This is a genomic window from Pelagerythrobacter marinus (genome assembly GCF_009827515.1).
Classification (GTDB): domain Bacteria; phylum Pseudomonadota; class Alphaproteobacteria; order Sphingomonadales; family Sphingomonadaceae; genus Pelagerythrobacter; species Pelagerythrobacter marinus.
In genome coordinates this window covers 662,791-718,268 of the sequence record NZ_WTYO01000001.1, presented here as the reverse complement: position 1 = coordinate 718,268, position 55,478 = coordinate 662,791, and the positions used below count along the sequence as shown (strand labels likewise).

The following is a 55,478-nucleotide window of genomic DNA, read 5'->3' as shown; positions in this document are numbered from 1 at the left end:
CAGCGATGCCGGCCCCATTTTCACGCCCGCCCCGTTCCGGCATTCGCTCCTCCCTCCCCCCCCTCATGCCCGCCGCGACACCCGATTCGCCGGGCCGGGATCGCGGTTGACCGTTCCCCCGGGCGCGACGAGCCGAACGCCTTTCGGGGCAGGCGGACGGCCAGGTGGTCCCGGCCGGCGTCGGCAGCGGGTATAGGGGGAACCGTCATGGACGGGACCAGACCATACCGCCGCATCCCCGCGCGCAAGCTCGCCGGGCTGGCCGCCGCGCTGATGCTGACCGCGCCCGCGGGCGGCCCCGCGCTGGCCGACACCGGCCCTGCCGTCACCGCCGCCAGCGCCGCGACCGGGGGCGAGTTCGAGGCGAGCTTCGCCCACCTGCCCGCGCCGCGCACCCTGGCCGCGCCCAGCGTCGGCGCGGTGGACATCGCCGCGATCGATCCGCCGGTGGAGGTCGAGCCGGCGGGCAAGCCGCTCGGCGCCGGGGTGGCATCCTATTACGGCCGCCGCTTTGCCGGCCGCCCGACCGCGAGCGGGGAGATCTTCGATCCCGGCCTGATGACCGCCGCGCACCGCACCCTGCCCTTCGGCAGCCGGGTCAAGGTGACCAACCCGCGCAACGGCAAGTCGGTCGTCGTGCGGATCAACGACCGCGGGCCGTTTCACAAGGGCCGCACGATCGACCTCTCGCGCGCCGCCGCGGGCGAGCTCGGCCTTGTCCGCCGCGGGCATGGCCGGGTCGAGATGGTCCTGCTCGACTGAGCACCCCTGCCACCGCGCATCCTGTCGGCACATACCGACGGCCCCCGCCGCCTGCCGCGCGCGGGGCCCGGGAGGGGCGCGCCCGCCCTCGGTGGTTTCGGCGGGCGCGCCCGGTCCTGAGAGGGACCGAGGGGGCGCGCGGAACCTCGGGAGAGGGGGGAGAGGGAGTCGAAGGCCGCGCGCCGCCTCTCCCGCCCCAATGATGCCCCGCCGCGCCGGGTCCGCCCCAATCGGCCAGCCGTGCCAATGCTGCGACGGCTCCCGCCGCGCCTTCCCCGCGCCCTCGCCCACCGCCGGGCGCTAGTCCTCCGCGAAGTGCCAGGCCTCCGGGTCCTCCCCCTCTTCCGGCGGGACGACCAGCCACCAGCGCTCCACCCCCGCCTCGAAGGCGGCGACCTGCTCGGCCTCGACCGCGTCGGTGTCGAACCCGCGCCGGGCCAGCTGGTGCGGCAGCGGCGCGCCGGGCGGGCGTTCGGCCTCCATCGCGTTGAGCAGGCGGGAGAGCGGCGGGATGTAGACCCCGCCGCGCCAGTGGTCGGGATCGTCCATGTCCGGCTCCCACGCGTCGTATCCGGGCGGCAGGCTGCGCCCCGGCGGCGGCGCGCCCGGCGGCCGGGCCGCCCCGTCCCCGCCAGGCACGCCGTCGCCCGCCTGATCGGCCGCGTGCCCCTCCCCCTCGTCCGGGGTTCCGGGTCGAGACATGGACCGCCTGTTACACTGTCCTGGAGATGAAATTCCGCCCCCTTCGCGCGGCGTTGCGGCGGGCGCGGCGCCGGCGGGTTCGGCCCGGGGGTCCGGCTGCGGCTCCGGTTGCGGTTCCGGCTGCGGCTCCCCGCGCGCGAAGCGGTCGAGCGCGGCCTCGAAATCGTCGGCGAAGGCGCAGGTGGCGGCATCCTCGGTCAGCTTGTCGAGCCGCGCGAGGTGCGCCAGCAGCAGCCGCGAATCGTAACGGCGGCGGGTGGCGACGACTTCGCCGTGGTAGAACACCTGTTCCTCCACCCCTTCGAGCGCGCGGCAGGCGAGCACGTCTTCGGCCGCGGCGCGCGCGGCGAGCAGCGCCGCGTTCCAGGCGCGGCGGAACTCGGCGCTGGCGCGGCGCATGCGATAGGCGGTCTGGTGGCTGACCCCGGCCGCCTTCGCCGCCCGCCGGGCCGAGCCGCTGGCCGCGAGCGCGGAGAGAAACACGACCTGCCGCGCGCGGGTGAACTCGGTCTGCGGCGCGCGCGTGGAATCGGACGGCAGCGCATCGATCAGCGCGGGCAGGTTCGGCGTGGGAATAGTCGCGGGCGCGTTCATGCGCCGGCCCCCACCGGCCGCCCCGACCGGCACAGGCGCCCCCGGGCCCGGGGTTTCAGCGCAAACGAGGGGAGAGAGGATCATGGTTCGGACTCCGCATGGATGAACGAACCGAACCACTTATGCGATGCAGGGGGCTGTAGGAAAATGGTTTGTGGGGTGCTGGGGTGGATGGTGGGTGAAGGTCGGAGGGCGTACCGACACTGCGCCTCCGAACCGCCAGTCTGTCAAAAGTAACCGAGGCGCACTTGAGGCAGGGGGCGACGGCGCATCTGAGCCCGTGCGACAAAGCGCAGCCGGCCCGCGCCCGGTGCTTGAGGGTCTAAAGGAAGATTGTGCATTGGTTCGTCTGCTTGTGGGGCAGCGAACGGATCTAGTATAAGTGAGAGGCGTGTAGGTCAGAATTTAGCAGGTCACTAAGATGTGGAAAAGGGAGACCAGCCTGACTTGTAATGGCGGAAAGCGGCTATGCTCTCAGCATGCTGCCGGCTTTCCAAAAAATTGTCTCAACAAGAGAGAAATCGAACATCGACATCATGCGAAAGATGGTCGGTGAGATCGAGCCAATCGTTGCCGATATCGCGAGACACTGCATTTTTGAAGGCTCCGCAAGCGAGATTGTGAGAGAAAGCGGCGAGACAGATAAGACGAAAATTGAAAAGCATGAAGGCTCTGTAGAAATACGTATCGCCCCCATCGATGAGTTTTCATATCAAGATGTACTCGAGAAACTGTGGGAAATGGCACAACAGCTTGCGCAAAGCACTGCCAAGCAGATCATCGATGCCATCAGCGAAGGTGCAGATAAATCCGGCAATGTGATAAGTGGAGAAGGCAAACCGTTGTCCGAAGAACTCCTCCTTGAGGCCTTGTCTACAATGTCCCACTCCTTCGATGCTGATGGGAAGTGGCAAGCGCCCTCAATTTTGCTGACACCTCAGCAGATAGAGCGGATGGCTGAGAGGCATAGAAATCAATCGGCTCACGAAAAAGCAGAGTACAAACGGCGCTTGTCTATGATAGTATGCGAAAAGAAGGCTGAATATGATCGCGAACAAGCTCGTCGAATCTTGGCTGGATAATCAGTCTGAGAGGCAATACCAGCCGGCCTTCGTCCAGCTCCTGATTTCTGAAGGTTGGGACGTTCTTCACAACACGCGCCACACGGCTCTTGAGTTTGGCAAGGATGTAATCGCTCGCGCTCCAGATGGAACCCTGTATGCCATTCAGTTAAAAGGGAACCCGGGCACGCGTGTTTCAAAGTCGGAAGCCCAGTCACTGCTCGGGCAATTTCGTGAGGGTATGATTAGCTTCGTACCGGACGCATACCAGGCTACCAAGAACGAGAGACATGTTTTCGTCTTTTGCACGAACGGCGAAATTGACGAAGCGGCGATGGTGCTTTTCGAGAATGTAGCCAAGCACTGCGGGGAACCTGGAGTTGCCGCAAGCAAGGTCGAATACTGGTCTCGCGGTAACCTTTTAAATCGCTTTACGCCTCAAATTGAGAAAGTATGGCCCTCTTCTCCCGAAGCTATGAGCCGTGTCTTGAAGGTCTACACCCATGAAGGGCGAGATCTACCGGACATCCAGCTTATATCAGCCTCGATAGAGGAGGCCATGAAGGACCCGTACAAGATGACTGCCTCGCGTAAGCGAGCGATCATTACCGCTAGCCTCTTATTCTCGGAGATCCTAAAAAGGCCGTGGCGCGAAAGCGAAGATCACTACTCTATGTTTTTAATCAGTGTTCTCGCAGCAGTTAGATGTATCCCCCTTGCGGACAGGGATGATGGCACAGTTTTGATTGCCGAGTATCTAGAAGTCGCGGCGGAGCATGCAAACAGCTTAATATCTGAAGCGATTGAACTTGACTACGATCCAAAGCTAATGTGGGCACAGCGGAACCCGCTGGCCGAAGTGGACATTATGATCGAAAGAAGGCGCCTCATCGCTGACGCAGGCGCGTTCCTGGTCCTCTTCGGCGTGGAGTTGAGCCCTGAGAAGCGAACCTACTTGAGAGAATTGCTAGAATACAGCTTCGGCCCGAATACCCTTTGGGGTCAGGCCGTCATACCATCAATGATTGTGCGATACTGGGCATATCGAAAACTGGATGCCACGCGTAAACCCGATCTGGCTCTCATCTCGGTGCTAGGAGCGGTAATTTCGGCGGCGCGTCGGCGAGACAGCGCGTTGGCTGCGAATTCCCCCCCATACTATCGGTTTGATGAAGTCCTCTACCTTACTTCCGGAGGAATCGTGGGAGACAAAAGCGATATTAGTCGCGACATAGCGCTGAATCGATCTTACTTCGCGAAAGCACTTTTTTTAATGGTAGCAAAACGCAACTGGAAGCAAACATGTAAGAATTTCTGGAGAGTATACTCCAACCTCCTCCATGAGTCTGTTCGGGTGCCCGACAACGATTTTTTCTCGCCTCAGCATTCCAAAGAAGGCGAGAATTCCGGGCAACAGATATTTGACAGCACTTGGTTAGAACAAATAGAAGAGGCCGTGCGATTAAGCGATTGGAGCTTGGCAAAAGCATTTGAGCCTTTTCCAGCTCTACTAGCGGCTTACCTGACTATTGTGCCTTATCGCGCGCAACCATGGGTGATAATGCACCTAGATGAGCAACTAGCTGACACATGGTACGGCAGGCATCACTTTCCTCCACGATCGTAAATCAGGTAACGTATTGCGCTGCTCTCGCATTACTTCGTCGCGTCCCTCCGCTGCTCCAGCATCGGCTTGAGGTGTCGCTTTGAATACCTCTCTCCAGCGCCTTGGCAATCTACTCCGACCCCAGCCTACACCGGGGCAGGCTCGTTCCGGGTTGCGCGATCCAGCATCGGACGCAGATACTGCCCCGTGTAACTCCCCTCGACCGCAGCCACCTCCTCCGGCGTCCCCTCCGCCACGACCTCACCCCCGCGCACGCCCCCGCCCGGCCCCAGGTCGAGCACATGGTCCGCGGTCTTGATCACGTCGAGGTTGTGCTCGATCACCACGACCGAGTTCCCCTGGTCGACCAGCCGGTGGAGCACTTCGAGGAGCTTGCGGACGTCCTCGAAATGGAGGCCCGTGGTCGGCTCGTCGAGGATGTAGAGCGTCTGCCCGGTGCTGCGCTTGGCGAGTTCCTTGGCAAGCTTGACGCGCTGCGCCTCGCCGCCCGACAGCGTGGTCGCCTGCTGGCCGACCTTGACGTAGCCGAGGCCGACCTCGTTCAGCATATGCATCTTGTCGCGGATCGGCGGGACCGCCTTGAAGAATTCTTCCGCATCCTCGATCGTCATGTCGAGCACGTCGGCGATCGAGTGCCCCTTGAACTTCACCTCCAGCGTTTCGCGGTTGTAGCGCTTGCCGTCGCATTGTTCGCAGGTGACGTAGACGTCGGGCAGGAAGTGCATCTCGATCTTGATGAGGCCGTCGCCCTGGCACGCCTCGCAGCGGCCGCCCTTGACGTTGAAGCTGAAGCGCCCGGGCTTGTAGCCGCGCGCCTGGCTTTCGGGGAGGCCCGCGAACCAGTCGCGGATCTGGGTGAAGGCGCCGGTGTAGGTGGCCGGGTTGGAGCGCGGGGTGCGGCCGATGGGCGACTGGTCGATCTCGATCACCTTGTCGCAATATTCGAGCCCGGTAACCTTGTCGTGCGCGCCCGCGACGATGCGCGCGCCGTTCAATTCGCGCGCGGCGGAGGCGTAGAGCGTGTCGATGGTGAAGCTGGACTTGCCCGAGCCCGAGACGCCGGTGACGCAGGTGAAGGTGCCCAGCGGGATCGAGGCGGTGACGTCGCGCAGGTTGTTCGCGCGCGCGCCGTGGACGGTGAGCTTGTGCCCGTTGCCCTTGCGCCGCGTGGCCGGGACCGCGATCTCGCGGCGGCCGGTGAGATAGGCGGCGGTGAGCGATTTCCTGTTCTTCAGCACCTGCTTCAGCGTGCCTTCGGCGACCACCTCGCCCCCGTGGACGCCAGCGCCGGGGCCGAGATCGACCACGTAATCGGCGGCGCGGATCGCGTCCTCGTCGTGCTCGACCACGATCACGGTGTTGCCGAGATCGCGCAGGCGCTTCAGCGTTTCGAGCAGCCGGTCGTTGTCGCGCTGGTGCAGGCCGATGCTGGGTTCGTCGAGCACGTAGAGCACGCCCGACAGCCCGCTGCCGATCTGGCTGGCGAGGCGGATGCGCTGGCTCTCGCCCCCCGATAGCGTGCCACTGGTGCGGTCGAGGTTGAGATAGTCGAGCCCGACATTGTCGAGGAAGCCCAGCCGCTCGTTGATTTCCTTGAGGATGGCCTTCGCGATCTGCGCCTGCTGCTCGGTCAGGTGATCGTCGAGCCCGAGGAACCACGCCTTGGCATCGGCGACGCTCATCTGCGTGGGGGTGGCGATGTCGGTCGGGCCCGCGGGGCCGGGGATCTTGACGCTGAGCGCCTTGGGGTTGAGCCGCTTGCCGCCGCAGGTCTCACACGGCTGCGCGGTCTGGAACTTGGCCAGCTCCTCGCGCATCCACGCGCTCTCGGTCTGGAGCATGCGGCGGTTGAGATTGCCGATCACGCCCTCGAACGGCTTGTTGACGGTATATTGCTTGCGCCCGTCCTTGAAGGTGAGCGGGATTGCGCGGCCCCTGGTGCCGAACAGGATGATGTCGCGGATTTCCTGGTCGAACTCCTGCCACGGGGTGGTCAGGTCGAACTCGTATTCCTTCGCGAGGCTGGCGAGCACCTGCATGTAATAGGGCGACGGCGGGTTGCTCTTCGCCCAGGGCACCACCGCGCCCTTCTTGAGGCTGAGCGCCTCGTTGGGGACCACCAGCCGCGGGTCGAACAGCTGCTTCTCGCCGATGCCGTCGCAGGTCGGGCAGGCGCCCTGCGGCGCGTTGAAGGAGAACAGCCGCGGTTCGACCTCCTCGAGCGTAAAGCCGCTGACCGGGCAGGAGAACTTCTCCGAAAAGACGATGCGGTTGGCGGGAATCCCCGCGCCCTTCATCGCGCCGCCGGCGGTGTCCCCCTCGCCCTCGCGCCCGGGCACCGCGCCATCGGCGAGATCGACATAGGCGAGCCCTTCGGCGAGCTTGAGCGCGGTTTCGAAGCTGTCGGCGAGGCGGGTCTCGATGCCCGCCTTCACCGCGAGCCGGTCGACCACGACCTCGATGTCGTGCTTGAACTTCTTGTCGAGCGCGGGCGCGTCCTCGATCGCGTAGAGTTCGCCGTCGATCCGCACGCGGGTGAAGCCCGCCTTCTGCCATTCGGCCAGTTCCTTGCGGTATTCGCCCTTGCGCCCGCGCACCACCGGCGCGAGCAGGTAGAGCCGCGTGCCCTGGGGCAAGTCCATGACCCGGTCCACCATGTTGGAGACGGTCTGCGCCTCGATCGGCAGGCCGGTGGCGGGCGAATAGGGCACGCCCACGCGCGCCCACAGAAGGCGCATGTAGTCGTAGATCTCGGTAACGGTGGCGACGGTGGAGCGTGGGTTGCGGCTGGTGGTCTTCTGCTCGATCGAGATCGCGGGTGAGAGCCCGTCGATATGCTCGACATCGGGCTTCTGCATCATCTCGAGGAACTGGCGCGCATAGGCGCTGAGCGATTCGACGTAGCGCCGCTGCCCCTCGGCGTAGATCGTGTCGAAGGCGAGGCTCGACTTGCCCGAGCCGGAAAGGCCGGTGATCACGATCAGGCTGTCGCGCGGCAGATCGATATCGATGCCCTTGAGGTTATGCTCGCGCGCGCCGCGGACGGAAATCTGGGTAAGTGCCATGCGAAGCCGTGTTCCTGAATTGTTCGCCCGGGTCAAGTGGGGGCAACGGGCGCGGACCGCCCGCCCCCGGGCGCCGCGATCGCGGCGGGGCGGCGCTGGATGTGGGGCCTGTCGCCGGTGATGCAACGCGTGCCGCCCCAACGGGGTCCACGCGCGGCGCGGGTTCTGTTAGGCGGGGCGCATGCATCGCCTGTTCGTTGCCCTGCCCCTGCCCGAAACGGTGTGCGACCGGTTGCTGGACGCGATGGACGGGATCGAGGGCGCGCGCTGGCAGGGGGAGGAGCAGTTGCATCTCACCCTGCGTTTCGCCGGCGAGATCGATCCGCCGGTGGCCGAGGATCTCGTCGCCGCGCTGTCCGCGGTGCGGGCGCCGGCCTTCGAACTCGCGATCCGCGGGGTCGGGCATTTCGCGCGCAAGGGGCGGCCGCACGCGGTCTGGGCGGCCCTCGCCCCGAGCGAGCCGCTCGCCATTCTCCAGCGGCGGGTCGAACGCGCCTGCCGCGCGGCCGGCCTGGTACCGGAAACGCGCAAGTTCGTGCCCCACGTCACGCTTGCCCGGCTCAATGCCTCCAGCGGGCCGATCGGCGGCTGGCTGGCCGACAATGCCCTGCTGGCCACCGAGCCCTGGCCCGTCGAATGCTTCGCGCTCTATGAAAGCCGGCTGACGGCGGGCGGATCGGACTACGCACGGCTGGAGGATTTCCCCCTCGGCTGACGCGGCGCCTGCCGTTCGTCGGCAAGTCCTTGCATTCGCCCCCGATCTCCGGTTCAACGCGCAGCAGCAAACCTGTCCTGCCCGGTGCCCCGCGCCCGGCCCGACACACGATTGGAGAGACCATGAAGGCCCATATCCTGGCCACCATCGCATTCGCACTCGCCGGGTGCTCCACGATCGAGGAGGGTGCCGTGAATTCCGCCGATACTGCCGCTGCCGAGAGCGCGATTCCCGAGGCAACCGGCTATTTCGCGAAAGCGAGCAGCCTGCCGTTCCACGCGCCCGATTTCACGCAGATCGACGATAGCGATTACAAGCCCGCCTTCGAACAGGCGATGGCGATCCACAGCGCCGAGATCGAGGCGATCAAGAACAACCCCGAGCCGCCGACGTTCGAGAACACGATCGTCGCGCTCGAAACCTCGGGCCGGATGCTCGGCCGGGTGGCGACGGTGTTCTACGCGCTGACCGGCGCGAACACCAACGACACGCTCGACGCGGTCCAGGCCGAGATCGGCCCCAAGCTGTCGCAGCATTCGGACGCGATCACGCTCGATCCGGTGCTGTTCCAGCGGGTCAAGGCGGTGTACGACAACCGCGCGGCGATGACGATGACGCCGGAAGACGCCAAGCTGCTGGAAGAAACCTACGACCAGATGGTCCATGCCGGCGCCCTGCTCGACCCGGCGCAGAAGGAACAGGTGAAGGCGATCAATTCGCGCCTGTCCGAACTGACCACCGAGTTTTCGCAGAAAGTGCGCCAGGCGACGGTGGACGGCGCGCTGGTGGTGGACAGCAGGGCCCAGCTCGCCGGCCTGTCCGATGCCGATATCGAGGCTGCCGCCAAGCTGGCGACCGAGCGCGGGCTGGATGGCAAGTACGTGATCGCGCTGCAGAACACGACGCAGCAGCCGCTCCTGCCCGAGCTGGAAGACCGCGCCACGCGCGAGGCCTTGTTCATGAACAGCTATCACCGCGCGGACCGCGGCGGCGAGAACGACACGCGCACCCTGCTGGCCGAAATCGCCGGCTTGCGCGCGCAGAAGGCGGCCCTGTTCGGCCAGCCCGACTGGGCGAGCTACGTCATGTACGACCGCATGGCCAAGAACCCGAAGACCGCGCTCGATTTCATGGAGCAGATGGTCCCCGCCCTCGCCGCGACCCAGCGGCGCGAGGCGGCCTTGCTGAACGAGCAGATCCGGGCCGAAGGCGGCGATTTCGACGTGCGCCCGTGGGACTGGTATCGCTATGCCGAGAAAGTCCGCAAGGCGAAGTACGACATCGACGAGAACGCGGTTAAGCCCTATTTCGAACTGACCAGCGTGCTCGAAAACGGCGTGTTCTACGCCGCGAACAAGCTCTACGGCCTGTCGTTCGAACAGCGCACCGACCTGCCGGTCTACCACCCCGACGTGACGACCTATACCGTGTTCGATGCCGATGGCAGCGAGCTGGGGATCTTCTATTTCGATCCCTTCCAGCGGCCGAGCAAGCGCGGCGGCGCGTGGATGAGCAACTTCGTGGACCAGAGCCACCTCTACGGCACCAAGCCGGTGATCTACAACGTGCTCAACATCCCCAAGGCCGCCGACGGCGAACCGCAGCTGGTCAGCTTCGACAACGTCAACACGCTGTTCCACGAGTTCGGCCACGCGCTGCACGGTTTCTTCGCCGACCAGAAATACGCCAGCCTCTCGGGCACGGCGACCGCGCGCGATTTCGTCGAGTACCCGAGCCAGGTGAACGAGCTGTGGGCGACATATCCCGAGGTCCTGCGCAACTATGCCAAGCACTACGAAACGGGCGAGACGATCCCGGCCGAGCTGGTCGAGAAGATCGAGGCCGCGGCCAAGTTCAACCAGGGATACGATTTCGGCGAAGTGGTCGAGGCCGCGCTGCTCGACATGAAGTGGCACGCGCTGAGCGCCGAGGAAGCGGCGGCGATCGACACGCCCGAGGAAGTCGATGCCTTCGAACGCAGCGCGCTGGAGGAACTGGGGCTGGAAGTGGACCTGGTGCCGCCGCGCTATCGCTCGACCTATTTCAACCACATCTTCTCCAGCCCGGCCGGTTACAGCGCGGGGTACTATTCCTACCTCTGGACCGAGATGCTCGACCGCGACAGCCGGCAGTGGTTCCTCGACAACGGCGGGCTGACGCGCGCGAACGGCGATCACTATCGCAAGACCGTGCTCAGCCGCGGCGGGACGATGGACTATTTCAAGATGTTCGAGAACTTCGCCGGGCGCCAGCCCGACGTGACGCCGATGCTCGAGGCTCGCGGGTTGCTGGGCGGCGAGGCGGAAGCCGAACCGACCACGTCGGACGGCCCGCTGCCGCCCGAAACGACCGAGGACTGAGGGGGTAAGCGCTCCTGAGGGGCGGCCCGCGGCGCCGCCCCCCGTCACCCTGAACTCGTTTCGGGGTCCATTCGTCCTCTCGGGACTCAGCCCATGAAGGCGCGATGGATGGTGAAACGAGTTCAGCATGACGCGAGACGGAGAGAGAGCGAAACAGAAAAGCGCCCGGCCTCACCGCGAGGCCGGGCGCTTTTTCGTGCTTCAGACTTTGCGGCGGATCAGAACCGCGCGCGCGCGCCGACGTAGGCGCTGCGGCCCGCCGTCGCATAGCCAGCCGCCGTCTGGTATTCGGTGTCGAACAGGTTCTCGACCCGGCCGAACAGCTCGAACCGCTCGCCGAAGGGCAGCGCCGCGCGCAGGCTCGCGAGGGCATAGCCGTCGAGCGGGGTCAGGTTGCTGGCATTGTCGAACGAATCGCTCACCAGCCGCACGTCGCCGCCCAGGGTGAAGTCGGCCAGCGGGCTTTCCCAGTCGGCCGACAGCGTCAGCGTGTGGCGCGGACGGCGGGCGAGGACATTGCCCTCGTTCGCCGAACCGGCGGTGCGGTTCTCGGTATCGACCCAGGCATAGACCGCGCGAGTGACCCAGCGATCGGACGGGCGCGCACCCAGTTCGACCTCAATCCCCTCGGCCCGGACGCGGCCGATATTGTCGTAGAAGCCGAACGGGCGATCGGCGCAGAGCGGGGCCGGGTTCTGCCAGCAGCTGGCGAACTCGATCTGGTTGCGCGCATCGCGGCGGAACGCGGTGACCGCGCCGTAGAAGCGCGTGCCCGACAGCGACCGGTCGCCGTGGACCAGGCCGATGTCGTAGCTGGTGCTCCGTTCGGGCTGGAGCGCCTCGTTCCCGTAGTCGGAATAGAGCTGGTAGAGCGTCGGCGCCTTGAACCCTTCGCCCACGCTCGCGCGCAGGCGCAGGTCGCCGGCCAGGGCATAGCTGACGTCCGCGCCGAAGCTCGTCTCGCTGCCGAAGCGGGCGTGATCGTCGAGCCGGGCGCCGGCATGGGCCGAAAGCGGCCCCATCTCGATCCCGAGCTGGGCATAGGCGCCGAAGATCCGCGTGCTGTGCCGCGCGTCGTCGGTCAGCGTGCGATAGTCGCTCCACTCGTTCTCCGCTCCGAAATTGACCAGCAGCGGCCCGATCGGGCGCCATTCGCCGCGCAGCTCGACCCGGTCCGAATGGCCGTCGCTGGCGAAAGTCGGATCGTCCACACCCTCGCTGCGGTTCGCGCGCTCGGTATCGGCGAAGGAATAGGCGGCGCTGACGAACAGCGGCCCCGCGTCGTAGACCGCGCCGGCCGATGCCGAGTACTGGCGCGTGTGCTGCGTATCCTCGGTGTCGGCCAGCGCGTAATCGGGCGGCGGGAAACCGTCGAGATCGAGGTCGCCTTCGGCCCAGCGGCCGCGTGCGAAGACCTCGAACCCGGGGGTGAGGTAGAGCCGCCCGTGGCCGTTGACGGCCCATTGCTCGAAGCCGTCGGGCTCGGTGCCGCTGGCCGCCTGGGAGAAGCCGTCGGTGCGGTAATAGCTGGCCGATCCGCCGAGGAACCCGGCCGTGCCGCCGACGCCGCCGGAAACCGCGCCGGTCAGCGTATCGCGCGATCCGTACTCGGCGCTCGCCTCCAGCCCGGTTTCGCTGCGCGTGCTGGCGACCAGGACCCCGCCGATCGCGTCCGAGCCCCAGATCGTGGAGTTCGACCCGCGCAGGACCTCGACCTTGCCGAGGTTGGTGGCGAGCAGGTTGCCGAAATCGAACCCGCCGCCGGGCGCCGCCGGGTCGGACACGCGCACCCCGTCGACGATGACGAGGAGCTGCTCGCCCTCCGCCCCGCGCAGGCGCACGCCGGTCACCGCGCCCGGGCCGCCGTTGCGGCTGAACGACAGGCCGGGCACTCGCTCCAGCACGCGGGTCAGGTCGGCGCCCTGGACGCTTTCGATCTCGTCCCGGCCGATCACGGTGACCGGCTGGCCGGTGTCCTCCACCTCGATCCGGGTGCCGGTGGCGGTGACGGTGATCTCGGTCTCTTCGGGCCGGAACTGGCCATAGGGGTCGGCTGCCTCCTGCGCCGCGAGAGGCGCGGAGAGCGCAAGGATGCTGGTGCCAAAAATCAAGTGGTTACGCATGGGATACTCCTGTCACGAACGAATGTCGCCCATGACGGAACGGGGGCGCATGCCCCTTCCGCTTGCTTCCGGTACACCCCGCCCGGCAGCACGAACGACCGTCGGCGGGCAGGTCTCCTGGCTCCCGGATCGACGCGCCGCGCTTCGCCTTCCCGGTTTGCCGGTGGCCCGGTTCCCCAGTGGCTTGCCGAACGGGCACTCCCCGGTCACAGTTGCGGGGGCAGCGGGGGCTTCTACCCCCTTCCCTCTTCGGTCCGCCGCCTTGCGGGCGGGCGGACAACCCGTGACGTGCGGCGGCCCTTAGCCGCGCCGTCGGGCCCGGGCAAGCGGGGCGCGCGTTAACCTCTCGCTAGCCACGCCGCTTAACCGCCGCTTGCGACCTGTCCCGCCAAGGGACGGGGGAGACGGCGCGTTCGCAGTTCATCATTTGCGCTGCTACGCGCCCGGGGCGCGCCCGCACCCGGCGGCGGACAACCGAAAGGACGCAGCTTGCACCACGGCCCGGCCAGGACCGATCGCACCCGCCGCAAGCCGGCGAGCGCCTGGTCGCGCCTGCTGCGCGGCGGCCCGGCCGGGCGGCATCGCGGGCGGCGCATCCTCGCGATCGCCGCGGCGCTAGGCGTGCCGGCGATGGCCGCGCCGGACGACTGGCACGCGTTCGGCCAGCCCGCGGCCCAGCCCGCGCCGGCAGAAACCGTCCGCCCGATGCCGTTCGAACGCGCCGGCCATTCGTTCCCCGGTTCGGCGTTCTACTTCCTCGAAGACAGCCCGCGCGTCGTGCCGTCGGCGCGCGACGACCTCGCCGCGGTGTTCGACCCCACCGGCACCGGCGATGGCGAGGCGGCCGAACTGGCCGCGGCGCGCACCGCCGGCCCGGCCGCGCGCAGCTTCACCGGCGGCGGCAGCGCGATCGACCGCGCCCGCGCGCTGCATTGCCTGGCCAGCGCCGTCTATTACGAGGCGGCGAGCGAGACCCTGGGCGGGCAGAAAGCCGTCGCCCAGGTCGTGCTCAACCGCGTGGCGCACCCGACCTATCCGAACAGCGTGTGCGGCGTCGTTTTCCAGGGCAGCGAGCGCAGGACCGGCTGCCAGTTCACCTTCACCTGCGACGGCTCGCTCGCGCGCAGGCCGGTCAAGGCGGCCTGGGACCGCGCGCTGCGGGTCGCGCGGCAGGCGCTTTCGGGCGACGTCTATGCCCCGGTCGGCCTGGCGACCCATTACCACACGATCTGGATCAACCCCTACTGGGCGCCGAGCCTCGACACCGTCGGGGTGATCGGCGCGCACCGGTTCTACCGCTGGCGCGGATCGGCCGGCCGCCCGGCCGCCTTCACCGCCGCCTATCGCGGGAGCGAGCCGGTCGCGGCCGCCCCGCGCGGCGATGCCGCCGGCGCCGCGCTCGCCGCCGCGCGCGACGTGCCCGCGCCGGGCCGGGCCGTTCCCGACACGCGCGCCGCCACTCCGCCCCTCCTCCCCGGCCCCGCGCCTGCCGGACAGGCCGCGCGACCGGGCGAAGGCGCGGCCGACGCCGCCGGCGGCAACCTGCCGGGCGGCGGCGGGGTGAAGCCCGAATATGCGAACAGCGGGCGCTGGATCGCCCGCCCCTGAGGCCTTTTCGCAAGGCTTCCCCGCAAGGCTTTCTTGCCAGCCGGTCGCTCGCGCCCCTTTGCTCTCGGCCCTGCGCCCCGATCGGGCGCAAATCGTTAAAGCGGCGGAAACCCTAGGGCAAAACCCCTGCTTAGGGCTGCCGCGCCTAGAGCGGCGCGCAAGTCGCAACCCGCCTTTGCCGCCAGCCGCGAAGAGCATACCGGAAGGCCCACCTTGTCATGACGGTCCATTTCGCCGCATCGCGCCGTTCGACGCAGAGCCCCCTTGCCCGCGCGCTGCGCCGGCGCAAGCCCGGTCGCGCGGCCAATGACAACTGCACCGAACGGGGCAACGACCGGATGCTGCATGCCGCGCTCCACCACTTCGCCCGCCATGGCCTGGGCGCCGCGCGCGAGGCGCGCCGCCAGGCCGAGCGCGCCTTCTTCGCCGGCGACCGCGCTTCGTACGACTGGTGGCACGGCATCTGCCGCACGCTCGACGCGCGGCTCGCCCGCGGTCTGGAGCGGACGACGGCCGCCGGCCTGCGGACCGAGGGGGTCGCGCCCTCGGCGAACGAAACCCTCCCGCAGTAGGGTTTCCACCGCCTTCCAGCGGCCACCGGCAAGGGGTGTAAGGCACCTCTTAACTATGCGGTGACCAATTTTGGGGTAACGGTGTCTTCATGGCGAGCTGCGAACCCCGGGGGAAGGTCACCAGGGCCTTGTCCTATTTCCAGAAAGGCGATGCGTTGTCCGAACGCGTCCGCCGTATCCTCGTTCGCACCCTCTATACCCAGCCGAGCAGCCTGGCCGCCGGCGCGGCGAGCGGGATCGTCTCCTCGCTGGTCGTCGCCTACGTCAGCGATTCCGCGGCCATGTACGGGCTCAGCGCCGCGCTGTGCCTGGTCGCGGCGGTGCGCGTCACGCTCGCGTTCGGCATTTCGCCCGACAGCGATGCCAGCACCAGCACGCTGGAAAAGATCTACGAGGTCGGTGCCTTCACCTATGCGCTCCTGCTGGGGACGGCGACGGCGACCGCGCTGATCCTCGAAGTCGATCCGGCGGCCGAGGTGATGATGGCGGCCAACGCGATCGGTTACGGCATCGCGATCTGCGCGCGCAACGCGGGCCGCCCGGTGATCGCGATCGGCCAGCTGGTCCTGGTCTGCTTGCCGATCAGCCTCGCCTGTCTCTATCTCCAGTCGCTGCCCTTCCTGGTCTTCGCGATCACGATCCTGCTGATGGTCCCGGCCATGGCCTCGATCACGATGAGCGTGTTCCACCTGCTGCGCGACAATATCGCGGCGGCCGAAACCAGCGCCCGGCTGGCGACCAAGATGCAGCAGCTCGCCCGGACCGATACCGTCACCGGCCTCGCCAACCGCGCCGGGCTGAACCACGAGATCGTGGAGAAGCTGATGGAGATCGACGAGGACCAGATGATGGGCCTGATCTGGATCGACCTCGACCGGTTCAAGGAAGTGAACGACCTGCTCGGCCACCCGGTCGGCGACCGCGTGTTGCAGACGGTCGCGCGGCGGCTGCAGGAAATCACGCCCAGCGGCACCACGGTCGCGCGCTTCGGCGGCGACGAGTTCATCGTCTTCTGCGAGATCGAGAGCCGGGCCGACTGCATGCGCTTGGCAAGCGAAGTCCATGCCGAGATCATGCGCCCGGTGCGGATCGACGGCGAACGGCTGGAAATCGGCGCCTCGCTGGGCGTCGCCGTCTTGCCCGAGGACGGGCCCGATGCCGACAGCGTGATGCAGGCCGCGGACCTCGCGCTCTATCACGCCAAGGTCAACGGGCGGCGGCAGACCTGCTTCTTCGACAGCTCGATGAGCCGCGACCTCGCCCGCCGGCGCGAGATCGAGGCCGAACTGCGCAGCGCGATCCAGAAGAACGAGCTGTCGATCTTCTTCCAGCCGATCGTGGACCTCGCGACCGGCCGCATCCGCACGTTCGAGGCGCTGGTGCGCTGGTTCCACCCGCAGAAGGGCGAGATGCGCCCCGACGAATTCATCCCGGTGGCCGAGGAAACCGGGGTGATCGTGACGCTGGGCAACTGGATCACGGCCCAGGCGGCCAAGGCCGCCGCGCAGTGGCCCGAAGACGTGACGATCGCGGTCAACCTGTCCTCGCTCCAGATCAAGGCGCCGGGCGCGGCGCTCGGCATCGTCAGCGCCCTGCGCGAGGCCGGGCTGGACCCGACGCGGCTGGAGCTGGAAGTGACCGAGAGCCTGTTCCTCGACGACAGCGAGGCGACCGATGCCTTCATCCGCGACCTTTCGGCCCGCGGCGTGCGCTTCGCGCTCGACGATTTCGGCACCGGCTATTCCTCGCTTTCCTACGTCAACAAGTACCCGTTCAAGAAGATCAAGGTCGATCGCAGCTTCGTCTCCGGCCCCGATGTCTCGCGCCGGACGGAGGCGATCATCCGCGCGGTCGCCGAAATGGGCGCGCAGCTCGACATGGAAATCGTGGCCGAAGGGCTCGAGACGATCGAGCAGGTCACCGCCGTGCGCGAAGCCGGCTGCACGCTCGGCCAGGGCTATTACTTCAGCCGCGCCGTGCCCGACTACCTCGCCGCCATGCTGCTGGCGCAGGAGCGCGACGAGGAGACGCCGCAGCGGATCGCGATCTGACGGCGCGCCTGCCGGACACGCCGATGCTATTGCAATTGCAAACTAGTTGCAAAGATAGTTGACTTCGCTCGACTTTCCCGGGTTGCAATCGGTTTGCCCCCGGCCTAGGTCGGCTGCCGTTCGCCGCGCGTGGCCTTCCCGCGGGACAGGGGGGCCGCGCATCTCACGGCCAGGCATCGGCTGTCCCGCGTAGCGTGAAGGACACTCAGCTCAACCATGGCCCGCAAAAAGATTGCCCTCGTCGGCGCCGGCATGATCGGCGGCACCCTTGCCCACCTCGCAGCGATGAAGGAAATGGGCGACGTCGTCCTGTTCGACATTGCCGAGGGAATGCCCGCCGGCAAGGCGCTGGACCTCAGCCAGGCCGGCCCGGTCGAAGGCTTCGACGCGAACCTCAAGGGCACGAGCGACTACAAGGACATCGCCGGCGCCGACGTGGTGATCGTGACCGCGGGCGTGCCGCGCAAGCCGGGCATGAGCCGCGACGACCTGCTCGGCATCAACCTCAAGGTGATGAAGGCGGTCGGCGAAGGCATCAAGGCCAACTGCCCCGACGCTTTCGTGATCTGCATCACCAACCCGCTCGACGCGATGGTCTGGGCGCTGCGCGAATTCTCCGGCCTGCCGCATAACAAGGTCGTCGGCATGGCCGGCGTGCTTGATTCCGCGCGCTTCCGCCACTTCCTGGCCGAGGAGTTCGACGTCTCGATGGAAGACGTCACCGCCTTCGTGCTCGGCGGGCACGGCGACACGATGGTCCCGATCCTTGAGTATTCGACCGTCGCCGGCATCCCGGTGCCCGACCTGATCAAGATGGGCTGGTCCACCCAGGAAAAGATGGACGCGATCGTCGATCGCACCCGCAAGGGCGGCGGCGAGATCGTCCAGCTGCTCGGCAATGGCTCCGCCTACTACGCGCCGGCGACCAGCGCGATCCAGATGGCCGAAGCCTACCTGAAGGACAAGAAGCGCGTCCTGCCCTGCGCCGCGCACCTGACCGGCCAGTACGGCGTCGACGGCCTCTACGTCGGCGTGCCGATCGTGATCGGCGCGAACGGCGTCGAGCGCGTGGTCGAGATCGAACTGAACGACGAGGCCAAGGTCAACTTCCAGGTCAGCGTCGACGCGGTCAAGGAACTGCTCGAAGCGTGCAAGGGCATCGATAGCTCGCTGGCGTGAGGAAGACGCTATGAGCTACGATTTGATGGTTTTTGACGCAGAGGTTGCACCGCGTGAGCGGGCTGCTTTCGTTGAATGGTACCATCATCAAGCGGAGTGGTCGGAGGGTCACTCCTACGATGATCCAACAAATACCACGGCGGCTCTCGCCGCATGGTACGAGGATATTCGCCAGAGCTACCCGAATATGAACGGTCCGGAATCAGTGACCGACCAAGATCTAATGAAACCGGGGGTCGAGGATCGGCTTGGTGATTATTGCATCGGGCATCATGTAATTTATGCGGGATTTCGCTGGTCAGAAGCCGAACTAGTTATCCCCTCGTCCGAAGTTTAGCTGTCAAACACGGAGTGGGATTTTATGACGTGAGCGGCGATGAAGGAAGCGGCGAAATCCACTTCCCCGGAGAAGAATTGGAACCAGAGTCGCAGGGCACCTGGCGTCAGATCGCGCGCGAATTCAAGGAAATGGACACGCAATGAGCATTCTCGTAGACAAGAACACCAAGGTCATCACCCAGGGCATGACCGGTGACACCGGCACGTTCCACACCCAGCAGGCGCTCGATTACGGGACGCAGATGGTGGCGGGCGTGACGCCGGGCAAAGGCGGTACCGAGCATATCGGCCTGCCGGTCTACAACACCGTGGCCGAGGCGAAGGCCGCGACCGGCGCGACCGCGAGTTGCATCTACGTTCCCCCGCCCTTCGCCGCGGATTCGATCCTGGAAGCGATCGACGCGGAGATGGAGCTGATCGTCGCGATCACCGAAGGCATCCCGGTGCTCGACATGGTGCGCGTCAAGCGCGCGCTGGAAGGCAGCAAGAGCCGCCTGATCGGCCCCAACTGCCCCGGCGTGCTGACCCCCGGCGAGTGCAAGATCGGCATCATGCCCGGCTCGATCTTCAAGAAGGGTTCGGTCGGCGTCGTCAGCCGCTCGGGCACGCTGACCTACGAGGCCGTGCACCAGACCACGCAGGTCGGGCTGGGCCAGACCACCGCGGTCGGGATCGGCGGCGACCCGGTCAACGGCACCAACTTCATCGACGTGCTCGACCTGTTCCTGTCCGACGACGAGACCAAGTCGATCATCATGATCGGCGAGATCGGCGGATCGGCCGAGGAAGAGGCGGCAGAATATATCGCCAACCAGGCGAAGAAGGGCCGCAAGAAGCCGATGGTCGGCTTCATCGCCGGCCGCACGGCCCCCCCGGGCCGCCGCATGGGCCACGCCGGGGCGATCGTTTCGGGCGGCCAGGGCGGCGCGGACGACAAGATCGCCGCGATGGAGAAGGCGGGCATCCGTGTTTCCCCCTCGCCCAGCGAACTCGGCACCACGCTCGACGCGATGCTGAAGGAACTCGCCTGACGTCCGGCGCGGGTCGCCTTCCTCCCCGGGAGCGTCCGCGCCGCCGAGGCATTGCCATGGTAAGCCGGCACGACCGTCGGCGTTAGAGGTGACCCGGATGGGCAACGAGAACCACGATTTCCTCCCCGAACTGGCCGGGCAAGACGGCCCGCAGCCGGGGCCGAGCTGGGGCAACCCGCGCTGGCCGCTGACCGGGATCGACGCCGAGAGCGACCTGACCCAGGCGCTCGACCCGACCGCGATGAAGATCGCGGTCAAGGCCGCGGCGGAAAAGGCCGGCAAGGCCACCGATCCCAAGGCGATCGAGGAAGCGGCGTCGGATTCGATCCGCGCCATGCTGCTGATCCGGCTCTACCGCGTGCGCGGCCACATGGCGGCCGACCTCGACCCGCTGGGCCTGGGCAACCGCGAGCTGCCCGAAGACCTGACGCTGGAATGGCACGGCTTCGACGGGCAGGAAGACAAGGAAGTCTTCGTCGGCGGGCTGCTCGGCCGCGAATGGGTGACCGTCGGCGAACTGGCCGAGCTGCTGCGGGCGAACTACTGCGGCAAGGTCGGCCTCGAATACATGCACATCGCCGATGTCGAGGAACGGCGTTTCCTGCAGGAAAAGTTCGAAGGGCCCGAAGACGTCATCCAGTTCACGCCGGAAGGCAAGCGGGCGATCCTGGCCGCGGTCGTTCGCGGCGAACAGTACGAGGCGTTCCTCGCCAAGAAATACGTCGGCACCAAGCGCTTCGGCCTCGACGGCGGCGAATCGATGATCCCCGCGCTGGAAGCCGTGATCAAGTACGGCGGCCAGTCGGGCGTGCGCGAGATCATCTACGGCATGGCCCACCGCGGCCGGCTGAACGTGCTCGCGAACGTGATGGGCAAGCCGTACAAGGTGATCTTCCACGAATTTTCCGGCGGCAGCGCCAACCCGGAAGACGTGGGCGGATCGGGCGACGTCAAGTATCACCTGGGCACCAGCACCGATCGCGAGTTCGACGGGATCGACGTGCACATGTCGCTGGTCCCCAATCCCAGCCACCTGGAAGCGGTGGACCCGGTGGTCCTCGGCAAGACCCGCGCCCAGCAGGCGATCCGCGACGACCTGAAGAAGCACGAGCAGGTCCTGCCCGTGCTGATCCACGGCGACGCGGCCTTCGCCGGCCAGGGCATCGTGTGGGAATGCTTCGGCTTTTCCGGGGTCCGCGGGTACAATACCGGCGGCTGCATCCACTTCGTCATCAACAACCAGATCGGCTTCACCACCAGCCCGCAGTTCGCGCGCTCCTCGCCCTATCCGTCCGACGTGGCGAAGGGCGTCCAGGCGCCGATCCTGCACGTCAACGGCGACGATCCCGAAGCGGTGACGTTCGCATGCAAGCTGGCGGTCGAGTATCGCCAGCGCTTCGGCCGCGACATCGTGATCGACATGTGGTGCTATCGCCGGTTCGGCCACAACGAGGGCGACGAGCCCAAGTTCACCCAGCCGCTGATGTACGACGCGATCAAGAGCCACCCGAAGGTGAGCGAGATCTACGCCGCCCGCCTGGTGGAAGAAGGCGTGATCGACGAAGGCGAGCGCGACCGGCTTTCGGCCGAGTTCGTCAAGGAGCTGGAAGACGAGTTCGAGGCGGCCAAGAGCTACAAGCCGAACGAGGCCGACTGGTTCGGCGGGCGCTGGGCCGGGCTGAACAAGCCGGCCGACCCGGAAACCGCGCGCCGCAACGTCGAGACCGCCGTTTCCGACAAGCTGTTCGACAGCCTCGGCCGCACGCTGACCGAAGTGCCGGATGACCTGACGATCCACCGCACGCTGGGCCGCGTGCTCGACGCCAAGCGCAAGATGTTCGACACCGGTGAGGGCTTCGACTGGGCGACGGCGGAGGCGCTCGCCTTCGGCAGCCTCGTCACCGAAGGGTACGGCGTGCGCCTGTCGGGGCAGGATTCGGGCCGCGGCACCTTCAGCCAGCGGCACGCGGTCTGGATCGACCAGACCGACGAGCACAAGTACATCCCGCTGACGCAGCTGCCCCACGGCAAGTTCGAGGTCTACGACAGCCCGCTGAGCGAATACGGCGTGCTCGGCTTCGAATACGGTTTCGCCATGGCGGACCCGAAAACGCTGGTCCTGTGGGAAGCGCAGTTCGGCGATTTCGCCAACGGCGCGCAGATCATGATCGACCAGTACGTCGCCAGCGGCGAGGTCAAGTGGCTGCGCGCGAACGGGCTCGTGATGCTCCTGCCGCACGGCTACGAAGGCCAGGGGCCGGAACACTCGTCCGCCCGGCTCGAACGGTTCCTGCAACTGTGCGCGAACGACAATATCTGCGTCTGCAACATCACCGTGCCGGCCAACTATTTCCACGTCCTGCGCCGGCAGATGAAGCGTTCGTTCCGCAAGCCGCTGATCATCATGACGCCCAAGTCGCTGCTGCGGCACCCGATGGCCAAGAGCGCGGCCGAGGAATTCCTGGGCGAGAGCCATTTCCGCCGCATCGTCAGCGACACGACGGATATCGAGGACAAGAAGATCCGGCGCCTCGTGCTGTGCAGCGGCAAGGTCGCCTACGACCTGATCGAGAAGCGCGACGAGGCCGGGCTGGACGATGTCTCGATCGTGCGGATCGAGCAGCTCTATCCCTTCCCCGGCGAACCCCTGGCGGTGCGCCTCGGCCGGATGACGAACCTCGAAGAGGTGATCTGGTGCCAGGAAGAGCCCAAGAACAACGGCGCGTGGTTCTTCGTCGAGAGCCAGATCGAGGAAGCGCTCGCCGCCGCCGGGCATGACGGCATGCGCCCGCGCTACGCGGGCCGCGAAGTCGCCGCCTCCCCCGCAACCGGCCTCGCCAGGCGGCACGAGGAGCAGCAGCGCTGCCTCGTCTCGATGGCGCTGGGTCTCAACGATGGCGGCGAGGCCGCGCGGAACGGCAAGGCTGCCGGCAAGAAGAAGGCTTGAGGAACGCGAATATGGCCAGCGAAGTCAAAGTCCCCACCCTGGGCGAATCGGTTACCGAAGGCACGATCGGCGAATGGCTGAAGCAGCCGGGCGACCCGGTTAAGGTCGACGAACCGATCGCCAGCCTCGAGACCGACAAGGTCGCGGTCGAGGTCCCCTCCCCCGTCGCCGGCGTGATCGGCGAGCTGAAGGCGGCCGTGGGCGACACGGTCGAAGTCGGCGCGGTGATCGCCACGGTCGAGGACGACGTCGCCGCCGGCGAGAGCACGAAAGTCGCCCCGCGCGAGCAGGACGAGGCGCCTGCGGACAAGCCGACCCCGGCCGCCGCGAAGGATGCGCCCGCCGGCGACGCGCAGACCCTCTCGCCCGCCGTGCGCCGCGCGGTCCTGGAACACGGGGTCGATCCCAGCACGATCAAGGGTACCGGCAAGGACGGGCGCCTGACGAAGGAAGACGTGCTGGCCGCGGCCCAGGCGAAGAAATCGGGCGGCGGCACGATCGACGACGCCGCGCCCGACCAGGCCAAGGCGGCGGCGGCCCCCGCCCCGGCCGGCGAGCGGCGCGAGGAACGCGTCAAGATGACGCGGATGCGCCAGACCATCGCCAAGCGGCTGAAGGGCGCGCAGGAAAACGCCGCCCTGCTGACCACGTTCAACGACGTGGACATGAGCGCGGTGATCGAGGCGCGCGAGAAGTACAAGGACCTGTTCGCCAAGAAGCACGACATCAAGCTCGGCTTCATGGGCTTCTTCGCCAAGGCCGCGTGCCTCGCGCTGAAGGACGTGCCGGCCGTCAACGCCTATATCGAGGGCGACGAGATCGTCTATCACGACTACGTCGATATCTCGGTCGCCGTCAGCGCGCCCAACGGGCTGGTCGTGCCGGTGATCCGCGATGCCCAGGCCAAGGGCTTCGCGCGGATCGAGAAGGACATCGCCGACTTCGGCAAGCGCGCCCGCGACGGCACGCTGACGATGGAAGACATGAAGGGCGGCACCTTCACCATCTCCAACGGCGGCGTGTTCGGATCGCTGATGAGCACGCCGATCATCAACCCGCCGCAAAGCGCCGTTCTGGGCCTGCACCGGATCGAGGATCGCCCGGTGGCGATCGACGGCAAGGTCGAGATCCGGCCGATGATGTACATCGCGCTCAGTTACGATCACCGCCTGATCGACGGGCGCGAGGCGGTCACCGCGCTCAAGATCATCAAGGAAGCGATCGAGGATCCGACGCGGATGCTGATCGATCTGTAACTTGTCATGACCCAGCTGACCCGCTCCGCCGATTGTGGCAACTCCCCCAAGAACAAGGCCGTCGAGGACCTTGCAATTGCGCTGGAGGGTGGCCCCTGGAGCGGCGGGCTGCTGGACGACGACACGGTCTGGGCCCTGCCTGCGGGCGACCGGGTGACCGGGGCGCCGGCGATCAGGGCGGCCATTGCCGACAAGCCGCGGGCGATCCAGGTCGATCGCGTCGCCACGCACGGCAAGACCGGCGCGGCCAGCGGCAGCGCAGACGGCAGGCGCTTCGCCCACTTCATTACCTTCACCACCGCGAGCGCGAAGAACGTCGCCGCGATAGACAGCTTCAGGAAGAACGAGACCTCATATGGCTGAATACGACTACGACGTCCTCGTCATCGGTGCCGGCCCGGGTGGCTATGTCGCCGCGATCCGCGCCGCGCAGCTGGGGCTGAAGACCGCATGCGCCGAAAGCCGCGACACGCTGGGCGGCACGTGCCTCAACGTCGGCTGCATCCCGTCCAAGGCGATGCTCCACGCCTCCGAGTACTTCGAGGCGGCTGCCGGCGGGGCGATGAGCGACATGGGGATCGAGGTTTCGCCCAGGCTCGATCTCGACAAGATGCATGGCCAGCGCCGCGACGCGGTCGAGGGGCTGACCAAGGGCGTCGCCTTCCTGTTCAAGAAGAACAAGATCGACTGGAAGAACGGCCACGCGACGTTCAAGGACGCGCATACCGTGACGATCGGCGAAGAGACGGTGACGGCGAAGAACGTCGTGATCGCGACCGGCTCGTCGGTCACCCCCCTGCCCGGCGTCGAGGTGGACAATGCCAAGGGCGTGGTTGTGGACAGCACCGGCGCGCTGGAGCTGCCCAAGGTGCCGAAGAAGATGGTCGTGATCGGCGGCGGTGTGATCGGGCTGGAGCTCGGCTCCGTCTGGCGCAGGCTCGGCGCGGACGTCACCGTGGTCGAGTTCCTCGATCAGCTCCTGCCCGGCATGGACGGCGACGTGCGCAAGGAAGCGGGCAAGATCTTCAAGAAGCAGGGGATGGAGCTCAAGCTCTCGCACAAGGTCACCGGGTGCGAGGTGAAGGGCAAGAAGGCCACGCTGACGGTCGAGCCGTCGCAGGGCGGCGACGCGGAAACGATCGAGGCCGACTGCGTCCTGGTCGCGATCGGCCGGCGCCCCAATACCGAGGGGCTGGGCCTCGATGCGATCGGGCTCGAGACGAACGAGCGCGGCCAGGTGGAAACCGATCACGCGTTCCGCACGGCGGTCGACGGCGTCTGGGCCATCGGCGACGTCATCCCCGGGCCGATGCTGGCGCACAAGGCGGAGGACGAAGGGATCGCCGTGGCCGAGAACATCGCCGGCCAGACGGGGATCGTGAACCACGACGTGATCCCCAGCGTCGTCTATACCTGGCCCGAGATCGCAGGCGTCGGCCTGACGGAGGAGCAGGCGAAGGAACGCGGCGAGGTCAAGGTCGGCAAGTTCCCGATGATGGCCAACAGCCGCGCCAAGACCAACCACGAGCCCGACGGGTTCGTCAAAGTCGTCGCCGACGCGGAAACCGACCGCGTTCTGGGCGTGTGGTGCATCGCCAGCGTGGCGGGCACGATGATCGCCCAGGCCGCGCAGGCGATGGAATTCGGCGCGACGAGCGAGGACATCGCCTATACCTGCCATGCCCACCCGACCCATTCGGAAGCGGTCAAGGAGGCCGCGATGGCGGTGACGGGCAAGCCGATCCACATTTGACCGCTGCACGCCGCCCGTTACAACGGGCGGCGCAACAGGAGCGGCCATGGCGATACCCAGACTGACCGACCAGCCGGGGGCGATCGCGCTCGCGGCGCAGATCCGGGCCGGCGAGCTCTCCCCGCGCGAGGCGGTGGAGGCGGCGATCGCGCGGATCGAGGATCGCGACATGCCGATCGACGCGGTGGTCGTGTGCGATTTCGAACGCGCGCGCACCGCTGCCGAGGCGCTCGACGGGCAGGTGCCGGGCGACGATCGTCCGCTGTTCGGCGTGCCGATGACGATCAAGGAAAGTTTCGACATTGCCGGCCTGCCCACCTGCTGGGGGCACGAACGCTTCGCCGACAATATCGCCCGGCGCGATTCCTTCGTGGTCGAACGGCTCAAGGCGGCGGGCGCGATCTTCCTGGGCAAGACCAACGTGCCGCCCGACCTTGCCGACTGGCAATCGCGCAACCCGGTCTATGGCCGCACGCGCAACCCGCACGATACCGCGCGCACCCCGGGCGGATCGTCGGGCGGGGCGGCGGCGGCCGTGGCGAGCGGCATGGTGCCGTGCGAATACGGCTCCGACATCGGCGGCTCGATCCGCGTTCCGGCGCATTTCTGCGGGGTCTGGGGCCACAAGGCGAGCTGGGGCCTGGTGCCGATGCGCGGCCACGCGCACCCGATGCTGGGCCAGGACGCGCGGGCCGAGGTGGCGCTGGGCGTGGCCGGCCCGATCGCCCGCAATGCCGAGGATCTGGCGCTGCTGCTGCGCCTCACGGCCACGATGCCCCTGCCCGAACAGGTACGCCCGCTCGCCGGGTGCAGGATGCTGCTGGTCGCCGACTATCCGGGCAGCCCGGTGGACGACGCGGTCCGCGGCCCGGTCGAGGCGGCAGCCGACGCGCTCGAGGGCGCGGGCGTCCAGGTCGCGCGGTCGAGCGATCTCCTGCCCGATCTCGCCGCGCAGCAGCGCAGCTACATGAAGATGCTCAACATCGCGCTCGCCCGCGGGATGCCCGGACCCGACGGCAAGCGCGCGAGCGCGAGCGACTGGTTCGACCTGCTCGACGCGCAGGCGCGCTGCGAAGAGGCCTGGCGGGCCCTGTTCGAGGTCTACGACTTCGTCCTCGCACCCCCGGCCCCGGTACTCGCCCTGCCGCATGGCGAGGGGCGCGTGTTCGACGGCAAGCTGGCGATCAACGGGCGCGAGGAAGATGCCGGCGCGGCGCTCGCATGGGCCGGCCTGGCGACATTCCCCAACCTGCCTTCGACCGTGCTGCCGGTGGGCGAGAGCCAGGGCCTGCCCTGCGGGATGCAGGTGGTCGGGCCGCGCTGGCACGATCTCGGCTGCATCGCCGCGGCCCGGGCCATCGGCGACGTTCTCCACGGCTGATCGGTGCGCGCCCCGCGCCCCTGCCCCGCCGCCGAGCCGGACCACACCTCCGACCGCGACTGCGCGCGCTGCACGACCCGGGCCGTTCCCTTGCCGGGCAAAGGCGGCTAGGGGCGCCCGGTCATGTTCACCGCCGCCCCCGCCCTGCCCCCGGTTCTCGACCTTGCCGGAACCGCGATCTTCGCGCTTACCGGGGCCCTGCTCGCCGCGCGGCTGCGGCAGACCTTCGTCACGATGGCCTTCTTCGCGCTCGTCACCGGGGTCGGCGGCGGATCGCTGCGCGACATGCTGATCGGCGCGCCCGCCTTCTGGCTGCGCGATCCGTGGGTGGCGCTGGTCGTCTTCGGCACCGCGCTGGTGGCATGGTTCACGCCGCGGCGTTGGTGGGAGGGGAGCCTGCTCGAATGGGCCGACGCGGCGGGCCTTGCCGCTTTCGCGGTGCTCGGCGCGGCCAAGGCCCTCGCCTTCGGGGTCGAGCCCCTGCCCGCCGCCGTGCTGGGCGTGGTGACCGGGTGCGCCGGCGGCGTCGTGCGCGACGTGATCGCGGGCGTGCCCTCGATCATCATGCGCCCCGAGCTCTACGTCACCGCCGCTGCGCTTTCCGCCGGGATCACCGTGGTCGGCAGCGTGGCGGGGCTTCCGCTCGCCTGGATCTGGGGGGCGGCGTGGATTGCCGGGTTCGCCCTGCGCGGCGCGGCGATCCGGTGGGAACTGGCCCTTCCCAGCTATCGCGAGCGCGCACGGCGGCGGGCGGACAAGCCCGACTGAGCCTGCCCGCCACGCGGCGCGTCAGCCGCCGTGGTCGTATTCACCTTCGGGATAGCCCGGCCCGCCCGGCAGCGGGCCGCCGGGATAGGCGGGCTGCGCCGCCGGAGCCGCGGGCACCGTCGCAGTGCCGCGATCGACATTGCTCCACGCCGCGGCGTAAGTCGCATCGCTCCACTGCCCGTCGCGGGCCTGGGTGCGATAGGTCACCCCGCCGCGGCCGAAGTCGATATCGTCGATCCGCCCGTCGTTGCCGATGTGGCAGGTAAAGCGCTCGCCATCGTAGAGCGCGCCTTCGACGCGCCAGCCGCGCGCGGTGCGGTCCACGGCATCGACCGAGGCGACGCGGACGTCGCGTTCGATCCGGGCGACGCACATCTGCGCCGCGCGGTCGAGCCCGCCATTGCGATAATCGTCCCGCGGGGGCCGGTAATCGGCGCGCCGATCGGGCGTGTCGTTGTCCATCGCGCTCGCGACCGCGGCAATGCCGCCCAGGATCAGGACGCCGGCGATCACGTCGCCGGCATCGATCCCGCGATCGCGATGGCGGTGCCAGCGCCGGTCGCGATGGCGCCAGCGCGAGTGCTCGGCCGCGACGTCGGCACCGCCCCAGGCGCCGGCTTGAGCAGGGCCGGCGTGAGCGGGCGCTGCTGCCGCGACAAGGTCGGCTGCGGCTGCGGGGCTCGCGGCCATCGACAGCGCGGCGAGGCCGGCGAGGACGGGGGCTGTTCTTGCGTGACGAACCATAGTCTCAATACCCGTAAAGTGATGCGGCAGGCACCGCAATGTCAGCGTTGGGGCCGGCATCGGGGCCGCCGGGGACGGCGCGGGAATGGGCGGCCCAGCATGTCGCCATGCTGAACCGCCGCTCGGTGGCCGGTGAACTGGCCGGGCGGCGGACGCCCGCCTCAGCGAAGTCCGCGGATCCCGCTGTAATCGATGTCGTAAACGCGGCCGCGGCTGATGCGGCAGGTGAACTTGCCGCGATCGTACCCGCGGTTGCGGTCGTAGCGGCCATAGCCGCGGCGATCGTAGCGACCGTAGCCATACCGGTCATAGCGGTCGTAACGGCCATCGACGACCAGGCGGCCGCGAACCCGCAGGTTCCCGCGCCTGCCATCGACATCGCGGATCTCGGTCACATTGGCCATGCGATAGCCGGAGCGGCGCGCATCGCGCTCCACCGCCCTGACGCAGCGTTCGACCGCGCCGCGCGCGCCGTAGCGATGGCCGCGCCGGTCGCGATAGCGCCGGTCGTCGCGGTCGAACGCGCCGGCCAGGGCGGCAATGCCCCCGATGATCACGGCGCCGGCGATAACGTCGCCGGCATCGATCCCGTCGTCGTGGTCCCGCGCCAGTGCGGGAGTGGCGGATGTCATCGCCATCGCGCCTGCCGCGACGGTCCCGACCAGGGCTTTGCTTACGGTCTTCATGGCTCTCTTCCTCGCTGGCCGGAACGGGACTGCTCCGGGCTACGAGGGCCCTTCTAGGACATGGGCCGTGAGACGACGCTGAATTGGCGTGACAGCGGGTGTTCAGAAAACGCCCACCCAATATGAACGGGCTGTGAAAAGGGCGGCCGGGCGCGGGGCATCGCCCCGGCATTCGGCCGCCCACCACGCGATCCCGTCAGTCCTCGGCCGGGCTTTCCGGCACGGTCAGCCCCGTCCAGTATGCGAGGAAACCGAGGACGTCGGCCCCTTCCTCGATCGCCTTGTCGGTCGGCTTGCCGCTTCCGTGGCCGGCGCGCGTCTCGATCCGGATCAGGTGCGGCTTGTCGCCGAGGTCTGCCGCCTGGAGCGCGGCCGCGTACTTGAAGCTGTGCCCGGGCACGACCCGGTCGTCGGTATCGGCGGTGGTCACCAGGATCGCCGGGTAATCCTCGCCGGACCGGATGTTGTGATAGGGCGAATAGGCGCGCAGGACGCGGAAATCGTTCTCCTTCGACGGATAGCCGTAATCGTCCACCCAGTAGCGCCCCGCGGTCCAGCGGTCGAAGCGCAGCATGTCCATCACGCCCACCGCGGCGTTGGCGGCATCGAACAGGTCGGGACGCTGGTTGACCACTGCGCCGACCAGCAGGCCGCCGTTCGATCCGCCCTGGATCGCCAGCCCGTCCTCGCTCGTGTAGCCATTGGCCTTCAGGTATTCGCCCGCGGCGATGAAGTCGTCGAACACGTTCTGCTTGTTGGCGAGGCGGCCGGCATCGTGCCACGCCTTGCCATATTCGCCGCCGCCGCGAATGTTCGCGAGCGCGAACACGCCGCCAGCCTGGAGCCAGGCCATGCGCGAGGCGGAAAAGCCGGGCGTGAGCGAGATGTCGAACCCGCCATAGCCGTAGAGCAGCGTCGGCGCCGGGCCGGTCACGTCCTTGCGCCGGACGATGAACATCGGAACCCGCGTGCCGTCCTTCGAGGTGTAGAACTGCTGCTCGGTGACGAAGCGATCGGGATCGAACGTCAGTTCGGGCGCGGCGAAGGTGCTCGTTTCGCCGCTATCGACGTCGAGGCGATAGATCGTGCCGGGCCGGTTGAAGCTGGTGAAGGTATAGAAGGTTTCCGGGTCGCCCGGCTTGCCGCCGAAGCCGCCCGCCGTGCCCAGTTCGCCCAGTTCGATATCGTCGAGCGGATTGCCCTGCAGGTCGAACACCGCGGCCCGCGTCGTCGCGTCCTTCAGGTAAGTGACGATCAGCTTGTCGCCGACGATCGAGGCGCCGTCGATCGGCTGTTCGCTTTCGGGCACGATCGTCGTCCATTCGGGCGTGGCGGCGGAAAGGTCGGTCGTGACGATGCGATAGCGCGGCGCATCCTTGTTGGTGACGAAGAAGGCGCGCGTGCCGATCGTGTCGATCGGGTTCCACGCGTTCTCGAACCCGGTGACCAGCGGGCGCGCCTTCCACTCGCCGCCTTCATCGGCAAAGTCGATCACGTGGACTTCGTATTTCGCATCGGTGCCCAGCGAACTGATCACGAAGCCCCAGCGCCCGTCGTCCGACACGCCGAGGCCATGGCCGCGCTCGGGATGGTCGGGGGTGGCGAAGACCATCCGGTCCTGCGACTGCGGCGTGCCCAGTTCGTGATACCAGACCGCCTGGTTGTAATTGAGCGCCTGGAAATCCTGGCCTTCCTCCGGCTCGGGGAAGCGCGAATAGAAGAACCCCTTGTTGCCCAGCCACGAGATGCCGGTGAACTTGGCCCAGCGAATCTCGTCCTCCAGCGGCTCGCCCGTCTCGACGTCGAGCACGCGGATGATGCGCCAGTCGGTCCCCCCGTCCTGCACGGCATAGGCCAGCAGCTTGCCGTTTTCGGACGGTTCCCACCCGGCCAGCGCGGTCGCGCCGTCGTCGGCCCAGGTATTGGGATCGATCAGCAGGCGCGGTTCCGCCTCCAGCCCGTGGCGGACGTAGAGCGGGCTCTGGTTCTGCAGGCCCGTGTTGCGGGTGTAGAAATAGTACTGGCCCGCCTTCTGCGGGATGCCGAAGCGCTCGTAATCGAGCAGCGCGCCGATCCGTTCCTTGAACCAGTCGTTGGCCGGCAGCGCCTTCAGGTAGGCATCGGTGAACTCGCTCTGCTCCTTCACCCAGGCGGCGACCTGCGCGTCGTTGCGAACGTCGGCCTCCAGCCAACGATAGGGATCGGCGATCTCCTCGCCGAACAGCGTTTCGACGACCTCGTCGGCGCGGGTTTCGGGATAGTCGGGCAAAGTTACCTCTTGGGCGGAAAGCGGCGCGGCGAATGCCAGCGCGAGAGCGGATGCCGCGAGGGCGGCGGAACGGAGGCGCATTGTCATCTCCCGAAGGGCCTTGTCACTGGTTGCAGATGTAACCGGCGCGCGGCGCTTTGCAATCCGGGAGGGATCAGTTGTCCAGCGCGGCAAGCACGTCGCGGGTGAAGGCGGCGATGTCGAAGCCGCTGCCGGGCGGATCCTCGCCGCGGCGAACGATGACGACCTCGCGGCTCGGCACCACGACCACGAACTGCCCCCGGTTGCCCATCGCCGCATAAGTATCGGCTGGCACGCCTTCGCTGGCGTTGAACAGCCAGAACCCCGCCCCATAGCCGAAGGGCCCCTCGGGCTGTGGGCCGCTGGGGCGGGCGACGTAATCGCTCCAGCCTTCGGGCAGGACGCGCTCGCCGCCGGGGAGCACACCGTCGTCGAGATAGAGCTGGCCGAGCAGCGAAAGATCGCGCGCGGTGGACCAGACCTGGCTGGAAAGGATGTAATTTCCCTGCCAGTCGCGCTCCGCCACGGTGTCCACCATGCCGACACGGGCGAAGAACGCGTCGGGCGGGTGCCGTTCGAACGTGTCCGCGATCGCCTCGATCGCCATCAGCGTGTCGTTGTTGGCATAGCGATAGACGGTGCCGGGCGGGTGGACCAGCGGCCAGGCCCCGGCGCGTTCGTCCACCGTCGCGCCGCCGAAATAGAGCGGATCGGTGCGGTTGCCCGCGGTGTCGGAATAGCGGCCCGAAGCCATGCGCAGCAGGTGGTCTATCGTGATCCGGGATCGCCCGTCGGACGGCGAATGCCCCAGCCCCGCCCGCTGCGCCGTATCCGCCTCTCCGCGATGGACGGCGGCCCCGACCAGCGTGGCCGCGATGCTCTTGGCGACCGACCAGGTGCGCTGCGGCACGTCGGGCCCGAACCCTTCGGCGTAGACCTCGCCCAAGGTTTCGCCGTCGCGGCGCACCAGCACCGCGGTCGTGCGCGTGCCGTCGCCGTAGAGCGGCGAGAAGCCCGCCTCCATCACCGCTGCCAGCGCCGCGTCCCGCGGGGCGACGACCGGTGCGGACGGGCCGGCTTCGGTCGCGCGCAGCGCATCGATCGGCGGCAGCCCGCCGCCGATCGGGAGCAGGTGGCAACCGCGCAGCGAATCGTGGTCGGCAATGCGCGGGGGCATGTCGTCGGCCCAATCGACCCTGACGTGGCGGACCTGCCCGTCCCCCCGGTCCCGCACGATCTCGAACGGCAGTTCGGGCACGATCGTATCCAGCGGCGCCTGAATGCCGGCAAGCTCCCAGGCCATCACGCTCTCGGGGGTGCGCGTGGCGCCGGCGCGTTCGGCGTTGGCGATCGCGCTGCACAGGAACAGCGCCTTGTACCCGGCGGCCAGCGCGCGGTCGTAGCGGGCGTCGAGCGCGTCCTGCTGGCTTTGCGCGACGGCGGAAACGGGCGCGAGGAGCGCGGCTGCGGCGATGACATGGCGGATCATGCGCTGCCTTGTGCCACGATGCGCCGCGCGGGCAAATGCCCCAAGGCAAAAGGGCCGCGAGGTTTCCCCCGCGGCCCTTCGCTACCCTTCGTCGAGGTGCGCTTACGCGTCCTCGAAAGTGTCTTCGTCGCTCGTGATCGGACCCGAGTCCTGGCCCTTCGCCTCAACGTCGCGGTCGACCAGCTCGATCACCGCCATCTGCGCCGCGTCGCTGTCGCGATAGCCGGCCTTGATCACGCGGGTGTAGCCCCCGTCGCGATCGGCGTAACGCTCGGCCAGGACGTCGAACAGCTTCTTCAGCTGCGTCTCGTCGCCCAGGCGGCTCATCGCCAGGCGGCGGTTGCTGAGCCCGCCGCGCTTGGCCAGCGTGATCAGCTTTTCGACGTAGGGGCGCAGTTCCTTGGCCTTGGGAGCCGTGGTCAGGATCTGCTCGTGCTTGATCAGCGCGGTGGCCATGTTGCGGAACAGGGCCTTGCGGTGGCCGGTCTTGCGCTGCAGCTTGCGGCCGGAAATCTTGTGACGCATCTCGATATATTCCTTCGTTCGAAAAGGGCCCGTGCGAGGTAGCCCAGTGCTGGCGGCGCTTTCCCGTCATGGGGGGCGCGCCGCCGGAACCCGTATCAGCCCAGAAGTTCCTGTTCGAGCTTCTTGGCCATTTCCTCGATGTTCTCAGGCGGCCAGCCCGGGATGTCCATGCCGAGGCGCAGACCCATCGACGAGAGCACTTCCTTGATCTCGTTCAGCGACTTGCGGCCAAAGTTCGGCGTGCGGAGCATCTCGGCCTCGGTCTTCTGGACCAGGTCGCCGATGTAGATGATGTTGTCGTTCTTCAGGCAATTGGCGCTGCGGACCGACAGCTCCAGCTCGTCCACCTTCTTGAGCAGGTAGCGGTTGAGCTGGTTGGCGTCGCTTTCTTCCGGCTGCGCGGCCTGGCCGATCATGGCCGAGCTCGGCTGCGGAATGCCTTCCTCGAAGTGGACGAACAGCGTCAGCTGGTCCTGCAGGATGCGCGCGGCATAGGCCACGGCGTCTTCGGGGGTGACGGTGCCGTCGGTTTCGACCGTGAGGTTCAGCTTGTCGAAATCGAGTTCCTGGCCGACGCGGGCCGCCTCGACCTTGTAGCTGACCTGGCGCACGGGCGAATAGAGCGAGTCGACCGGGATCAGGCCGATCGGCGCATCGGCCGGACGGTTCTGGACCGCGGGGACATAGCCCTTGCCGGTGTCGGCGGTGAGTTCCATGCTCAGGTTCGCGCCCTCGTCGAGATGACAGATCACGAGATCCTTGTTCATCACCTCGATATCGCCCGAAACGGCGATGTCGCCGGCGGTCACTTCGCCGGGGCCGGTCTTGTTCAGCTGGAGCCGCTTGGGGCCTTCGCCTTCCATCTTGAGCGCGATCTGCTTGACGTTGAGCACGATGTCGGTCACGTCCTCGCGCACGCCGGCCAGCGAGGAGAACTCGTGCAGCACGTTCTCGATCTTGATCGAGGTGATCGCCGCGCCCTGGAGGCTGGAGAGAAGCACGCGACGCAGCGCGTTGCCGAGCGTCAGGCCGAAGCCGCGTTCGAGGGGTTCCGCGACGAAGGTGGCCTTGCGCGATTTGTCGCCTACGGCCTTAATTTCGAGGCTGTTGGGCTTCTTGAGTTCCTGCCAGTTCTTGGTGTTGACGGCCATGGATTTCCCCTAGGGTTCTAATACGGGCGGGACCGGCTGCGCTGGTGGGCGCGTCCGGTCCGTCAGGGTCGGCGGCCTCGCGTCGAACGCCAGGCCGCCGGGCAGGTACGGATCAGACGCGGCGGCGCTTCGACGGCCTCACCCCGTTGTGCGGGATCGGGGTAACGTCGCGGATCGAGGTGATCGTGAAGCCGACCGCGGCGAGACCGCGCAGCGCGCTCTCGCGCCCCGACCCCGGGCCCTTCACTTCGACTTCCAGCGTGCGCACGCCGTGTTCCGCCGCCTTCTTGCCGGCATCGTCGGCAGCGACCTGGGCGGCATAGGGCGTCGACTTGCGGCTACCCTTGAAGCCCATCATGCCGGCACTGGACCAGCTGATCGCATTGCCCTGCGCATCGGTGATGGTGATCATGGTGTTGTTGAAGCTGGCGTTGATGTGCGCGACGCCGCTCGAGATGTTCTTCTTGTCGCGCCGCCTGATCCGGCCGGGTTCGCGTGCCATTGGTTCGGTATCCTGTTCTTAAAAGAAGTGACTGAAAGCGAAGCCTTGCGAAAAGCGTTCGCTTACTTCTTCTTGCCCGCGATGGGCTTCGCCTTGCCCTTGCGGGTGCGGGCGTTGGTGTGCGTGCGCTGCCCGCGGACGGGCAGGCCGGCGCGGTGGCGCAGGCCACGATACGAACGCAGGTCCATCAGGCGCTTGATGTTCATCGCGGTGTTGCGGCGAAGATCGCCCTCGACCTGGTAGTCGGAGTCGATCGTCTCGCGGATCTGCAGGATCTCCGCGTCGCTCAGGTCCTGAACGCGGCGGGAATGATCGATGCCGAGCTTGTCGGCAATCTGCACGGCCGTGGTGCGGCCGATACCGTGAATGTAGGTGAGCGCGATGATCACGCGCTTGTTGGTGGGGATGTTTACCCCGGCAATACGAGCCACTTACTTCTCCATGCTCCACAGGGGCCGACCGGCCGGCTCGCCACGCGAGCACTCGGCCTCCCCTATCTCAACGCTATCGTTCATCGGCGAAAGACGAATGCCGGAAATGGCAAAAAGTCCGAATGGCGCGCGTTTCATGCTGCCGCCTCTCGAACTACCCCGCAAATGCCGAATGAAGAGCGCGCTTAGGGCGATTCTCCTCGCGCGTCAACAGCCATGCGCGCGCATACCGTCACACCGCCCGATGCGGGCGGTGAGGGGCTGGCTGCAAGGTCAGCGTATATCAGCTTTGCCCTGCGGTCAAAAGGCTTCGGCCGCGTTTACCACGCCCCGCGGGCGCACCGGCGGGTCAGCCGTCCGACAAGTCCTCGAAAGCCTGCTCGACGCTTTCGCGCGCAGGCGCCTCGCGCGCGCCCTCGCCCGCGCCCGCGCCTGCCCCCTCGTCCGCATCTGGCGCGGCCTCTTCGCCCTCTTCGCCGGCGGCGCCCGCTTCTTCGGGCTGTTCCGCCGGCTGTTCAGGAGCCGCCGGGGAGTCGGCGGGGCCGAGCAGCGTGGCCAGACCGTCGAGCTGCTGGGCGATCACGGCGTCCACCGCGGCCGCGATTTTCGCGGTTTCATACCGCATGTAGCCACCGACGACATATTCGAAGGTCACGGCCGTCCCGTCTTCCTGCGCGTCGAAGGCGATCGTCAGCACGCCGGTCACGGCCTCGCTCTGCAACGGGCCCAGCGCGCCGCGCATCCGCAGCGCGCTGTCGGGCGCGGCATAGATCACTTCCATGTGCCGGACGCTGCCGGCAAGGCCGACCGTCTCGGCGGTATCGACTTCGGGGATGCGTTCGCAGAAACAGCCGCCCGCCTGGGGCGTGAGGGTCAGGTTGGCGGCATCGCCCGACCAGGTGTGGCCGTCGCTCCACCAGCGCGCCGGGGAAATCAGCGCCATCCACGCTTCGCGCGGGCTCGCTTCGACCACGCGGACATGGCGGGTGACGAAGGTCCCCTCGCCCGCCTCGACCACTTCCGCCGCGGCGGGGCCGGCCTGGGCCAGCGCCGCGGCAGCCAGCATAGCGGCAAGGCCACGGGTGCCGGCGGCGCGGGCCGCCCGGGGTGTGGTGGTGGAGCGCATCGCCATCGGTAATCCTCCCTCGCGCCGGCAGCTATTCCACAACCGGACGCACGAGGCAAAGCCCGGGCGCATCGCTATGCCAGGACGGCGTCGATATTCCCGGTGACTTCGTCGATCGCCTGCATCCCGTCCACCCGGCTGACGATGCCGCGTTCTTCGTAGATCGGCAGGATCGGCGCGGTCTTGGCGCGATATTCGACCATGCGCGTGCGGACCGTTTCCTCGTTGTCGTCGGGCCGGCGCTTGAACTCGGTCGCGCCGCATTCGTCGCACACGCCGGGCTTCGCCGGCTGCTTGAACGAATCGTGATAGCCCGCGCCGCAATTGGCGCACGTGAAGCGGCCGGTGATCCGTTCGACCAGCGCGTCCTCGTCCACGACCAGCTCGATCACGTGGTCCAGCGAGCGGCCGTGCCGGGCGAGGATCTCGTCGAGCGCGCTCGCCTGCGCGGCCGTGCGCGGATAGCCGTCGAAGATCGCGCCGACATCGTCGCCCATCGCGGTCAGTTCGGCATCGATCAGCTCGGAAACGATCTCGTCCGAGACCAGCTCCCCGCGATCCATGACCGCCTTCGCCTTGATGCCCACCGGCGTACCGGCGCGCACCGCGCCGCGCAGCATGTCGCCGGTGGACAGCTGCCGCATGCCGTGGCGCTGCTCCAGGCGCTGCGCCTGCGTGCCCTTGCCTGCCCCCGGAGGCCCGAGAAGGATGATATCCAAGCCGCTTCCCCTATTTCCTGGCGGTTGCGATCAGCGCATGCGGCCTTTCAGCTTCGCCTTCTTGATCAGGTCGCCATACTGGTGCGCCAGCAGGTGCGACTGGATCTGGCTGATCGTGTCGACCGTGACGTTGACCACGATCAGCAGGCTCGTACCGCCGAGGAACAGCGGGATGCCCGTCTGCGCGATCATGTACTCGGGGATCACGCAGACCAGGGTCAGGTAGATCGCACCGATCACGGTGATGCGGGTGAGAACGTAATCCAGATACTCGGCGGTCCGCTTGCCCGGGCGGATGCCGGGAATGAAGCCGCCGTTCTTCTTCAGGTTCTCGCTCGTCTCCTCCGGGTTGAAGACCACGGCGGTGTAGAAGAAGCAGAAGAAGATGATCCCGATCGCATAGAGCAGCATGTAGATCGGCTGCCCGTGCGCGAGATACTGGTTCAGCCAGACGATCGCGCTGCCGAACGTGCTCTCGGTATCGACCTGGTTGCCGGCGAACTGACTGATCGTCAGCGGCAGGAGCAGCAGCGAACTGGCGAAGATCGGCGGGATGACGCCCGCGGTGTTGAGCTTGAGCGGCAGGTGGCTGCGATCGGCCTGCATCCCGCCCCGCTGCGTCGCGCGCTTGGGATACTGGATCAGCAGGCGCCGCTGCGCACGCTCCATGAAGCAGATGAACAGGATCAGGATCACGACCATCGCGACGAAGCCGACGATGATGACGGGCGAGATCGAGCCGCTGCGGCCGCCTTCGAACATGTTCGCCGCAAAACCGGGGAACTGGGCGACAATGCCGGCCATGATGATCAGCGACACGCCGTTGCCGATCCCGCGGCTGGTGATCTGTTCGCCCAGCCAGAGGAGGAACATCGTCCCGCCGACGAGGCTGACGACCGCGCCGACGCGGAACATCATCCCCGGCTGGACCACGGCCTGGAGGCCGCTCTGCGCGGCATAGGCCTCGAGCCCGGAAGCCAGGAACCAGCCCTGGATCGCGCAGAGGAAGACCGTGCCGTAACGGGTGTACTGGTTCAGCTTCTGGCGCCCGGTGGCGCCTTCCTTCTTCAGCGCGGCGAGCGAGGGATGGAGCGCGGCGGCCAGCTGCACCACGATCGAGGCCGTGATGTAGGGCATGACGCCGAGCGCGATCAGGCTCATGCGTTCGAGCGAACCGCCCGAGAAGGTGTTGAACAGGTCGAGGATGCCGCCCCGCGCGGTGTCATACAGGTCCTGCAGCACCAGCGGGTTCACACCCGGCAGCGGCACGAAGCTGAGGAAACGGAACACGATCAGCGCCCCGATCGTGAACCAGATCCGGTTCTTGAGCTCGGTCGCCTTCGAGAAGTTGGCGAGGCTGAGATTGCTCGCGATATTGTCCGCGCGTGATGCCATGAGAAATGCTTGTGCCCTAACTCGGCGCCGGACCCTCCCGGCTCGGACAGGCTAGATAGGGTGCGGGGGGCACGTTGTCGAACCCCCCGCCCCTATTTTTCCCGCTTACTCGGCGCTGTCGCCGTCGGCGGCCTTCTTCGGCGCGATCACCTCGACCGAACCGCCGGCCTTCTCGACCGCCGACACGGCGCCCTTGGATGCGCCGGCGACCTTGAACTGGACCTTGGCCTTCAGCTCGCCCTTGCCCAGAAGGCGCACGCCGTCCTTGCCGCCGCGCGCGAGGCCCGCGGCCTTCAGCGCTTCGTGATCGACGACCTTCTTGGCATCGAGCTTGCCCGCGTCGATGAACTTCTGGACCATGCCCAGGTTCACTTCGGCGTAGTCCTTGCCGAACGGGTTGTTGAAGCCGCGCTTCGGCAGGCGCATGTGCAGCGGCATCTGGCCGCCCTCGAAGCCCTTGATGGCCACGCCCGAACGGCTCTTCTGGCCCTTCTGGCCCCGGCCACCGGTCTTGCCCTTGCCCGAACCGATGCCGCGCCCGACGCGGATCTTCCGGTGGCGGGCGCCTTCGTTGTCGCGGATGTCGTTAAGTTTCATAATCCTGCACTCGCTTTCGCTTTTCTTCGCGCTTCAAAAAATCACGAGCCCCACGCGCGGTGGGAGCCCAGTGCCGACGATTACACGTGCCGACGATCACAACGCCGGCGGTCGTAACGCGCCGGCGCTGCCGGTGGCCCCCGCCTCGCGGCAGGGGCCGGCCGGTCAGTCGACGATCGCCACGAGATGCGGGATCTTGGCGATCGCGCCGCGCACCTCGGGGGTGTCCTGGCGTTCGACGACCTTGTGCATCTTGTCGAGGCCCAGGCCGACCAGGATCTTCTTCTGGGCTTCCGGGCGGCGGATCGGCGAACCGACCTGCTTGATCTTGATGGTTTTCGCTTTGGCCATCGAACTTACTCCGCAATCGCGGCGGCGTCGGCTTCAGCCTCCGCCTCGCTGGCGCCACCGCGACCGAGAAGGTCGGCGACCTTCTTGCCGCGGCGCTGGGCAACCGACTTCGGCGAAGTCTGGTCCTGCAGCGCGGCGAACGTGGCGCGGATCATGTTGTAGGGGTTGGACGTGCCGACCGACTTGGTCACGACGTCGGAAACGCCCAGGCTTTCGAACACGGCGCGCATCGGGCCGCCGGCGATGATGCCGGTCCCCGGAGGTGCGGTGCGAACGGTGACCTTGCCGGCACCGAAACGGCCATTGCCGTCGTGGTGCAGCGTGCGGCCTTCCTTCAGCGGAACGCGGATCATCTTCTTGCGCGCCGAAGCGGTCGCCTTGGAGATCGCCTCGGGCACCTCGCGGGCCTTGCCGTGGCCGAAGCCCACCCGGCCCGAACCGTCGCCGACCACGACCAGCGCCGCGAAACCGAAGCGCTTGCCGCCCTTCACCGTCTTGCTGACGCGGTTGATGTGGACGAGCTTCTCGATGATGCCGTCGTCTTCTTCCTCGCGCCGGCCGCCGCGACGATCGTCGCGCCCGCGGCCCCGGCCGCGACCGCCACGGTCACCGCCGTCGCGCCCGCCCCGGCCGCGACCGCGCGGCTGGGCCGGATCGCCCGAAGCCGCCGACTGGTTCTCGGCCGCCTCGGTCGGCGCCGTGGTCGACGTCGGGGTGGAACCCGCGTTGTCGATCTTCGGCTCCTCGCTCACGGCGTGCTCGGTTTCCGCCTTGGCTTCGACCGTTTCGGCCTTGGTCTCTTCGACCTTGGTCTCCTCGACCTTCGGCGTCTCGGTGTTTTCGGTCTTGTTTTCTTCAGCCATCATCAGAACTCCAGCCCGCCTTCGCGGGCGGCGTCGGCCAGCGCCTTGACGCGGCCGTGGAACAGGAACCCGCCGCGATCGAACACGACGGTGGTCACGCCCGCCTTCTTGGCGGCCGCGGCGATATCCTTGCCGACCTGCTTGGCAGCATCGACATTGGCGCCCGAGGCCTTGCCGCCCAGGGTCGACGCGGCAGCCAGGGTCTTGCCCTGGGTGTCGTCGATGATCTGGGCGTAGATGTGCTTGCCGGTCCGGTGGACCGACAGGCGCGGGCGATCGCCGGCGCGGCTGCGCAGGGCCGTGCGGACACGGCGACGGCGGCGTTCGAAAAGGGAAAGCTTGGCCATCTTACTTCTTCTTCCCTTCCTTGCGGAAGATGTACTCGCCGCGATACTTGATGCCCTTGCCCTTGTAGGGTTCGGGCTTGCGCCAGCGGCGGATCTCTGCGGCGAACTGCCCGACGGACTGCTTGTCGATCCCGCTGATCTCGACCGTGGTCTGATCCGGGGTCTTCACCTCGATGCCTTCGGGCACGTCGAGATCGACGTCGTGGCTGAAGCCGAGCTGAAGCTTGAGCTTCTTGCCCTGGGCCTGCGCACGATAGCCGACGCCCGAGATCTCGAGCACCTTGGTATAGCCTTCGGTGACGCCTTCGACGAGGTTGGAGACGAGCGTGCGCTGCATTCCCCAGAAATCGCGCGAGCGGCGGCTGTCGTTGGCCGGCTGCACCGAAATCTCGTCGCCTTCGAGCTTGTAGACCACTTCGTCCACAAGACCCATCGAAAGGGTGCCCTTCGGCCCCTTCACGGTCAGCGTGCCGTTGTCGATCGTGGCGGTGACCCCGCTCGGGATCGCCACCGGCTTCTTGCCGATGCGGCTCATCAGAACACCTCCGCCAGCACTTCGCCGCCGACGTTCTGGGTGCGCGCCTCGTTGTCCGAGAGCACGCCCTTCGGCGTCGAGACGATGGTGATGCCCAGGCCGTTGCGCACCGTCGGCAGTTCCTTGGAACCCGAGTAGATCCGGCGGCCGGGCTTGGAGACGCGGGCGACGTGCTTGATCGCAGGTTCGCCCTCGAAATACTTCAGTTCGATCCGCAGCGCGGGGTGCTTGCCGGTCGAATCCTCGCTGTAGCCACGGATGTAGCCTTCACGCTGAAGAACCTCGAGCACGTTCGCACGCAGCTTCGATGCCGGCGAGAGGACGGAATCCTTCTTCGCCTGCTGGCCGTTGCGGATGCGGGTGAGCATGTCACCCAGGGGATCGGTCATAGCCATCTGTCAGTCCTCACCAGCTCGACTTGGTCAGGCCCGGAATCAGGCCCTTGTTGCCGAGGTCGCGCAGTTCGATGCGGTTGAGGCCGAACTTGCGGTAATAGCCGCGCGGGCGGCCGGTGGTGGTGCAGCGATTGCGCACGCGGGTCGGATTTCCGTTCCGCGGGATCTCCGCCATCTTCAGGCGCGCGATCAGGCGTTCGCTCTCGTCGAGCGACTCGTCGTCGGCAATCGCCTTCAGACGGGCGTACTTGCCCGCGTACTTCTTCACGAGCTTCTTGCGACGCTCGTTCTTGTTGATGGAACTCAGTTTCGCCATTGGACTTAAGCTCTCTTTGCTTTCCTAGCGTTCAGGGGGCCGCTCACGCGGCCTCCTTCTCTTCGGCGGCCTGCTCTGCAGGGAACGGGAAACCGAACAGGCGCAGCAGTTCGCGGGCTTCCTCGTCGGTCTTCGCCGTCGTGGTCACGATGATATCCATGCCCCGGACCTTCTCGATCCTGTCGTAGCTGATCTCGGGGAAGATGATCTGTTCCTTCAGGCCCATCGCGTAGTTGCCGCGCCCGTCGAAGCTCTTCGGGTTCAGCCCGCGGAAGTCGCGGATGCGCGGCATGGCGATGGTCACCAGGCGGTCGAGGAACTCGTACATGCGTTCGCGGCGCAGGGTGACCTTGCAGCCGATCGGCATGCCTTCGCGCAGCTTGAACTGCGCGATCGACTTCTTGGCCTTGGTGATGACCGGCTTCTGGCCGGCGATCAGGGCCATCTCCTCGGCAGCGACCTGGACCTTCTTCTTGTCCTGGCTCGCCTCGCCCACGCCCATGTTGAGCGTGATCTTCTCGAGCCGCGGCACCTCGAAGCGGTTCTTGTAACCGAACTTCTCGGTCATCGCCTTGACGATCTGCTCGTCGTAGCGGGCGCGCATGCGCGGGGTGTACTTGTCAGCCATCGATAGTCTCCCCGGACTTGACGGCAACGCGGACCTTCTTCCCGTCCTTCTCTTCGAAGCGGACGCGGGTCGGCTTGCCGTCCTTGGGATCGGCCACGGCCACCTTGGAGATGGGCATCGGCGCTTCGAAGCGGTCGATGCCACCCTGCGGGTTGGCCTGGCTCGGCTTGCGGTGACGGGCGGCGACGTTGATGCCCTCGACCACGATCTTGCCTTCCTTCGGCATGACCTGGCGGACGGTGCCGGTGCGGCCCTTGTCCTTGCCCGAGAGCACGACGACGTTGTCGCCCTTCTTGATCTTCGCGGCGGCCATTACAGCACCTCCGGAGCGAGCGAGATGATCTTCATGAAGCCGCGGCCGCGCAGTTCGCGCACCACCGGGCCGAAGATACGGGTGCCGATCGGTTCCTCGTTCTTGTTGACGAGGACCGCGGCGTTCGAATCGAAGCGGATGGCGCTGCCGTCGGGGCGGCGCACGTCCTTCTTGGTGCGAACGATCACCGCGCGGTGAACGTCGCCCTTCTTGACGCGGGCGCGCGGCTGCGCCTCCTTGACGGAGACGACGATCACGTCGCCGACGCTCGCGGTACGACGCTTCGACCCGCCCAGCACCTTGATGCACTGGACGCGCTTCGCGCCGCTGTTGTCCGCGACGTCTAGGTTCGATTGCATCTGAATCATCGATGCGGTTCCTTCTCAATGGCTTGCCGGAACATGTCCGGCAGTTCCTTCAAATCGCTCAGTTGCTGGCGGCTTCGACGTCGAGATCGGCCTCGACCGCCTGGACCCCGCCGGCCTTGACCGTGTTGATCACGCGCCAGGTCTTGGTCTTCGAGATCGGCTTGGTCTCTTCGATCCGGACGGTGTCGCCCAGCTTGTATTCGTTCGCTTCGTCGTGCGCGTGGTACTTCTTCGAACGGCGGATGATCTTCCCGTAGAGCGGGTGTTTCACCTTGCGTTCGACCAGCACGGTGACGGTCTTGTCGGTCTTGTCGGAGGTGACAGTCCCGATCAGGATACGCTTCGGCATTGTCTAGCTCCTCAAGCCTTGGCTTCGGCCGCGGCCGCGCGCTCGTTCTGCAGAGTCTTGATCTGCGCGATCTCGCGGCGAACCTGGCGAATCCGCGCCGGGGCTTCCAACTGGTTGGTCGCCGCCTGGAAGCGGAGGTTGAACTGCTCGCGCTTCAGCTCGGTGAGCTGCGCGTCGAGTTGGTCGTCGGTCTTGGTGCGGAGGTCTTCCATCTTGCTCATGATCAGCCCTCCAGGTGCGAGTTGTCGCCGAGACGGGCAACAACCTTCGTCTTGATCGGAAGCTTCATCGCGGCACGTTCGAACGCCTCGGCGGCCAGCGGGCCGGCAACGCCGTCCAGCTCGAACAGGATCCGACCCGGCTTCACGCGGGCGGCCCAGTATTCGACCGAACCCTTGCCCTTACCCTGACGGACTTCGGCAGGCTTCTTCGACACGGGCACGTCGGGGAAGACGCGGATCCACAGGCGCCCCTGGCGCTTGATGTGGCGCGTGATCGCACGACGGGCCGCCTCGATCTGGCGGGCGGTGATGCGTTCCGGTTCGAGCGCCTTGAGACCGTACGAGCCGAAATTCAGCGTCGTGCCGCCCTTGGCGTCGCCCTTGATCCGGCCCTTGAAGGCCTTGCGGAACTTGGTTTTCTTCGGTTGCAGCATGTTATCTACTCAAGTTCGATGCTCAGCGCGCCGGACGGACGCCGGAGGTCTGCGATTCCATCATCAGACGGTCCTGGGCCGTCGGATCATGGCCGAGGATCTCGCCCTTGAAGACCCACACCTTGATGCCGATGATGCCATAGGCGGTCAGCGCCTCGGCTTCGGCATAGTCGATGTTGGCGCGCAGCGTGTGCAGCGGCACGCGGCCTTCGCGGTACTGTTCGACACGGGCGATTTCCGCCCCGCCGAGACGGCCGCCGCAGACGATCTTGATGCCTTCGGCGCCGAGACGCATGGCCGACTGCATCGCGCGCTTCATCGCGCGGCGGAAGGCCACGCGGCGAACGAGCTGGTCGGCAATGCCCTGCGCGACGAGCTTGGCATCGACTTCCGGCTTGCGGATCTCGACGATGTTCAGCTTCACCTCGCTCTCGGTCATCGACGCGAGCTTGGTGCGCAGCTTCTCGATGTCGGCGCCCTTCTTGCCGATGATGACACCGGGACGGGCCGCGTAGATCGAGATGCGGCACAGCTTGGCCGGGCGCTCGATCACGACCTTCGAGATCGCTGCCTGCGGCAGGCTCTCGATGATGTGCTTGCGGATCTCGATGTCTTCCTTGAGCAGCTTGGCGTAGTCGCGCCCTTCGGCGTACCAGCGGCTGTCCCAGGTACGGTTGATCTGCAGGCGCAGACCGATCGGATTGCTCTTCTGGCCCATCTTACGCCTCTTCCTGCTCGCGAACCACGATGCGCAGCCGGCTGAACGGCTTGAGGATGCGGGTGCTCTTGCCCCGCCCGCGCGTGTGGAAGCGCTTCATGGTGATCGACTTGCCGACGGAAGCTTCCGCAACCACCAGCGCATCGACGTCCAGGTCGTGATTGTTCTCGGCATTGGCGATCGCCGAGGCGAGCACCTTCGACGCGTCCTTCGCCATCGCCTTCTTCGAGAACGCGAGGATGTTCAGCGCGTCCTCGGCCTTCTTGCCGCGGATCAGCTCGGCGACGAGGTTCAGCTTCTGGGCCGAACCACGAATGGTCGTGCCGACGGCCAGAGCCTCGTTTTCGCCTACGCGGCGGGGAGCTTTCTGCTTGCCCATTAGCGCTTGCCCTTCTTGTCGGCGGCGTGGCCCGGGAAAGTGCGCGTGGGCGCGAACTCACCGAGCTTGTGGCCGACCATGTCTTCGGAAACCGAGACCGGGATGAACTTGTGGCCATTGTAGACGTTGAACGTCAGGCCGACGAACTGCGGGAGGATCGTGCTGCGGCGCGACCAGGTCTTGATCGGCGCACGGCCACCCGCTTCCTGTGCGTCCTCGGCCTTCTTCAGAAGGCTGAGTTCGACGAACGGACCTTTCCAGACGGAACGAGCCATGTGACGATTACCTCTTCTTCTTCGCGTGGCGTGAACGGATAATCATCTTGTCCGTCGCCTTGTTCTTGCGGGTCCGGGCGCCCTTGGTCGGCTTGCCCCACGGCGTAACCGGGTGGCGACCGCCCGAGGTGCGGCCTTCACCACCACCGTGCGGGTGATCGACCGGGTTCTTCGCGACACCGCGGGTGAGCGGCTTGATGCCCATCCAGCGGCGACGCCCGGCCTTGCCCAGGTTCTGGTTCTGGTTGTCGGGGTTCGACACCGCGCCGACCGTGCCCATGCAATCGGCCCGCAGGTAACGCTGCTCGCCCGAGTTGAGGCGCACGATGACCATGCCGCGATCGCGGCCGACCAGCTGCACGTAAGCACCGGCCGAGCGGGCGATCTGGCCGCCCTTGCCCGGCTTCATCTCCACGTTGTGGCAGATCGTGCCGACCGGCATCTGGCCCAGCAGCATCGCGTTGCCCGGCTTCGTGTCGGTCTTCTCGCCGGCGACGATCTTGTCGCCTACGGCCAGCCGCTGCGGCGCCAGGATATAGGCCAGCTCGCCGTCGTCGTACTTCACCAGCGCGATGAAGGCCGTCCGGTTCGGATCGTACTCGATCCGCTCCACCGTGCCTTCGACGCCCCACTTGCGGCGCTTGAAGTCGATGTAGCGATACTTCTGCTTGTGGCCGCCGCCCATGCCGCGCGAGGTGACATGGCCCTTGTTGTTGCGGCCGCCCGTCTTGCGCTTGCCTTCCGTCAGCGACTTGACCGGCTTGCCCTTGTACAGGCCGGACTTGTCGACAAGGATGAGACCGCGGCGCGCGGGGCTCGTCGGTTTGTAGTTCTTGAGTGCCATATCCCTAGCCTCAGATTCCGCCGGTGACGTCGATCGAGTCACCTTCCGCCAGCGTAACGACCGCCTTCTTCACGTCGCTGCGCTTGTAGGGCTTGCCCCGCCAGCGCTTCGACTTGCCCTTGACGACAATCGTGTTCACGCCCTTCACCTTGACATCGAACAGCGCTTCGACCGCTTCCTTGATCTGCGGCTTGGTCGCGTCGTTCGCCACCTTGAAGACGACACCGTTCTGCTCCGAAAGCAGGGTCGACTTCTCGGTGATGTGCGGGCTCAGGATCACGTCGTAGTGACGCGCATCGATTTCCTGCTTCTTAGCCATTGAAGCGCGCCTCCAGCTTTTCGACCGCGTCCTTGGTCAGGACGAGCGTGTCGTGCTTCAGGATGTCGTAGACGTTCGCACCGACCGCCGGCAGGACGTTGACGCCCTTCAGATTGCCGGCCGCCTTGCGGAAGCCCTCGTTCACCGCATCGCCGTCGATGACCAGGACCTTGCCGTTCCAGCCGTTCTTGCCGAACGCTTCGGCCACGGCCTTCGTCTTGGCGTCCTTGAGATCGAGGCTGTCGACGACGACCAGGCCGTCCTTCGCCTTGCTCGACAGCGCCATGCGCAGGCCGAGCGCGCGGATCTTCTTGTTCAGCGACGGGTTGAAGTCGCGCTTGCGCGCACCGTGGGCCTTGCCGCCACCGATGAAGATCGGAGCGCCGCGATCGCCGTGGCGAGCGCCGCCCGAACCCTTCTGCCGGCCGAACTTCTTGCCCGTGCGCGCCACGTCCGAGCGCTCGCGCGTCGGGCGGGCGGTGCCGCGCCGGCTTTCGAGCTGCCAGGTGACGACGCGGTGCAGGATGTCGGCGCGCGGCTCGACACCGAACACGGCATCGTTCAGTTCCACGTCGCCGGCCGCCTTGCCGTCGAGTTTCTGGACCTTGACCTTCACGATCAGGACTCCTTGCTCTCACCGCCGGCCTGGCCGTCGGTGGTGTTCTCGGTTGCTTCGCTCTCGGCACCCGCCTGCTGCTCGGCCGCCAGCTTTTCCTGCTGCTCGGCATCGACCTGCGGGTTCACCTCGTGCTCGGCCGCGCTTTCGACCAGGCCGGCATCGGCCTCTTCGTGCTGCGGCGCGCTCGATGCTTTCTCCAGCACGGCACCGGGGAACGGGGCACCTTCGGGAAGCGGCAGCTTCACCGCGTCGCGAACCAGCAGCCAGCCGTTCTTCGAACCCGGGACCGAGCCCTTGACGAACAGGAGGCCGCGATCGGCGTCGGTGCGCACGATCTCGAGGTTCTGCTGGGTGCGCCGGCGGTCGCCCATGTGGCCGGCCATCTTCTTGTTCTTGAAGACGCGACCCGGATCCTGGCGGTTACCGGTCGAACCGTGCGAACGGTGGCTGAGCGAGACGCCGTGCGTCGCGCGCAGGCCGCCGAAGCCCCAGCGCTTCATCGCGCCGGCAAAGCCTTTGCCCTGCGTGTGACCGGTGATGTCGACCTTCTGCCCGGCCACGAAGTGCTCGGCACTGATGGTCGCACCGACCGGGATCAGCGCCTCTTCGTTCTCGACGCGGAACTCGGCGACTTTCATCTTCAGCGGAACTTCCGCCTTGGCGAAAGCTTCGCGCTGCGGCTTGTTCACGTTCTTCTGCTTGGCCTCGCCCGAACCGACCTGGAGCGCGAAGTAGCCATCGCGATCGGCCGTGCGGTGCGAAACGACCTGGCAGTCTTCCAGCGCGAGGACGGTCACGGGAACGTGACGTCCATCCTCCTGGAACAGGCGGGTCATCCCGACTTTCTTTGCGATAACGCCGGTGCGCATCGTTAAGACTCCTAACACAGAGGCACCCCCGGCCCATCCGAAGGTGCGTGACAGCCCTGGATTGTGATGCGTCGCCCCGTCCGGGCTGAAATGCCTTCGAAGCGAAGGCGAGACGGGGGACGCTTGCCCGGCAGGAGCCGGAGGTATCCCTGTTGTCTTTTCGCTTCCGCTTCTGCGGGAAGCAGGAACCGCAGATGCAGCCCCTCGAAATCACCCCGGCCGTTTAAGGTCCGACCGGGCGGACCACCCTCGCCGTCGCGAGGATTTCGGTCAGAGCCGACTCAGGCCAGCTTGATCTCGACGTTGACGCCCGCGGCCAGGTCGAGCTTCATCAGCGCGTCGACCGTCTGGGCGTTGGGCTGAACGATGTCGAGCAGCCGCTTGTAGGTACGCACCTCGAACTGCTCGCGCGACTTCTTGTCGATGTGCGGGCCGCGGTTCACGGTGAACTTCTCGATGCGCGTCGGCATGGGAATGGGGCCACGAATAAGAGCACCCGTACGACGCGCGGTGTCTGCGATTTCGCCAGTGGCCTGGTCGAGAACGCGGTGGTCGAACGCCTTGAGGCGGATGCGGATGTTCTGAGCTTCCATTACCTATACCGATGCGAAAGAGCCTAGGAGCTGCGCCGCCGAAGCAGCTTCACTCCCAACAAAAAAGAAAGGCCTGCCCCGCCTCCCGGAAAACCGGTCAGGGGCGGCCCCCCTTCGAAAATTCGGACCGGCGGGAGACGAATCCCCCGCCGGTCGCGCGCCTATATTACTTCGTGATCTTGCTGACAACCCCCGAACCGACGGTGCGGCCGCCTTCACGGATGGCGAAGCGAAGACCTTCGTCCATCGCGATCGGCGCGATCAGCTTGACGCCGATCGTCACGTTGTCACCCGGCATGACCATCTCGGTGCCCTCGGGGAGGATCACTTCGCCGGTCACGTCGGTCGTGCGGAAGTAGAACTGCGGACGATAGTTGGCGAAGAACGGCGTGTGACGGCCGCCCTCGTCCTTCGACAGCACGTAGACTTCCGCGCTGAACTCGGTGTGCGGGGTGACCGAACCCGGCTTGGCCAGGACCTGGCCACGCTCGACGTCGTCACGGCCCGTGCCGCGCAGCAGGGCGCCGATGTTGTCGCCGGCTTCACCCGAATCGAGCAGCTTGCGGAACATTTCCACGCCGGTGACCGTGGTCTTCTGCGTGTCGCGGATGCCGACGATCTCGACTTCGTCGCCGACGTTGACCTTGCCGGTCTCGACGCGGCCGGTGACGACCGTGCCGCGGCCCGAGATCGAGAACACGTCCTCGATCGGCATCAGGAAGTCCTTATCGACCGGACGGTCGGGCTGCGGGATGTGCTCGTCGACCGCCGCCATAAGTTCCTTGATCGAGTTCTCGCCGATTTCCGGATCGCGACCTTCGAGCGCGGCCAGGGCCGAACCCTTGACGATCGGAATGTTGTCGCCGTCGAAGTCGTAGCTGCTGAGCAGTTCGCGCACTTCCAGCTCGACGAGTTCGAGGATTTCCTCGTCGTCGACCTGGTCGACCTTGTTCATGTAGACGACCAGCGCCGGCACGCCGACCTGGCGGGCGAGCAGGATGTGCTCGCGGGTCTGCGGCATCGGGCCGTCGGCGGCGTTCACGACCAGGATCGCGCCGTCCATCTGGGCGGCACCGGTGATCATGTTCTTCACGTAGTCGGCGTGGCCCGGGCAGTCGACGTGCGCGTAGTGGCGCGCATCGGTTTCGTATTCGACGTGCGCGGTCGAGATGGTGATGCCGCGCTCACGCTCTTCCGGCGCCTTGTCGATGTTCGCGAAATCGACCGCCGAGCCCATCACCTTGGTGATGGCAGCCGTCAGCGTGGTCTTGCCGTGGTCGACGTGACCGATGGTGCCGATGTTGCAGTGCGGCTTGTTCCGCTCGAATTTTTCCTTGGCCATTTGCTTGTAACCTCTGTCTGTCAGATTGAATTTCACCAAGTCGCGGACGGCACCGAGGTGAATCAGGCGCCGCCCCTAGACGCTTGCCCAGCCTTAGGCAAGCTTCTCCTTGACCTCCTGAGCGACGTTCGCCGGCACTTCGTCGTAGTGCGAGAACTGCATCGAGTACTGCGCACGCCCCTGCGTGAACGAACGCAGCTCGTTGACGTAGCCGAACATGTTGGCGAGCGGCACGAAGGCTTCCACCGCCTGGGCATTGCCGCGCGTGTCGGTGCCCTGGATCTGCCCGCGGCGGCTGTTGAGGTCGCCGATGACGTCACCGAGGTAGTCCTCGGGCGTCACGACCTCGACCTTCATGATCGGCTCGAGGAGCTTGATCCCGGCCTTGGAGGCCGCTTCGCGCATCGCGCCGCGACCGGTGATCTCGAAGGCCACCGTGCTCGAGTCGACGTCGTGGTACTTGCCGTCGATCAGCTCGATCGTGAAGTCGATGATCGGGAATCCGACGAGATAGCCGCTCTCGGCCTGCTCGCGCATGCCCTTCTCGACCGAGGGGATATATTCGCGCGGAATGTTACCGCCCTTGATCTGGTCGTCGAAGATGATGCCCTGGCCGCGTTCGCCGGGGATCACGCGGACCTTGGCTTCACCGAACTGGCCCGAACCACCCGACTGCTTCTTGTGGGTGTAGGTAACCTCGACTTCCTTCGCCAGCGCCTCGCGATAGGCGACCTGCGGAGCGCCGACGTTGGCCTCGACCTTGAATTCGCGCTTCATGCGATCGACCAGGATGTCGAGGTGAAGCTCGCCCATGCCCTTGATGATCGTCTGGCCCGATTCGTGATCGGTCGAAACGCGGAAGCTCGGGTCCTCGGCAGCCAGGCGGTTGAGCGCGACGCCCATCTTTTCCTGGTCGGCCTTGGTCTTCGGTTCCACCGACAGCTCGATCACCGGATCGGGGAATTCCATCCGCTCGAGCACGATCGGCGCATTGGGGGCGCAGAGCGTGTCGCCGGTGGTCGTTTCCTTCAGGCCGGCGATCGCGACGATGTCGCCCGCGAATGCCTCTTCGATGTCCTCGCGGTTGTTCGAGTGCATCAGCAGCATGCGGCCGATCTTTTCCTTCTTGTCCTTCACCGAGTTCAGGACCTGCCCCTTGGAGAGCTTGCCCGAATAGATGCGGGTGAAGGTGAGCGAACCGACGAACGGGTCGTTCATGATCTTGAAGGCGAGCGCGGCGAACGGCGCGTCGTCGCTCGACGGACGGGTATCTTCCTCGTCGCTGTCGGGCTTGACGCCGCGGATCGCGGGCACGTCGACCGGCGAGGGCATGTAGTCCACCACCGCGTCGAGCAGCGGCTGAACGCCCTTGTTCTTGAAGGCCGAGCCGCACAGGACCGGCACGAAGCTCTGGTTCAGCGTCCCCTTGCGGATCAGGCGCTTGAGCGTCGCCGCGTCGGGCTCGTTGCCTTCGAGGTAGGCTTCCATCACGTCGTCGTCCTGCTCGACGGCCGTTTCGATCAGCTTCTCGCGATACTCGGCAGCCTTGTCGGCCAGGTCCTCGGGGATATCGACGTAGTTGAACTTCGCACCCAGGCTCTCGTCTTCCCAGACGATGCCGCGGTTGTTGACGAGGTCCACGACGCCCTTGAGGTCGCTCTCCGCGCCGATCGGGAGATAGAGCACCAGCGGGGTCGCGCCGAGGCGATCGATGATCGACTGGACGCAGTAATAGAAATCGGCCCCCGTGCGGTCGAGCTTGTTGATGAAGCACATCCGCGGAACCTTGTACTTGTCCGCCTGGCGCCACACGGTTTCGGACTGCGGCTCGACACCGGCAACGCCGTCGAACACCGCGACCGCGCCGTCGAGCACGCGCAGCGAACGCTCGACCTCGATCGTGAAGTCCACGTGGCCCGGGGTGTCGATGATGTTCAGGCGGTGCTTCGGCCCCTCGCCGTCATCGGCCGACCAGAACGTCGTCGTCGCGGCGGACGTGATCGTGATCCCGCGTTCCTGCTCCTGCTCCATCCAGTCCATCGTCGCGGCGCCGTCGTGGACTTCGCCGATCTTGTAGGACTTGCCGGTGTAGTAGAGGATGCGTTCGGACGTGGTGGTCTTGCCGGCATCGATGTGGGCCATGATGCCGAAGTTGCGATAGCGCTCCAGCGGATAGTCGCGGGCCATGATGAATTCCTCGGATCGTGTGGGGGCGCCCGTTCGGGCCAGCCCCCATATGGTTGTTTTTGTGACCGGTTGAAGACCGGTCGCGCCTTACCAGCGGTAGTGCGAGAAGGCCCGGTTGGCGTCGGCCATGCGATGCGTGTCCTCGCGCTTCTTCACCGCGTTGCCGCGATTGTTGGCCGCGTCCAGCAGCTCGCCCGAGAGGCGGGCGGACATCGTGGTTTCGGCCCGGCCGCGCGCGGCCGAGATCAGCCAGCGGATCGCCAGGGCCTGCGCACGCTCGGGACGAACCTCGACCGGCACCTGGTAGGTGGCGCCGCCGACGCGCCGCGAACGGACCTCGACCTGCGGCTTGATGTTGTTCAGCGCATCGTGGAACAGCGCGATCGGATCGGCCTTGGCCTTGGCCTCGACCGTGTCGAGCGCACCGTAGACGATCCGCTCGGCAACCGACTTCTTGCCGTCCAGCATGAGGTTGTTCATGAACTTGGACAGCACCTGATCACCGAACTTCGGATCAGGCAGGATTTCCCGCTTCTCGGGACGACGACGACGTGACATCGGATATTCTCCTGTCAGCCCTTCCCCTTACCGTCACCCTGAACTTGTTTCAGGGTCTATTGTGCCGCGAGGGGTGGACCTATCAATAAACTTGCAAACTCAGGCCAGGGGGACACATGGATCCTGAACCACGGTCGCTTATGGCGACCTGTTCAGGATGACCTGTCCCCCGGACAGGTCACTTCGGCCGCTTGGCACCGTACTTGGAGCGCGACTGCTTGCGGTCCTTCACGCCCTGCGTGTCGAGCACGCCGCGCAGCACGTGGTAGCGCACGCCCGGAAGGTCGCGCACACGGCCGCCGCGGATCAGCACGACGGAGTGCTCCTGCAGGTTGTGGCCTTCACCCGGAATGTAGGAGATGACTTCGCGCTGGTTGGTCAGGCGGACCTTGGCAACTTTACGCAGAGCCGAGTTCGGCTTCTTCGGGGTCGTCGTGTAGACGCGGGTGCAGACGCCGCGCTTCTGCGGGTTCTGCTCCATCGCAGGGACCTTGCTCTTGGCCTTCTGCGGAACGCGGCCCTTGCGGACCAGCTGGTTGATCGTCGGCATTAAGACTTTCTCTCTTCACCGTATGGAGGTGACACCGGGCCGAGGGATGGAGAAAGTCCGGACTGCGCCCGGGTTTCCGCCAGGCGGAAACCCCGTCGCGGCGCCTGGGCCGCGGCACCGGCCCTTCCGCAAGTGCGGCGGGGCCCGGCGGCGAGTCTGAAACACTCCACCCGAACGGCCCTGCGGCCACCGGGTTACTTTGACGGCTGCCCCGAAACGCCCTTGCGGGCCGTTTCAATAGAAAAGAGCCTTCGGCGCTCAGCGCCAAGGCCCTCCGGGACATGACCGGCAATGTTCAGCTCTATCTGGCCGACGCGGACATGCACCCGCTTCGGATGCGCGCGCCCTTACGGGGATTCGCCCGACCGGTCAAGAGACGGCACCCTGCCCCGGCGCCCGATCGCGCCGGTGCGCCCCTTCCCGCCTAGACCAGCCCGGCATGCTCGAGCGCGGCGTCGACGGCCTTGCGCGCATGGTCCGAGCAATTGACCAGCGGCAGGCGAACGTCGGGCAGGATCCAGTCGTGCACCCGGCTGAGGGCGTACTTGACCGGAGCCGGGCTCGCATCCTCGAACATCGCGTAATGCAGCGGATAGAGCAGGTCGTTCAGTTCCCGCGCGCGGACAAGGTCGTTGTCGGCGCAGGCCTGCTGGAACTGCGCGCAGAGCGCGGGGGCGACGTTGGCCGTCACCGAAATGCACCCGGCAGAGCCGGCCGCATTGGCCGGCAGGGCCAGTTCGTCGTCGCCCGAAAGCTGGCAGAAATCCTTGCCGATCCCCATGCGGTGATCGGTCACGCGCGACAGGTCGCCGCTGGCGTCCTTGATCCCCACGATCCGCTCGGGATAGCGCTTGGCCAGTTCGCACACCGTTTCCGGCTCGATGTCGGTCACCGTGCGGCCGGGCACGTTGTAGAGCACGATCGGCAGCTCCGAATTCTCGGCCAGGTAGCTGAAATGGGCGATCAGCCCGGCCTGTCCCGGGCGGTTGTAATAGGGCGCGACGCAGAGCGCGGCAGCCGCCCCCGCCTTGCGCGAAAAGTTCATGTGGAGCAGCGCGTTGCGCGTGTCGTTGCTGCCGCAGCCGGCAATGACGGGGACCCGGCCCGCCGCCTGCTCGATGCAGATTTCGATCACGCGGTGATGCTCGGCATTGGACAGGGTCGATGCCTCGCCCGTCGTGCCGCACGGCACCAGCGCCTTGCTGCCGTTCTCGATCTGCCAGTCGACGAGGCGGCGAAAGGCCGGTTCGTCCAACGATCCATCGCGAAAAGGAGTCACCAGAGCCGGAATCGAACCCGAAAACATTGCCACCATCCTTGCCATTGCCCTAAGCGCGGGGCGAAATCCGCGCTGGGGGATCCATTCATTCAGCGCCTGATAAGGAGGCGGGGGGCAAGATGTCCAGCATGACACGTATTTCCTTGTACGGGCTGGCTTTTCTCGCGAGCACCGTGCTGTCGACATCGGCCCCGCTGGTCGCACAGCCGGACCGGGTCGAAAGCGCGCGCCAGCAGATGGTCGCCGCCGTTCCCTCGCAGGTCGGGCAGGCGATCGA

At 66.7% G+C, this 55,478-nt stretch carries 58 protein-coding genes and 1 riboswitch (1 of these 59 running past the window's edge); of the genes, 18 read left to right on the top strand and 40 right to left on the bottom strand.

Annotated elements, in window-relative coordinates; translation table 11 throughout:
* The first annotated feature begins 207 nt into the window (after positions 1-207).
* Positions 208-762 (top strand): septal ring lytic transglycosylase RlpA family protein, encoded by a 555-nt coding sequence (locus GRI72_RS03530; RefSeq protein WP_237486707.1) that lies wholly within the window; start codon positions 208-210, stop codon positions 760-762.
* 300 nt (positions 763-1,062) lie between these two features.
* Here GRI72_RS03530 and GRI72_RS03525 read toward each other — a convergent pair whose 3' ends face one another.
* Entirely contained in the window at positions 1,063-2,058 is a 996-nt protein-coding gene (locus tag GRI72_RS03525) for a hypothetical protein (RefSeq protein ID WP_160732522.1), read from the bottom strand.
* A 452-nt stretch (positions 2,059-2,510) separates the two neighbouring features.
* Here GRI72_RS03525 and GRI72_RS03520 point away from each other — a divergent pair, with 452 nt between their 5' ends.
* Entirely contained in the window at positions 2,511-3,140 is a 630-nt protein-coding gene (locus GRI72_RS03520) for a hypothetical protein (RefSeq protein ID WP_160732521.1), read from the top strand.
* Positions 3,103-4,746 (top strand): hypothetical protein, encoded by a 1,644-nt coding sequence (locus tag GRI72_RS03515; RefSeq protein ID WP_160732520.1) that lies wholly within the window; start codon positions 3,103-3,105, stop codon positions 4,744-4,746. Before GRI72_RS03520 ends, GRI72_RS03515 begins: the two co-directional genes overlap by 38 nt.
* Before the next feature lie 125 nt (positions 4,747-4,871).
* Here the strand turns inward: GRI72_RS03515 and uvrA are convergent, their stop codons facing one another.
* Positions 4,872-7,811 (bottom strand): excinuclease ABC subunit UvrA, encoded by a 2,940-nt coding sequence (uvrA, locus tag GRI72_RS03510; RefSeq protein WP_160732519.1) that lies wholly within the window; start codon positions 7,809-7,811, stop codon positions 4,872-4,874.
* Between the two features lie 181 nt (positions 7,812-7,992).
* Here uvrA and thpR point away from each other — a divergent pair, with 181 nt between their 5' ends.
* Together thpR and GRI72_RS03500 are read left to right on the top strand one after the other, a co-directional pair.
* Positions 7,993-8,526, top strand: a complete 534-nt coding sequence (gene thpR / locus GRI72_RS03505; RefSeq protein ID WP_160732518.1) for an RNA 2',3'-cyclic phosphodiesterase — start codon at positions 7,993-7,995, stop codon at positions 8,524-8,526.
* 122 nt (positions 8,527-8,648) lie between these two features.
* Positions 8,649-10,886 carry a M3 family metallopeptidase gene (locus GRI72_RS03500; RefSeq protein ID WP_160732517.1) on the top strand — a complete coding sequence of 746 codons (2,238 nt, stop codon included), beginning with the start codon at positions 8,649-8,651 and terminating at the stop codon, positions 10,884-10,886.
* A gap of 218 nt (positions 10,887-11,104) precedes the next feature.
* On the opposite strand, the gene GRI72_RS03495 is transcribed toward GRI72_RS03500, so the two are convergent.
* Entirely contained in the window at positions 11,105-13,009 is a 1,905-nt protein-coding gene (locus GRI72_RS03495; protein ID WP_160732516.1) for a TonB-dependent receptor plug domain-containing protein, read from the bottom strand.
* Between the two features lie 90 nt (positions 13,010-13,099).
* Positions 13,100-13,309: riboswitch (cobalamin riboswitch) on the bottom strand.
* 189 nt (positions 13,310-13,498) lie between these two features.
* On the opposite strand from GRI72_RS03495, the gene GRI72_RS03490 reads away from it, so the two are divergent.
* The 12 genes from GRI72_RS03490 (at position 13,499) to GRI72_RS03435 (ending at position 27,894) form a co-directional block, all read left to right on the top strand.
* Complete coding sequence (locus GRI72_RS03490) at positions 13,499-14,617, top strand: cell wall hydrolase (RefSeq protein ID WP_237486705.1); 1,119 nt, start codon at positions 13,499-13,501, stop codon at positions 14,615-14,617.
* A 218-nt stretch (positions 14,618-14,835) separates the two neighbouring features.
* Positions 14,836-15,189 carry a hypothetical protein gene (locus GRI72_RS03485; protein ID WP_160732515.1) on the top strand — a complete coding sequence of 118 codons (354 nt, stop codon included), beginning with the start codon at positions 14,836-14,838 and terminating at the stop codon, positions 15,187-15,189.
* A gap of 155 nt (positions 15,190-15,344) precedes the next feature.
* On the top strand, positions 15,345-17,240 hold the full coding sequence (locus tag GRI72_RS03480) for a putative bifunctional diguanylate cyclase/phosphodiesterase (RefSeq protein ID WP_237486703.1): 1,896 nt from the start codon (positions 15,345-15,347) through the stop codon (positions 17,238-17,240).
* Between the two features lie 216 nt (positions 17,241-17,456).
* The gene (gene mdh / locus GRI72_RS03475; RefSeq protein WP_160732513.1) at positions 17,457-18,419 is read left to right on the top strand and encodes a malate dehydrogenase; all 963 of its coding nucleotides are present in this window, start codon (positions 17,457-17,459) and stop codon (positions 18,417-18,419) included.
* A gap of 10 nt (positions 18,420-18,429) precedes the next feature.
* Positions 18,430-18,756, top strand: coding sequence for a hypothetical protein (locus tag GRI72_RS03470; RefSeq protein WP_202388885.1), 327 nt, complete (start codon positions 18,430-18,432; stop codon positions 18,754-18,756).
* A 142-nt stretch (positions 18,757-18,898) separates the two neighbouring features.
* The gene (gene sucD, locus GRI72_RS03465) at positions 18,899-19,789 is read left to right on the top strand and encodes a succinate--CoA ligase subunit alpha (RefSeq protein WP_160732512.1); all 891 of its coding nucleotides are present in this window, start codon (positions 18,899-18,901) and stop codon (positions 19,787-19,789) included.
* A gap of 97 nt (positions 19,790-19,886) precedes the next feature.
* A complete protein-coding gene (locus GRI72_RS03460; protein ID WP_160732627.1) occupies positions 19,887-22,736 on the top strand; it encodes a 2-oxoglutarate dehydrogenase E1 component in 2,850 nt (949 codons plus the stop codon).
* 11 nt (positions 22,737-22,747) lie between these two features.
* Positions 22,748-23,992: a 2-oxoglutarate dehydrogenase complex dihydrolipoyllysine-residue succinyltransferase gene (odhB, locus tag GRI72_RS03455; RefSeq protein ID WP_160732511.1), complete on the top strand. Its 1,245-nt coding sequence runs from the start codon at positions 22,748-22,750 to the stop codon at positions 23,990-23,992.
* 6 nt (positions 23,993-23,998) lie between these two features.
* On the top strand, positions 23,999-24,355 hold the full coding sequence (locus tag GRI72_RS03450) for a hypothetical protein (RefSeq protein ID WP_160732510.1): 357 nt from the start codon (positions 23,999-24,001) through the stop codon (positions 24,353-24,355).
* Positions 24,348-25,745 (top strand): dihydrolipoyl dehydrogenase, encoded by a 1,398-nt coding sequence (gene lpdA / locus GRI72_RS03445; RefSeq protein WP_160732509.1) that lies wholly within the window; start codon positions 24,348-24,350, stop codon positions 25,743-25,745. The genes GRI72_RS03450 and lpdA overlap by 8 nt, the downstream gene beginning before the upstream one ends.
* A gap of 46 nt (positions 25,746-25,791) precedes the next feature.
* Positions 25,792-27,126 carry an amidase family protein gene (locus GRI72_RS03440; RefSeq protein ID WP_160732508.1) on the top strand — a complete coding sequence of 445 codons (1,335 nt, stop codon included), beginning with the start codon at positions 25,792-25,794 and terminating at the stop codon, positions 27,124-27,126.
* Between the two features lie 123 nt (positions 27,127-27,249).
* On the top strand, positions 27,250-27,894 hold the full coding sequence (locus GRI72_RS03435) for a trimeric intracellular cation channel family protein (RefSeq protein ID WP_160732507.1): 645 nt from the start codon (positions 27,250-27,252) through the stop codon (positions 27,892-27,894).
* 21 nt (positions 27,895-27,915) lie between these two features.
* On the opposite strand, the gene GRI72_RS03430 is transcribed toward GRI72_RS03435, so the two are convergent.
* From GRI72_RS03430 to dapA, 37 genes are all read right to left on the bottom strand, one after another.
* Positions 27,916-28,638 carry a hypothetical protein gene (locus GRI72_RS03430; RefSeq protein ID WP_160732506.1) on the bottom strand — a complete coding sequence of 241 codons (723 nt, stop codon included), beginning with the start codon at positions 28,636-28,638 and terminating at the stop codon, positions 27,916-27,918.
* 161 nt (positions 28,639-28,799) lie between these two features.
* A complete protein-coding gene (locus tag GRI72_RS03425) occupies positions 28,800-29,324 on the bottom strand; it encodes a hypothetical protein (protein WP_160732505.1) in 525 nt (174 codons plus the stop codon).
* A 196-nt stretch (positions 29,325-29,520) separates the two neighbouring features.
* On the bottom strand, positions 29,521-31,680 hold the full coding sequence (locus GRI72_RS03420) for a prolyl oligopeptidase family serine peptidase (RefSeq protein WP_237486702.1): 2,160 nt from the start codon (positions 31,678-31,680) through the stop codon (positions 29,521-29,523).
* Positions 31,681-31,747: 67 nt separating this feature from the next.
* The gene (locus GRI72_RS03415) at positions 31,748-33,103 is read right to left on the bottom strand and encodes a serine hydrolase domain-containing protein (RefSeq protein WP_160732504.1); all 1,356 of its coding nucleotides are present in this window, start codon (positions 33,101-33,103) and stop codon (positions 31,748-31,750) included.
* 102 nt (positions 33,104-33,205) lie between these two features.
* Entirely contained in the window at positions 33,206-33,628 is a 423-nt protein-coding gene (gene rplQ, locus GRI72_RS03410) for a 50S ribosomal protein L17 (protein WP_160732503.1), read from the bottom strand.
* Between the two features lie 95 nt (positions 33,629-33,723).
* Positions 33,724-34,779, bottom strand: a complete 1,056-nt coding sequence (locus GRI72_RS03405) for a DNA-directed RNA polymerase subunit alpha (protein ID WP_160732502.1) — start codon at positions 34,777-34,779, stop codon at positions 33,724-33,726.
* A 112-nt stretch (positions 34,780-34,891) separates the two neighbouring features.
* Complete coding sequence (gene rpsK, locus GRI72_RS03400) at positions 34,892-35,281, bottom strand: 30S ribosomal protein S11 (RefSeq protein ID WP_047805755.1); 390 nt, start codon at positions 35,279-35,281, stop codon at positions 34,892-34,894.
* A 62-nt stretch (positions 35,282-35,343) separates the two neighbouring features.
* Complete coding sequence (gene rpsM / locus GRI72_RS03395) at positions 35,344-35,712, bottom strand: 30S ribosomal protein S13 (RefSeq protein WP_160732501.1); 369 nt, start codon at positions 35,710-35,712, stop codon at positions 35,344-35,346.
* A 349-nt stretch (positions 35,713-36,061) separates the two neighbouring features.
* Positions 36,062-36,844, bottom strand: a complete 783-nt coding sequence (locus GRI72_RS03390; protein WP_237486700.1) for an SRPBCC family protein — start codon at positions 36,842-36,844, stop codon at positions 36,062-36,064.
* 68 nt (positions 36,845-36,912) lie between these two features.
* Positions 36,913-37,557, bottom strand: coding sequence for an adenylate kinase (locus GRI72_RS03385; protein WP_160732500.1), 645 nt, complete (start codon positions 37,555-37,557; stop codon positions 36,913-36,915).
* A 30-nt stretch (positions 37,558-37,587) separates the two neighbouring features.
* Positions 37,588-38,952 carry a preprotein translocase subunit SecY gene (gene secY, locus GRI72_RS03380; protein ID WP_160732499.1) on the bottom strand — a complete coding sequence of 455 codons (1,365 nt, stop codon included), beginning with the start codon at positions 38,950-38,952 and terminating at the stop codon, positions 37,588-37,590.
* A gap of 105 nt (positions 38,953-39,057) precedes the next feature.
* A complete protein-coding gene (rplO, locus tag GRI72_RS03375) occupies positions 39,058-39,549 on the bottom strand; it encodes a 50S ribosomal protein L15 (RefSeq protein WP_160732498.1) in 492 nt (163 codons plus the stop codon).
* Between the two features lie 165 nt (positions 39,550-39,714).
* Positions 39,715-39,900 (bottom strand): 50S ribosomal protein L30, encoded by a 186-nt coding sequence (gene rpmD / locus GRI72_RS03370; protein WP_160732497.1) that lies wholly within the window; start codon positions 39,898-39,900, stop codon positions 39,715-39,717.
* A gap of 5 nt (positions 39,901-39,905) precedes the next feature.
* Positions 39,906-40,766 (bottom strand): 30S ribosomal protein S5, encoded by an 861-nt coding sequence (gene rpsE, locus GRI72_RS03365; protein WP_160732496.1) that lies wholly within the window; start codon positions 40,764-40,766, stop codon positions 39,906-39,908.
* Positions 40,766-41,110, bottom strand: a complete 345-nt coding sequence (gene rplR / locus GRI72_RS03360) for a 50S ribosomal protein L18 (protein WP_160732495.1) — start codon at positions 41,108-41,110, stop codon at positions 40,766-40,768. Before rplR ends, rpsE begins: the two co-directional genes overlap by 1 nt.
* Position 41,111: 1 nt before the next feature.
* Complete coding sequence (gene rplF, locus GRI72_RS03355; RefSeq protein WP_160732494.1) at positions 41,112-41,645, bottom strand: 50S ribosomal protein L6; 534 nt, start codon at positions 41,643-41,645, stop codon at positions 41,112-41,114.
* Complete coding sequence (rpsH, locus tag GRI72_RS03350; protein WP_160732493.1) at positions 41,645-42,040, bottom strand: 30S ribosomal protein S8; 396 nt, start codon at positions 42,038-42,040, stop codon at positions 41,645-41,647. The genes rplF and rpsH overlap by 1 nt, the downstream gene beginning before the upstream one ends.
* A 10-nt stretch (positions 42,041-42,050) precedes the next feature.
* A complete protein-coding gene (rpsN, locus tag GRI72_RS03345; RefSeq protein WP_160732492.1) occupies positions 42,051-42,356 on the bottom strand; it encodes a 30S ribosomal protein S14 in 306 nt (101 codons plus the stop codon).
* Positions 42,357-42,399: 43 nt separating this feature from the next.
* Positions 42,400-42,984, bottom strand: a complete 585-nt coding sequence (gene rplE, locus GRI72_RS03340) for a 50S ribosomal protein L5 (RefSeq protein ID WP_160732491.1) — start codon at positions 42,982-42,984, stop codon at positions 42,400-42,402.
* Positions 42,977-43,297, bottom strand: coding sequence for a 50S ribosomal protein L24 (gene rplX, locus GRI72_RS03335; protein WP_160732490.1), 321 nt, complete (start codon positions 43,295-43,297; stop codon positions 42,977-42,979). Before rplX ends, rplE begins: the two co-directional genes overlap by 8 nt.
* Complete coding sequence (gene rplN, locus GRI72_RS03330) at positions 43,297-43,665, bottom strand: 50S ribosomal protein L14 (protein WP_047805743.1); 369 nt, start codon at positions 43,663-43,665, stop codon at positions 43,297-43,299. The genes rplX and rplN overlap by 1 nt, the downstream gene beginning before the upstream one ends.
* A gap of 58 nt (positions 43,666-43,723) precedes the next feature.
* A complete protein-coding gene (rpsQ, locus tag GRI72_RS03325) occupies positions 43,724-44,014 on the bottom strand; it encodes a 30S ribosomal protein S17 (protein WP_160732489.1) in 291 nt (96 codons plus the stop codon).
* An 11-nt stretch (positions 44,015-44,025) separates the two neighbouring features.
* Entirely contained in the window at positions 44,026-44,235 is a 210-nt protein-coding gene (rpmC, locus tag GRI72_RS03320) for a 50S ribosomal protein L29 (protein WP_160732488.1), read from the bottom strand.
* Between the two features lie 2 nt (positions 44,236-44,237).
* Entirely contained in the window at positions 44,238-44,669 is a 432-nt protein-coding gene (gene rplP / locus GRI72_RS03315; RefSeq protein ID WP_160732487.1) for a 50S ribosomal protein L16, read from the bottom strand.
* A 22-nt stretch (positions 44,670-44,691) separates the two neighbouring features.
* Positions 44,692-45,387 (bottom strand): 30S ribosomal protein S3, encoded by a 696-nt coding sequence (gene rpsC / locus GRI72_RS03310; protein ID WP_160732486.1) that lies wholly within the window; start codon positions 45,385-45,387, stop codon positions 44,692-44,694.
* A gap of 1 nt (position 45,388) precedes the next feature.
* Entirely contained in the window at positions 45,389-45,766 is a 378-nt protein-coding gene (gene rplV, locus GRI72_RS03305) for a 50S ribosomal protein L22 (RefSeq protein WP_160732485.1), read from the bottom strand.
* Positions 45,766-46,041 carry a 30S ribosomal protein S19 gene (gene rpsS / locus GRI72_RS03300; protein WP_047805737.1) on the bottom strand — a complete coding sequence of 92 codons (276 nt, stop codon included), beginning with the start codon at positions 46,039-46,041 and terminating at the stop codon, positions 45,766-45,768. Before rpsS ends, rplV begins: the two co-directional genes overlap by 1 nt.
* Positions 46,042-46,048: 7 nt before the next feature.
* Positions 46,049-46,885: a 50S ribosomal protein L2 gene (gene rplB, locus GRI72_RS03295; RefSeq protein ID WP_160732484.1), complete on the bottom strand. Its 837-nt coding sequence runs from the start codon at positions 46,883-46,885 to the stop codon at positions 46,049-46,051.
* Between the two features lie 10 nt (positions 46,886-46,895).
* Positions 46,896-47,204: a 50S ribosomal protein L23 gene (locus GRI72_RS03290; RefSeq protein ID WP_160732483.1), complete on the bottom strand. Its 309-nt coding sequence runs from the start codon at positions 47,202-47,204 to the stop codon at positions 46,896-46,898.
* Positions 47,197-47,820, bottom strand: a complete 624-nt coding sequence (rplD, locus tag GRI72_RS03285) for a 50S ribosomal protein L4 (RefSeq protein ID WP_160732482.1) — start codon at positions 47,818-47,820, stop codon at positions 47,197-47,199. Before rplD ends, GRI72_RS03290 begins: the two co-directional genes overlap by 8 nt.
* A 2-nt stretch (positions 47,821-47,822) precedes the next feature.
* Positions 47,823-48,692, bottom strand: a complete 870-nt coding sequence (gene rplC / locus GRI72_RS03280) for a 50S ribosomal protein L3 (protein WP_160732481.1) — start codon at positions 48,690-48,692, stop codon at positions 47,823-47,825.
* A gap of 281 nt (positions 48,693-48,973) precedes the next feature.
* The gene (rpsJ, locus tag GRI72_RS03275; RefSeq protein ID WP_006831877.1) at positions 48,974-49,285 is read right to left on the bottom strand and encodes a 30S ribosomal protein S10; all 312 of its coding nucleotides are present in this window, start codon (positions 49,283-49,285) and stop codon (positions 48,974-48,976) included.
* A 166-nt stretch (positions 49,286-49,451) separates the two neighbouring features.
* The gene (tuf, locus tag GRI72_RS03270; RefSeq protein WP_160732480.1) at positions 49,452-50,627 is read right to left on the bottom strand and encodes an elongation factor Tu; all 1,176 of its coding nucleotides are present in this window, start codon (positions 50,625-50,627) and stop codon (positions 49,452-49,454) included.
* Positions 50,628-50,720: 93 nt separating this feature from the next.
* On the bottom strand, positions 50,721-52,814 hold the full coding sequence (fusA, locus tag GRI72_RS03265; RefSeq protein WP_160732479.1) for an elongation factor G: 2,094 nt from the start codon (positions 52,812-52,814) through the stop codon (positions 50,721-50,723).
* A gap of 87 nt (positions 52,815-52,901) precedes the next feature.
* Positions 52,902-53,372, bottom strand: a complete 471-nt coding sequence (gene rpsG / locus GRI72_RS03260) for a 30S ribosomal protein S7 (protein WP_160732478.1) — start codon at positions 53,370-53,372, stop codon at positions 52,902-52,904.
* A gap of 178 nt (positions 53,373-53,550) precedes the next feature.
* On the bottom strand, positions 53,551-53,922 hold the full coding sequence (rpsL, locus tag GRI72_RS03255) for a 30S ribosomal protein S12 (protein ID WP_006831873.1): 372 nt from the start codon (positions 53,920-53,922) through the stop codon (positions 53,551-53,553).
* A 424-nt stretch (positions 53,923-54,346) separates the two neighbouring features.
* Positions 54,347-55,228: a 4-hydroxy-tetrahydrodipicolinate synthase gene (gene dapA, locus GRI72_RS03250; protein ID WP_160732477.1), complete on the bottom strand. Its 882-nt coding sequence runs from the start codon at positions 55,226-55,228 to the stop codon at positions 54,347-54,349.
* 101 nt (positions 55,229-55,329) lie between these two features.
* Here dapA and GRI72_RS03245 point away from each other — a divergent pair, with 101 nt between their 5' ends.
* Positions 55,330-55,478 carry the start of a transglycosylase SLT domain-containing protein gene (locus GRI72_RS03245; RefSeq protein WP_337191120.1) on the top strand. The gene runs 1,816 nt beyond the window's last position, so only the first 149 of its 1,965 coding nucleotides appear in the window; the start codon lies at positions 55,330-55,332; its stop codon lies off the right edge, out of view.

Bases quoted from the DNA above. Each gene is read 5' to 3' on its own strand.
- GRI72_RS03390 (WP_237486700.1), bottom strand. From the start codon at position 36,844: ATGGCGATGCGCTCCACCACCACACCCCGGGCGGCCCGCGCCGCCGGC.
- GRI72_RS03420 (WP_237486702.1), bottom strand. From the start codon at position 31,680: ATGACAATGCGCCTCCGTTCCGCCGCCCTCGCGGCATCCGCTCTCGCG.
- uvrA (WP_160732519.1), bottom strand. From the start codon at position 7,811: ATGGCACTTACCCAGATTTCCGTCCGCGGCGCGCGCGAGCATAACCTC.
- mdh (WP_160732513.1), top strand. From the start codon at position 17,457: ATGGCCCGCAAAAAGATTGCCCTCGTCGGCGCCGGCATGATCGGCGGC.
- GRI72_RS03430 (WP_160732506.1), bottom strand. From the start codon at position 28,638: ATGGTTCGTCACGCAAGAACAGCCCCCGTCCTCGCCGGCCTCGCCGCG.
- rplO (WP_160732498.1), bottom strand. From the start codon at position 39,549: ATGAAACTTAACGACATCCGCGACAACGAAGGCGCCCGCCACCGGAAG.
- GRI72_RS03525 (WP_160732522.1), bottom strand. From the start codon at position 2,058: ATGAACGCGCCCGCGACTATTCCCACGCCGAACCTGCCCGCGCTGATC.
- rplC (WP_160732481.1), bottom strand. From the start codon at position 48,692: ATGCGCACCGGCGTTATCGCAAAGAAAGTCGGGATGACCCGCCTGTTC.
- GRI72_RS03485 (WP_160732515.1), top strand. From the start codon at position 14,836: ATGACGGTCCATTTCGCCGCATCGCGCCGTTCGACGCAGAGCCCCCTT.
- rplE (WP_160732491.1), bottom strand. From the start codon at position 42,984: ATGGCTGACAAGTACACCCCGCGCATGCGCGCCCGCTACGACGAGCAG.
- thpR (WP_160732518.1), top strand. From the start codon at position 7,993: ATGCATCGCCTGTTCGTTGCCCTGCCCCTGCCCGAAACGGTGTGCGAC.
- rplQ (WP_160732503.1), bottom strand. From the start codon at position 33,628: ATGCGTCACAAGATTTCCGGCCGCAAGCTGCAGCGCAAGACCGGCCAC.
- GRI72_RS03405 (WP_160732502.1), bottom strand. From the start codon at position 34,779: ATGGCCGTCAACACCAAGAACTGGCAGGAACTCAAGAAGCCCAACAGC.
- GRI72_RS03450 (WP_160732510.1), top strand. From the start codon at position 23,999: ATGACCCAGCTGACCCGCTCCGCCGATTGTGGCAACTCCCCCAAGAAC.
- GRI72_RS03460 (WP_160732627.1), top strand. From the start codon at position 19,887: ATGGGCAACGAGAACCACGATTTCCTCCCCGAACTGGCCGGGCAAGAC.
- GRI72_RS03290 (WP_160732483.1), bottom strand. From the start codon at position 47,204: ATGGCTAAGAAGCAGGAAATCGATGCGCGTCACTACGACGTGATCCTG.
- GRI72_RS03500 (WP_160732517.1), top strand. From the start codon at position 8,649: ATGAAGGCCCATATCCTGGCCACCATCGCATTCGCACTCGCCGGGTGC.
- dapA (WP_160732477.1), bottom strand. From the start codon at position 55,228: ATGTTTTCGGGTTCGATTCCGGCTCTGGTGACTCCTTTTCGCGATGGA.
- rplV (WP_160732485.1), bottom strand. From the start codon at position 45,766: ATGGGCAAGCAGAAAGCTCCCCGCCGCGTAGGCGAAAACGAGGCTCTG.
- lpdA (WP_160732509.1), top strand. From the start codon at position 24,348: ATGGCTGAATACGACTACGACGTCCTCGTCATCGGTGCCGGCCCGGGT.
- rpmD (WP_160732497.1), bottom strand. From the start codon at position 39,900: ATGGCCAAAGCGAAAACCATCAAGATCAAGCAGGTCGGTTCGCCGATC.
- rpsC (WP_160732486.1), bottom strand. From the start codon at position 45,387: ATGGGCCAGAAGAGCAATCCGATCGGTCTGCGCCTGCAGATCAACCGT.
- odhB (WP_160732511.1), top strand. From the start codon at position 22,748: ATGGCCAGCGAAGTCAAAGTCCCCACCCTGGGCGAATCGGTTACCGAA.
- GRI72_RS03415 (WP_160732504.1), bottom strand. From the start codon at position 33,103: ATGATCCGCCATGTCATCGCCGCAGCCGCGCTCCTCGCGCCCGTTTCC.
- rplF (WP_160732494.1), bottom strand. From the start codon at position 41,645: ATGAGCCGCATCGGCAAGAAGCCGGTGGCGATCCCGAGCGGGGTCACC.
- rpsH (WP_160732493.1), bottom strand. From the start codon at position 42,040: ATGGCTATGACCGATCCCCTGGGTGACATGCTCACCCGCATCCGCAAC.
- rplX (WP_160732490.1), bottom strand. From the start codon at position 43,297: ATGGCCGCCGCGAAGATCAAGAAGGGCGACAACGTCGTCGTGCTCTCG.
- rpmC (WP_160732488.1), bottom strand. From the start codon at position 44,235: ATGAGCAAGATGGAAGACCTCCGCACCAAGACCGACGACCAACTCGAC.
- tuf (WP_160732480.1), bottom strand. From the start codon at position 50,627: ATGGCCAAGGAAAAATTCGAGCGGAACAAGCCGCACTGCAACATCGGC.
- rpsN (WP_160732492.1), bottom strand. From the start codon at position 42,356: ATGGCGAAACTGAGTTCCATCAACAAGAACGAGCGTCGCAAGAAGCTC.
- rplB (WP_160732484.1), bottom strand. From the start codon at position 46,885: ATGGCACTCAAGAACTACAAACCGACGAGCCCCGCGCGCCGCGGTCTC.
- rpsK (WP_047805755.1), bottom strand. From the start codon at position 35,281: ATGGCACGCGAACCCGGCCGGATCAGGCGGCGCGACAAGAAGAACATC.
- rpsJ (WP_006831877.1), bottom strand. From the start codon at position 49,285: ATGGAAGCTCAGAACATCCGCATCCGCCTCAAGGCGTTCGACCACCGC.
- GRI72_RS03530 (WP_237486707.1), top strand. From the start codon at position 208: ATGGACGGGACCAGACCATACCGCCGCATCCCCGCGCGCAAGCTCGCC.
- GRI72_RS03435 (WP_160732507.1), top strand. From the start codon at position 27,250: ATGTTCACCGCCGCCCCCGCCCTGCCCCCGGTTCTCGACCTTGCCGGA.
- rpsG (WP_160732478.1), bottom strand. From the start codon at position 53,372: ATGTCACGTCGTCGTCGTCCCGAGAAGCGGGAAATCCTGCCTGATCCG.
- rplP (WP_160732487.1), bottom strand. From the start codon at position 44,669: ATGCTGCAACCGAAGAAAACCAAGTTCCGCAAGGCCTTCAAGGGCCGG.
- GRI72_RS03440 (WP_160732508.1), top strand. From the start codon at position 25,792: ATGGCGATACCCAGACTGACCGACCAGCCGGGGGCGATCGCGCTCGCG.
- GRI72_RS03495 (WP_160732516.1), bottom strand. From the start codon at position 13,009: ATGCGTAACCACTTGATTTTTGGCACCAGCATCCTTGCGCTCTCCGCG.
- rpsS (WP_047805737.1), bottom strand. From the start codon at position 46,041: ATGGCTCGTTCCGTCTGGAAAGGTCCGTTCGTCGAACTCAGCCTTCTG.
- rpsQ (WP_160732489.1), bottom strand. From the start codon at position 44,014: ATGCCGAAGCGTATCCTGATCGGGACTGTCACCTCCGACAAGACCGAC.
- GRI72_RS03520 (WP_160732521.1), top strand. From the start codon at position 2,511: ATGGCGGAAAGCGGCTATGCTCTCAGCATGCTGCCGGCTTTCCAAAAA.
- secY (WP_160732499.1), bottom strand. From the start codon at position 38,952: ATGGCATCACGCGCGGACAATATCGCGAGCAATCTCAGCCTCGCCAAC.
- GRI72_RS03470 (WP_202388885.1), top strand. From the start codon at position 18,430: ATGAGCTACGATTTGATGGTTTTTGACGCAGAGGTTGCACCGCGTGAG.
- sucD (WP_160732512.1), top strand. From the start codon at position 18,899: ATGAGCATTCTCGTAGACAAGAACACCAAGGTCATCACCCAGGGCATG.
- GRI72_RS03515 (WP_160732520.1), top strand. From the start codon at position 3,103: ATGATCGCGAACAAGCTCGTCGAATCTTGGCTGGATAATCAGTCTGAG.
- fusA (WP_160732479.1), bottom strand. From the start codon at position 52,814: ATGGCCCGCGACTATCCGCTGGAGCGCTATCGCAACTTCGGCATCATG.
- rplR (WP_160732495.1), bottom strand. From the start codon at position 41,110: ATGGCCAAGCTTTCCCTTTTCGAACGCCGCCGTCGCCGTGTCCGCACG.
- rpsE (WP_160732496.1), bottom strand. From the start codon at position 40,766: ATGATGGCTGAAGAAAACAAGACCGAAAACACCGAGACGCCGAAGGTC.
- GRI72_RS03425 (WP_160732505.1), bottom strand. From the start codon at position 29,324: ATGAAGACCGTAAGCAAAGCCCTGGTCGGGACCGTCGCGGCAGGCGCG.
- rplN (WP_047805743.1), bottom strand. From the start codon at position 43,665: ATGATTCAGATGCAATCGAACCTAGACGTCGCGGACAACAGCGGCGCG.
- rpsL (WP_006831873.1), bottom strand. From the start codon at position 53,922: ATGCCGACGATCAACCAGCTGGTCCGCAAGGGCCGCGTTCCGCAGAAG.